This is a genomic window from Mesorhizobium sp. M0514, assembly GCF_040321145.1.
Lineage (GTDB): Bacteria > Pseudomonadota > Alphaproteobacteria > Rhizobiales > Rhizobiaceae > Mesorhizobium.
Window position 1 is genome coordinate 1 of sequence record NZ_JAMYQZ010000057.1, and the last position, 41,438, is coordinate 41,438.

At 63.4% G+C, this 41,438-nt stretch carries 50 protein-coding genes and 1 pseudogene; 29 read left to right on the forward strand and 22 right to left on the reverse strand.

Features of this window, described 5'->3' with window-relative positions; translation table 11 throughout:
- Positions 1–198: 198 nt before the first annotated feature.
- On the reverse strand, positions 199–780 hold the full coding sequence (locus tag NKI61_RS21605; RefSeq protein ID WP_023684032.1) for a tetratricopeptide repeat protein: 582 nt from the start codon (positions 778–780) through the stop codon (positions 199–201).
- A gap of 113 nt (positions 781–893) precedes the next feature.
- Positions 894–1,019, reverse strand: coding sequence for a type B 50S ribosomal protein L36 (gene ykgO / locus NKI61_RS21610; protein WP_006327841.1), 126 nt, complete (start codon positions 1,017–1,019; stop codon positions 894–896).
- Between the two features lie 242 nt (positions 1,020–1,261).
- Between ykgO and NKI61_RS21615 the strand changes: the two genes are divergently transcribed.
- Positions 1,262–1,690, forward strand: coding sequence for a lysozyme inhibitor LprI family protein (locus NKI61_RS21615; RefSeq protein ID WP_023684031.1), 429 nt, complete (start codon positions 1,262–1,264; stop codon positions 1,688–1,690).
- A gap of 38 nt (positions 1,691–1,728) precedes the next feature.
- Here the strand turns inward: NKI61_RS21615 and NKI61_RS21620 are convergent, their stop codons facing one another.
- The 8 genes from NKI61_RS21620 to NKI61_RS21655 all read right to left on the reverse strand — a co-directional run bounded on the left by NKI61_RS21620 (position 1,729) and on the right by NKI61_RS21655 (position 8,195).
- Entirely contained in the window at positions 1,729–2,805 is a 1,077-nt protein-coding gene (locus NKI61_RS21620) for a 5-(carboxyamino)imidazole ribonucleotide synthase (protein WP_023698471.1), read from the reverse strand.
- Positions 2,802–3,299 carry a 5-(carboxyamino)imidazole ribonucleotide mutase gene (gene purE, locus NKI61_RS21625; RefSeq protein ID WP_023754121.1) on the reverse strand — a complete coding sequence of 166 codons (498 nt, stop codon included), beginning with the start codon at positions 3,297–3,299 and terminating at the stop codon, positions 2,802–2,804. The genes NKI61_RS21620 and purE overlap by 4 nt, the downstream gene beginning before the upstream one ends.
- A gap of 74 nt (positions 3,300–3,373) precedes the next feature.
- Positions 3,374–4,579, reverse strand: a complete 1,206-nt coding sequence (locus NKI61_RS21630; protein ID WP_352840751.1) for an aminotransferase class V-fold PLP-dependent enzyme — start codon at positions 4,577–4,579, stop codon at positions 3,374–3,376.
- Between the two features lie 20 nt (positions 4,580–4,599).
- A complete protein-coding gene (locus NKI61_RS21635; RefSeq protein WP_023715046.1) occupies positions 4,600–5,061 on the reverse strand; it encodes a RidA family protein in 462 nt (153 codons plus the stop codon).
- Positions 5,062–5,178: 117 nt separating this feature from the next.
- Positions 5,179–5,973, reverse strand: coding sequence for an amino acid ABC transporter ATP-binding protein (locus NKI61_RS21640; RefSeq protein ID WP_023673108.1), 795 nt, complete (start codon positions 5,971–5,973; stop codon positions 5,179–5,181).
- Positions 5,974–5,977: 4 nt separating this feature from the next.
- Complete coding sequence (locus NKI61_RS21645) at positions 5,978–6,628, reverse strand: amino acid ABC transporter permease (RefSeq protein WP_352840754.1); 651 nt, start codon at positions 6,626–6,628, stop codon at positions 5,978–5,980.
- A 1-nt stretch (position 6,629) separates the two neighbouring features.
- Positions 6,630–7,295 carry an amino acid ABC transporter permease gene (locus tag NKI61_RS21650; protein ID WP_023693641.1) on the reverse strand — a complete coding sequence of 222 codons (666 nt, stop codon included), beginning with the start codon at positions 7,293–7,295 and terminating at the stop codon, positions 6,630–6,632.
- A 69-nt stretch (positions 7,296–7,364) separates the two neighbouring features.
- Positions 7,365–8,195, reverse strand: coding sequence for a transporter substrate-binding protein (locus NKI61_RS21655; protein WP_023737009.1), 831 nt, complete (start codon positions 8,193–8,195; stop codon positions 7,365–7,367).
- A gap of 155 nt (positions 8,196–8,350) precedes the next feature.
- Between NKI61_RS21655 and NKI61_RS21660 the strand changes: the two genes are divergently transcribed.
- Positions 8,351–9,166: an IclR family transcriptional regulator gene (locus NKI61_RS21660; protein ID WP_023737008.1), complete on the forward strand. Its 816-nt coding sequence runs from the start codon at positions 8,351–8,353 to the stop codon at positions 9,164–9,166.
- A gap of 24 nt (positions 9,167–9,190) precedes the next feature.
- Here the strand turns inward: NKI61_RS21660 and NKI61_RS21665 are convergent, their stop codons facing one another.
- Positions 9,191–9,394 carry a YdcH family protein gene (locus NKI61_RS21665; protein WP_023673103.1) on the reverse strand — a complete coding sequence of 68 codons (204 nt, stop codon included), beginning with the start codon at positions 9,392–9,394 and terminating at the stop codon, positions 9,191–9,193.
- 239 nt (positions 9,395–9,633) lie between these two features.
- On the opposite strand from NKI61_RS21665, the gene NKI61_RS21670 reads away from it, so the two are divergent.
- From NKI61_RS21670 to NKI61_RS21700, 7 genes are all read left to right on the forward strand, one after another.
- Positions 9,634–9,813: a YdcH family protein gene (locus NKI61_RS21670; RefSeq protein WP_023684024.1), complete on the forward strand. Its 180-nt coding sequence runs from the start codon at positions 9,634–9,636 to the stop codon at positions 9,811–9,813.
- Between the two features lie 287 nt (positions 9,814–10,100).
- Positions 10,101–11,354, forward strand: coding sequence for a flavodoxin-dependent (E)-4-hydroxy-3-methylbut-2-enyl-diphosphate synthase (gene ispG, locus NKI61_RS21675; protein ID WP_023693643.1), 1,254 nt, complete (start codon positions 10,101–10,103; stop codon positions 11,352–11,354).
- Positions 11,355–11,357: 3 nt separating this feature from the next.
- Entirely contained in the window at positions 11,358–12,215 is an 858-nt protein-coding gene (locus tag NKI61_RS21680) for a lytic transglycosylase domain-containing protein (protein ID WP_023832024.1), read from the forward strand.
- Between the two features lie 8 nt (positions 12,216–12,223).
- A complete protein-coding gene (locus tag NKI61_RS21685) occupies positions 12,224–12,775 on the forward strand; it encodes a chloramphenicol phosphotransferase CPT family protein (RefSeq protein ID WP_023690061.1) in 552 nt (183 codons plus the stop codon).
- A 176-nt stretch (positions 12,776–12,951) separates the two neighbouring features.
- A complete protein-coding gene (locus NKI61_RS21690; RefSeq protein WP_352840758.1) occupies positions 12,952–13,806 on the forward strand; it encodes a sterol desaturase family protein in 855 nt (284 codons plus the stop codon).
- On the forward strand, positions 13,803–14,084 hold the full coding sequence (locus NKI61_RS21695) for a sterol desaturase family protein (RefSeq protein WP_352840760.1): 282 nt from the start codon (positions 13,803–13,805) through the stop codon (positions 14,082–14,084). Before NKI61_RS21690 ends, NKI61_RS21695 begins: the two co-directional genes overlap by 4 nt.
- 80 nt (positions 14,085–14,164) lie before the next feature.
- On the forward strand, positions 14,165–14,917 hold the full coding sequence (locus NKI61_RS21700; RefSeq protein ID WP_023698481.1) for a Stf0 family sulfotransferase: 753 nt from the start codon (positions 14,165–14,167) through the stop codon (positions 14,915–14,917).
- On the opposite strand, the gene NKI61_RS21705 is transcribed toward NKI61_RS21700, so the two are convergent.
- The 3 genes from NKI61_RS21705 to NKI61_RS21715 all read right to left on the reverse strand — a co-directional run bounded on the left by NKI61_RS21705 (position 14,918) and on the right by NKI61_RS21715 (position 18,588).
- Entirely contained in the window at positions 14,918–17,260 is a 2,343-nt protein-coding gene (locus tag NKI61_RS21705; RefSeq protein ID WP_352840762.1) for a response regulator, read from the reverse strand.
- 85 nt (positions 17,261–17,345) lie between these two features.
- Positions 17,346–17,531: a hypothetical protein gene (locus NKI61_RS21710; RefSeq protein ID WP_023684018.1), complete on the reverse strand. Its 186-nt coding sequence runs from the start codon at positions 17,529–17,531 to the stop codon at positions 17,346–17,348.
- A 37-nt stretch (positions 17,532–17,568) separates the two neighbouring features.
- On the reverse strand, positions 17,569–18,588 hold the full coding sequence (locus NKI61_RS21715; RefSeq protein WP_031195645.1) for a LacI family DNA-binding transcriptional regulator: 1,020 nt from the start codon (positions 18,586–18,588) through the stop codon (positions 17,569–17,571).
- 218 nt (positions 18,589–18,806) lie between these two features.
- Here NKI61_RS21715 and NKI61_RS21720 point away from each other — a divergent pair, with 218 nt between their 5' ends.
- From NKI61_RS21720 to NKI61_RS21745, 6 genes are all read left to right on the forward strand, one after another.
- Positions 18,807–19,640, forward strand: coding sequence for an inositol monophosphatase family protein (locus tag NKI61_RS21720; RefSeq protein WP_050587494.1), 834 nt, complete (start codon positions 18,807–18,809; stop codon positions 19,638–19,640).
- A gap of 61 nt (positions 19,641–19,701) precedes the next feature.
- On the forward strand, positions 19,702–20,727 hold the full coding sequence (locus tag NKI61_RS21725) for an ABC transporter substrate-binding protein (protein ID WP_023711637.1): 1,026 nt from the start codon (positions 19,702–19,704) through the stop codon (positions 20,725–20,727).
- A gap of 91 nt (positions 20,728–20,818) precedes the next feature.
- The gene (locus NKI61_RS21730) at positions 20,819–23,023 is read left to right on the forward strand and encodes an ABC transporter permease (RefSeq protein WP_502899913.1); all 2,205 of its coding nucleotides are present in this window, start codon (positions 20,819–20,821) and stop codon (positions 23,021–23,023) included.
- Positions 23,024–23,037: 14 nt separating this feature from the next.
- Positions 23,038–24,141, forward strand: a complete 1,104-nt coding sequence (locus NKI61_RS21735; protein ID WP_352840765.1) for an ABC transporter ATP-binding protein — start codon at positions 23,038–23,040, stop codon at positions 24,139–24,141.
- A gap of 98 nt (positions 24,142–24,239) precedes the next feature.
- A complete protein-coding gene (locus NKI61_RS21740) occupies positions 24,240–24,713 on the forward strand; it encodes a carboxymuconolactone decarboxylase family protein (RefSeq protein WP_023673089.1) in 474 nt (157 codons plus the stop codon).
- Positions 24,713–25,570 (forward strand): sigma-70 family RNA polymerase sigma factor, encoded by an 858-nt coding sequence (locus tag NKI61_RS21745; protein ID WP_352840767.1) that lies wholly within the window; start codon positions 24,713–24,715, stop codon positions 25,568–25,570. The genes NKI61_RS21740 and NKI61_RS21745 overlap by 1 nt, the downstream gene beginning before the upstream one ends.
- Positions 25,571–25,683: 113 nt before the next feature.
- Here the strand turns inward: NKI61_RS21745 and NKI61_RS21750 are convergent, their stop codons facing one another.
- The gene (locus tag NKI61_RS21750; protein WP_023693653.1) at positions 25,684–26,268 is read right to left on the reverse strand and encodes a TetR/AcrR family transcriptional regulator; all 585 of its coding nucleotides are present in this window, start codon (positions 26,266–26,268) and stop codon (positions 25,684–25,686) included.
- A gap of 104 nt (positions 26,269–26,372) precedes the next feature.
- Between NKI61_RS21750 and NKI61_RS21755 the strand changes: the two genes are divergently transcribed.
- On the forward strand, positions 26,373–27,188 hold the full coding sequence (locus NKI61_RS21755; protein ID WP_352840769.1) for an oxidoreductase: 816 nt from the start codon (positions 26,373–26,375) through the stop codon (positions 27,186–27,188).
- A 68-nt stretch (positions 27,189–27,256) separates the two neighbouring features.
- A pseudogene (locus tag NKI61_RS21760) lies at positions 27,257–28,257 on the forward strand (NADP-dependent oxidoreductase).
- 98 nt (positions 28,258–28,355) lie between these two features.
- Here NKI61_RS21760 and NKI61_RS21765 read toward each other — a convergent pair.
- Entirely contained in the window at positions 28,356–29,273 is a 918-nt protein-coding gene (locus NKI61_RS21765; protein WP_023826729.1) for a polyprenyl synthetase family protein, read from the reverse strand.
- Positions 29,274–29,405: 132 nt separating this feature from the next.
- On the opposite strand from NKI61_RS21765, the gene NKI61_RS21770 reads away from it, so the two are divergent.
- From NKI61_RS21770 to NKI61_RS21785, 4 genes are all read left to right on the forward strand, one after another.
- Positions 29,406–30,113: a biosynthetic peptidoglycan transglycosylase gene (locus NKI61_RS21770; protein ID WP_050587122.1), complete on the forward strand. Its 708-nt coding sequence runs from the start codon at positions 29,406–29,408 to the stop codon at positions 30,111–30,113.
- A 153-nt stretch (positions 30,114–30,266) separates the two neighbouring features.
- Complete coding sequence (gene rpmF, locus NKI61_RS21775) at positions 30,267–30,449, forward strand: 50S ribosomal protein L32 (protein ID WP_008834724.1); 183 nt, start codon at positions 30,267–30,269, stop codon at positions 30,447–30,449.
- A gap of 196 nt (positions 30,450–30,645) precedes the next feature.
- The gene (locus NKI61_RS21780; protein WP_023733045.1) at positions 30,646–31,593 is read left to right on the forward strand and encodes an agmatinase; all 948 of its coding nucleotides are present in this window, start codon (positions 30,646–30,648) and stop codon (positions 31,591–31,593) included.
- A 193-nt stretch (positions 31,594–31,786) separates the two neighbouring features.
- Entirely contained in the window at positions 31,787–32,188 is a 402-nt protein-coding gene (locus NKI61_RS21785) for a hypothetical protein (protein ID WP_023670154.1), read from the forward strand.
- 245 nt (positions 32,189–32,433) lie between these two features.
- Here NKI61_RS21785 and NKI61_RS21790 read toward each other — a convergent pair whose 3' ends face one another.
- The 3 genes from NKI61_RS21790 to NKI61_RS21800 form a co-directional block, all read right to left on the reverse strand.
- On the reverse strand, positions 32,434–32,865 hold the full coding sequence (locus NKI61_RS21790) for a GlcG/HbpS family heme-binding protein (RefSeq protein WP_023684003.1): 432 nt from the start codon (positions 32,863–32,865) through the stop codon (positions 32,434–32,436).
- A 175-nt stretch (positions 32,866–33,040) separates the two neighbouring features.
- Entirely contained in the window at positions 33,041–33,274 is a 234-nt protein-coding gene (locus NKI61_RS21795; RefSeq protein WP_023684002.1) for a hypothetical protein, read from the reverse strand.
- Positions 33,275–33,353: 79 nt separating this feature from the next.
- Positions 33,354–33,881 (reverse strand): winged helix-turn-helix transcriptional regulator, encoded by a 528-nt coding sequence (locus tag NKI61_RS21800; protein ID WP_023754138.1) that lies wholly within the window; start codon positions 33,879–33,881, stop codon positions 33,354–33,356.
- Between the two features lie 114 nt (positions 33,882–33,995).
- Between NKI61_RS21800 and NKI61_RS21805 the strand changes: the two genes are divergently transcribed.
- The 5 genes from NKI61_RS21805 (at position 33,996) to NKI61_RS21825 (ending at position 36,813) form a co-directional block, all read left to right on the forward strand.
- Positions 33,996–34,829, forward strand: coding sequence for an alpha/beta fold hydrolase (locus NKI61_RS21805; RefSeq protein WP_352840773.1), 834 nt, complete (start codon positions 33,996–33,998; stop codon positions 34,827–34,829).
- A 116-nt stretch (positions 34,830–34,945) separates the two neighbouring features.
- The gene (locus NKI61_RS21810) at positions 34,946–35,602 is read left to right on the forward strand and encodes a glutathione S-transferase family protein (protein WP_023690076.1); all 657 of its coding nucleotides are present in this window, start codon (positions 34,946–34,948) and stop codon (positions 35,600–35,602) included.
- 5 nt (positions 35,603–35,607) lie between these two features.
- Complete coding sequence (locus NKI61_RS21815; protein WP_031197100.1) at positions 35,608–35,934, forward strand: ArsR/SmtB family transcription factor; 327 nt, start codon at positions 35,608–35,610, stop codon at positions 35,932–35,934.
- 23 nt (positions 35,935–35,957) lie between these two features.
- Complete coding sequence (locus NKI61_RS21820; RefSeq protein ID WP_032904808.1) at positions 35,958–36,332, forward strand: nuclear transport factor 2 family protein; 375 nt, start codon at positions 35,958–35,960, stop codon at positions 36,330–36,332.
- Between the two features lie 16 nt (positions 36,333–36,348).
- Positions 36,349–36,813, forward strand: coding sequence for an SRPBCC family protein (locus tag NKI61_RS21825; RefSeq protein ID WP_023690078.1), 465 nt, complete (start codon positions 36,349–36,351; stop codon positions 36,811–36,813).
- Between the two features lie 29 nt (positions 36,814–36,842).
- On the opposite strand, the gene NKI61_RS21830 is transcribed toward NKI61_RS21825, so the two are convergent.
- From NKI61_RS21830 to NKI61_RS21840, 3 genes are all read right to left on the reverse strand, one after another.
- Positions 36,843–37,106, reverse strand: coding sequence for an ArsR/SmtB family transcription factor (locus NKI61_RS21830; RefSeq protein WP_023690079.1), 264 nt, complete (start codon positions 37,104–37,106; stop codon positions 36,843–36,845).
- 32 nt (positions 37,107–37,138) lie between these two features.
- On the reverse strand, positions 37,139–38,377 hold the full coding sequence (locus NKI61_RS21835) for an MFS transporter (RefSeq protein ID WP_023683997.1): 1,239 nt from the start codon (positions 38,375–38,377) through the stop codon (positions 37,139–37,141).
- Positions 38,378–38,473: 96 nt separating this feature from the next.
- A complete protein-coding gene (locus NKI61_RS21840) occupies positions 38,474–38,668 on the reverse strand; it encodes a DUF1192 domain-containing protein (protein WP_023670145.1) in 195 nt (64 codons plus the stop codon).
- A 136-nt stretch (positions 38,669–38,804) separates the two neighbouring features.
- On the opposite strand from NKI61_RS21840, the gene NKI61_RS21845 reads away from it, so the two are divergent.
- The 3 genes from NKI61_RS21845 to NKI61_RS21855 all read left to right on the forward strand — a co-directional run bounded on the left by NKI61_RS21845 (position 38,805) and on the right by NKI61_RS21855 (position 41,331).
- On the forward strand, positions 38,805–39,815 hold the full coding sequence (locus tag NKI61_RS21845; protein WP_032903975.1) for an NAD(P)H-quinone oxidoreductase: 1,011 nt from the start codon (positions 38,805–38,807) through the stop codon (positions 39,813–39,815).
- 356 nt (positions 39,816–40,171) lie between these two features.
- Positions 40,172–40,312: a DUF1127 domain-containing protein gene (locus NKI61_RS21850; protein ID WP_023670143.1), complete on the forward strand. Its 141-nt coding sequence runs from the start codon at positions 40,172–40,174 to the stop codon at positions 40,310–40,312.
- 326 nt (positions 40,313–40,638) lie between these two features.
- Complete coding sequence (locus tag NKI61_RS21855) at positions 40,639–41,331, forward strand: DUF1013 domain-containing protein (RefSeq protein WP_023670142.1); 693 nt, start codon at positions 40,639–40,641, stop codon at positions 41,329–41,331.
- Positions 41,332–41,438 lie beyond the last annotated feature (107 nt).

The following is a 41,438-nucleotide window of genomic DNA, read 5'->3' on the forward strand; positions in this document are numbered from 1 at the left end:
GAGCAAAGCACAGGCGGCGTAAATGAGGTTCATGCGCGGAGATACGGGGGTGGAGGGGGATAAGTTCTAGGGAGTAGGGAGTAGGGAGTAGGGAGTAGGGAGTAGGGAGTAGGGAGTAGGGAGTAGGGAGGTGGCGTCTCGACCAATCTTCTCCACTGACTACTGACTACTGACTAATCCCTAATTCCTACTGCCTAATCAAATTCCTTCGCCGGCAAGCTCTTCCGAAATTGCCGCGACCTGGTCCTGGGCGCTGCGCATCATCGGGTAGATAGTCAGCACCTTCTGCCAGGCTTCGAGCGCCGACTGCTTGTGGCCGGTGGCGGCCATGATCTGGGCCAGGCCCGAAAGCGCGCCGAAATGGCGTGGTTCCAGCTGCAGCGTCTGGTCGATGTCGGACATCGATTTCCCGAAATTCTTCATCATGTAATGCACGGTGGCGCGCCGGTTCCAGCCTTCGGCATATTTTGGCTGCAGGATGACGACCTGGTCGAGAAAGTCGAGGGCGACGTCGAACTTCTGGTCGTCCATCGCCTTTTGCGACCATTGCATCATCAGGTCGATCGAGGCGCTGCCGGACTGGAACCATTCGCCCCAGATGCGCCCGGCGATGCGCTCGGCCGCCTTTTCGTTGCGCTCGCGCTTCAGCTCGGCAAACAGTTGGTCGAGCCTGGCTTCCCTGGTCAGGGCAACCGGCGGCTTTGCCGGCGGATCGTCCGCCGACGCCGGAGCGACGCCGAAAAGAAACAGGGTCGCCAAAAATGCAAAAAGAATCCGCATCGCCGGAATCTAACCCCGGACGGCGGATCGTCAAACTGAAATTAGCGTGAAAGTGCCTGAAACCAGGCAATTACCATCGTATGGACGGAGGCAACGAGCCTCCGGCCGAACACTCAGCCCTGGCGCGCCTTGTAGCGTGGAGCGGTCTTGTTGATGATGTAGACGCGGCCCTTGCGGCGAACCAGCTGGTTGTCGCGGTGACGCGCCTTCAGCGCCTTGAGCGAATTCTTGATCTTCATGGTCTTGCCCGTCGGTCTGGGCCCTGTCCGGGCCGAATTATTAAGGCGCGCCTGAAAAGCGCGCCTTTGAACTTGCGGTGGCTCATAAACGAGGAGCCTTGCCCGTGTCAACCGCAAGCGTGCTGGATAGAGGCCGAGAATGGCTTTGGCCATCAAATATCCGCCATCTCGGCTCCACGCCATTGCGCGGCCGAAGGCGGGCTGGAATGGTGCGGCACCCGCAAGCCGATTTGGAGACCTCCATGCGCCTGTTGTTTGTGTCCGCGAGCCTTGCCGTTATGGCAGCCGCCTCCATCGCGCAGGCGCAGGAATGCGACCGCAACGACGACAGCCAGCAGATGATGAACATCTGCGCCGGCGAGGACTATCGGGCCGCCGATGCCAAGCTCAACCAGGCCTACAAGGATCTCGTCGGTCGCAACGACGACAAGGGCAGGAAGCTGCTGCAGGTCGCGCAACGCGCCTGGATCGCCTTCCGCGACGCCGAATGCGCCTATACGACGACAGACAGCGAGGGCGGCTCCATCCATCCGATGGAGGTTTCACAATGCCTGACCGAACTGACGGACCAGCGCATCAAACAGCTCACCGCGGGCGCCAATTGTAGGGAAGGCGATGCGAGTTGCGCCAGCCCCGACGAGGACGGAGATCTGAACGACGAGCTGCAATAGGGCTCGAGCCACGCCCTCGCGCAAAGTGCCGGAATGGCTTAGCTACGGCGGCTGATGCGCGTGAAATGGCCCATCTTGCGGCCTGGGCGCGCTTCCGCCTTGCCGTAGAGATGCAGCATCAGATCGGGCTCGGCGAGCAAAGCGGGTACGCGCAGCACATCGTCGCCGATCAGGTTTTCCATGACGCAGTTTGAATGCCGGCCAGGGTTGCCCAGCGGCAGGCCGGCAATGGCGCGGATATGCTGCTCGAATTGCGAAACGATGCAGGCGGCTTCCGTCCAGTGGCCGGAATTGTGCACGCGCGGCGCCATTTCGTTGGCCAGCAGCGTGCCATCGGCAAGAACGAAGAACTCGACGCCGATGACGCCGACATAGTCGAGGGCCGACAGGATTTTCGCTGCCGACCCCTGTGCCGTCGCCGCCGTCTCCAGCCTGATCTGGGCCGGCAGGGTCGAGGTATGCAGGATGCCGTCGCGGTGGACGTTCTCAGCCGGATCGTAGGCGGCGACCGCGCCGTCCAACCCGCGCGCGGCGATGACCGAGATTTCGCGCTCGAAAGCGACGAAGGATTCGAGGATCAGCGGCACATTGCCCATGGTCTCGCATGTACCGGCAAAGCCGCCCGTCTCCATGTTGCGGAAGACGCGCTGGCCCTTGCCGTCATAGCCCATGCGGCGGGTTTTCAAGATGCCGCTGCCACCGAACTCTCTCAGCGCCGCCGTCAGCTCGTCGTCATTGTCGACGGAGCGGAAATCCGCTGTCCTGATGCCGATGCCGTTCAGGAATAGCTTCTCCGCCACCCGGTCCTGGGCGACTTCCAGCGCCCTGGGTGGCGGATAGACCGGGACCTTGGCGGCGAGCGCGCCGGCAGCCGCTACCGGCACATTCTCGAATTCGTAGGTGACGACGGCGCTGACTGCCGCCAGTTCGGCAAGGGCGTCCGCATCGTCATAGGCGGCGGTGATCTGGCGGTTGGCGACCTGAGCCGCCGGGCAATCGGCCTGCGGTTCGAGGATAATTGTGCGGTAGCCGAGGCGCGCTGCGGCAACAGCCAGCATGCGGCCGAGCTGGCCGCCGCCGATGATGCCGATGCTCGATCCCGCGGGCAGACTCACGGCGCGTCCGTCGGTTCGGTGGCGACCCTGGCGGTTTGGGCGGTGCGCCAGGCATCCAGGCGGGCGGCAAGTTCTTCGTCGTTCAGCGCCAGCACGGCGGCCGCCAGAAGGGCGGCGTTGGCCGCACCCGCCTTGCCGATGGCAAGCGTGCCGACCGGAATGCCGGCCGGCATCTGGACGATGGAGAGCAGCGAATCCTGGCCTGACAGCGCCTTCGATTCGACCGGCACGCCGAACACCGGCAGCGGCGTCAGAGCCGCCGTCATGCCGGGCAGGTGGGCGGCGCCGCCGGCCCCGGCGATGATCACCTTGTAGCCGGCCGCCTTGGCGCCCTTGGCGAAATCATAGAGGCGGTCCGGGGTGCGGTGGGCGGAGACGATCAGCCGCTTGTGCGGAATGCCCAGCGCCTCCAGCGTTTCGGCGGCGTGGCGCATCGTCGCCCAGTCGGACTGGCTGCCCATGATGATGGCGACGTCGGCGCGGTGGTCGGTCAAGCGCATGCTCCCGGCGGTAAAGGCGCGCCTTAGCGGAATTCGGGCTGGCCCGCAAGGATGGCGGCCGCCGCAGCCTAGTCCGGCCAGCGCAGGGCGCCGGATGAATCCTTTCGCGGCTGTCTCATCGCATCCGCCGGCCTGTCGGCCGCGGTGAGCACGGCGCGCAGCTGCTCGGCGACGATCTCGGCCTCGCCGGGGTGCAGATTGCACGGGTCGAGGAAGAAATGGCCGCGCTCGGCCTCGTGGTTGCGCACGATGATGGGCGGCGATCCGGCCGCCAATGCCGAGGCGAGGCCGGCGGCGGTGAAGCGGCTTTTGGGCAAGACAAAGATCTGCAGCCGGTCGAGCGGATTGGCGGTCGGGTCGGGAATGATGTTTGCGACGATGCCGGGTATTCCCTGCAGCGAATCCCTCCATAGATGGAGCGCCGCTTCCTCGCGTCGGCGGATGCCGGCATGGTCGCGCTTTTCCCAGGCTTCGAGCGCCGCGATGGTGCCGGCGATGCTTTCCTTGCCGACCTTCATGGCGCGGGCGACGCCGCGGTTCTGCAGATAGGCGGCGCGGACCAGATCCTTGCGACCGGTGACGATGCCGCTGGTCGGCCCCGAAAGGAATTTGTGGCCGCTGTAGACGACGATGTCGGCGCCGCGCGCCAGGAAGCTGCGCAGGTCATATTCGGAAGCCGCATCGACGATCACCGGCACGCCCCTGGCGTGGCAGATATCGCAGAATTCCTCAAGGGAAAGCATGCCGTATTGCACGGTGTGGTGCGCCACGACGTAGAGCGCCGCCGCCGTGCGCTCGTTGATAGCCTCGCGCACATGATAATCCTGCGTGACGCTGACCGTGCCGGCCGGAATGACCTTGGCGCCGGCGACGCGGATCGACTGGTCGATCGGTGCGCCGTAATTGACGATATGGCCGAGCTGGATGACGACTTCGGACTTCAGCCCTTCGGTATCGTCGGGCAGCCGTTCGATCGCCAGCAAATTGGTGCCGGTCATCGCCCCGGCGATCGCCATGGTGATGCCTGAGGCGCAGCAGGCGGTGATGAAGCCGGCCTCGCCGCCGGTGAGGCGGGCGGTGATCACGCTTGCGGCGCGCTGCAGATCGTCCATCTCCACCCATTGCGAGGCGATCTCGGCCATGGCGCTGATCGCCTCGGGAACGATGATCGAGGCGCCGAGGGTCGTCATCGTGCCGGAGACGTTGATGATCGGCCTCAGTCCCAGTCGTTCACGGATCGTGGTGTTGGAGCCGGTGTCGGAATAGGTTTTCATGTTCAGCAATCCCTTGACTGTCAGGCGGCGATCTCGACGACCGCTTCGATTTCGACGGTGATGTTTCCAGGCAGCGAGCCGACCCCGATCGCCGAGCGTGCATGGCCGCCGATCTTGTCGAAGACGCTGGCGAACAGGTCCGAGCAGCCATTGACCACTTTCGGGTGGTCGCTGAAGGTCGGCGTCGCATTGACGAAGCCGAGCAATTTGACGACGCGCACGATGCGGCCGAGATCGCCGGCGGCGGCGTGCATGACGGCGAGCAGGTTGAGGCCGGTGAGGCGGGCATGCTCATAGGCCTGCTCGACGGTGACGTCCTCGCCGACCTTGCCGGTGCACAGCGTGCCGTCGGCGCGCAGCGGCCCTTGACCCGAAAGAAAGATCAGCCGGCCGCTCTCGGCATGGGTGACGAAATTGGCGATCGGCGTCGGCGGCTCGGGCAGCATCAGGCCGAGCTCGGCGAGCCGGATGTAAGGCGTCATGGAAGAATTCTCCTTGGGCCGGCCTGTTGTTTTACGCAATTCCCAAGGGAAAGCGCTTCGCGCTTTTCCCGGGAAAACCGCTTACACTTTTCCTGGAATTGCTTTGGGCCGCCCATGTCAGAAATGCGAGGCGCGGAACCGCGCCAGGAAAGAGCGCAGGCGCTCATTGGTGGTCTCTTCGGCAAGGATCTCCTTCGGCGGGCCAACAGCGCTGACACCGCCATCGGCCATGAAGACAATGCGGCTCGAAGCGTCGCGGGCAAAGGCCATCTCGTGCGTGACCATCACCATTGTCATGCCGTCTTCGGCCAGGCTGCGCACAACGGCCAGCACCTCGCCGACCAATTCGGGATCGAGCGCGGAGGTGATCTCGTCGAGCAGCAGGATCTTTGGCTCCATGGCGACTGCCCGCGCTATGCCGACGCGCTGCTGCTGGCCCCCGGAGAGTTCCGCCGGCAGGCTGTCGGCCTTGTGGGCGAGGCCGACGCGGCTCAGCCAATGCTCGGCGATCTGGCGCGCCTCGGCCTTGCTCTTGCCGCGCACCTTGGTGAGGCCGAGCATGATGTTGCCGGCGGCGGTGAGGTGCGGAAACAGGTTGAAGCTCTGGAACACCATGCCGGTTTCGGCGCGCATATTGGCAAGGTCGCGCTCGCTGCGCCGCTGGCGCGCGCCGGCCTCACGAAAACCGACCTCCTTGCCGTCGATGCGGATCGAGCCTGAGTCGTAGCTTTCGAGAAAGTTGACGCAGCGCAGCAGGGTGGTTTTGCCGCTGCCGGAAGGGCCGATGACGGTGACCACTTCGCCCCTGTCCACCTTGAGGCTGACCGAGCGAAGCACCTCGACCGAACCAAAGGCTTTCGAGACCCCGGCAATGTCGAGAAGGGCAGCATTGTCGTTCGAGCTTGTGGCCATCGTGCTAGTCCCGGATGAAGGCAAAGCGCCGTTCCAGCCGCCGGCTGGCGTAGGAAAGCGCATAGTTGACGGCGAAATAGATCAAGGCGCCGAGGATGTAGAGCGGCATCGCCTCATAGGTGCGGCCGATGACCTGGTTGATCGCCTGCATCAGGTCGGTGATGCCGAGCAGCGAGACCAGGGCGCTGCCCTTGACCGCATCGGTGACGCCGTTGATCCAGGGCGGCAGGAAGCGCCGGAAGGCCTGCGGAAAGATGAGGTAGGTGAGCCGCTGGCGGAAGGTCAGCCCAATCGCCATCGCCGCCTCGGACTGCCCTTTGGGAATGGAGCCGACGGCGCCGCGGAGATACTCAATGACCTGCGCGGTCTTAAACAAGGTGAGCGCCAGCACCGCCGCCGAGAAGGATTGCAGATGCAGGCCGATGGCCGGCAGGCCGTAATAGACGAAGAACATCAGCACCAGGATCGGGATGCCGCGGATGGTGTCGGAGAAGATGCGCACGGCCCAGCGCAGCGGCGCCGGGCCGTAGACCAGGCCGACGCCGAGCGCGACGCCGGCAATCAGCGACAGCACCACGACCAGCAGCGACACCCACAAGGTGATGGCGAAGCCCTGGGCGAGGAACGGTACGGCGTAGAGGATCTGGCTCAGCATGTCAGCGCGCAGCCCTGAACCGGCGTTCGACCAGCCGCAGCCCGAAGAGCAGGGTGTAGCCGGTCACCAGGTACATCGCCGTCGTCACCAGATAGACCTCGACGATGCGGAAGGTGTTGAAGTTGATCCACTGGGCGCCGAAGGTGAGCTCGGGCACCGAGATCACCGAGGCGATCGACGTGTCCTTGAACAGCGAGATGAAGGTGTTGGACAGCGCCGGCAGCGTGATGCGCAGCATGGTCGGCAGGCGCACATGAACCAGCCGCTGCCAAGGCGTGAGCCCGATCGCCTTGCCGGCATCGAGCTGGCCGCGCGGCACGGCTTCGAGGCCGGAGCGGAACACCTCGACCAGATAGGCGCCGCTATAGACCGACAGCGTCAGCACGAACGAGGTCGGCGCGTCGTAGGCGACGTCGATCACCGTCGGCAGGCCGTAGAAGACAAGATAGACGAGCAGGATCAGCGGCACGTTGCGGATGAATTCGACGTAAGCCGCAATGATGGCGCGCACCACGCGTCCGGCCGAGACATACCAGACCGCCAGCACCAGGCCGATGACGACGCCGATGGCAATCGAAATCACGGCAAGCTCGAGGCTGAGCAGAAGGCCGCCCCACAGCTTGTCGAAATGGCGCCAGATCAGGTTGAAGTTGAGCGTATAGCCCATGCGTCTCCGGCAATAACCAAGGGGATGCGAACTAGAAGGCGGAAGGGCTAACCCTTCCGCCAGCACTTGTCAGACAACCGGGAAACCGGGATGGCGGGCCGGCGGCTCTTGGCCGAAATAGTCCTTGAAGGCGGCGTCGTAGAGTGTGGTCTCATGGCCGAACATCGCGATGGTGAAGGTCTGGTTGACGAAGGTCAGCCAGTCCAGGTCGCCCTGCCTGACCGCCGCGCCGTAGAGCATCGAGTACCAGCTCTTGCCGGCATCGAAATATTTGTCGGGGTTGCGCGAGGCCAGCCAGCGCACGGTTGAAAGATCGACAGCGGCGGCATCGGCGCGTTTCGATTCCAGTGCCTGCAGCACATTGGCCTGAGTGTCGATCTGCAGCACCTGCGCCTCCGGCAGGGCGTAATGGACCGAGCTTTCGGCATCGACATTCTGCAGGATCGAGATGCGCGTCGCCGAACCACCGGCGAGCAGCTTGTCGAAGGTCTTGTTTTCCGCCGTCGGCAGCGTCAGCAGGGCGACGCCCTCGACATAGTATGGCCTGGAGAAGTGGATCAGCTGCGAGCGCTGCGCGGTCATGGTCATGAACTGGATGGTAATGTCGACCTTGTTGGTGGTGACATTGGGGATGCGCTGCGCCGGATCCTGCATGACGAACTCGACCTTGCTCGGATCGTCGAACAGGCCCTTGGCCAGAATGCGGCCCATGGTGATGTCCATGCCGACTAGCTCGCCGGCATCGTTTTCGAAATGCCATGGCGCGTTGGTGCTGCCGGTGCCGACGATCAGCTTGCCGCGGTCAAGCGCGGTGCGCAGAACGCTGTCGGATGCGGCTTGTGCCGCCGCCTTTTCGGCGCTGACAGCGGTCATCACGCCCGCCGTTGCAAGCCCGGCCATGCCCAGTTTCAGAAAATCTCGCTTGGATGCGTCGTTCACTGCGACCTCCTGTTGTTTGAGTTCCCCTACAGACACACGTGTCGCCGACCTGAATTGTCTCTTACAATAGACATATGTATCCTATACAAGACAGATACTAACATCAGGAATCAGTTATGCAAGATAGCAATGGACTCACGGATCGGGCGGAGCTTGGTCCAGCCGAGAGCCCGACGCCCGACAAGACCTCCGGCTCGCGCGAGAAGGGCCTCAACCGGGTGCTGGAGATCCTGGACTTCCTGCATGCTACGCAGCGCGCCATCGGCATTGGCGATCTCGCCAAGGGGGTGAATGCGCCGCGCTCCACCACCTATACGCTGGTGCGTTCGCTGGTCGATGCGGGTCTCCTGGAGATGGAGGGCGACGGCAACCGGGTCTATTTCGGCAAGAAGCTCTACCTCTATGGAATGGACTATGTGAGGGGCAACGACCTGCTTAGGCGGGGCCGGCAGGAGGTCGACAATCTGTCGCGCGAGACCAGCGAGACCTCCGAATTGTGCATGCTGCAAAGCGGGCGCTATACCATCGTCCATTCCAGCCCCGGCACCAGGCCGTTCCGCATCAGCTCGGCCACCGGCCTGCAGATCCCGCTGCCATGGACGGCATCGGGGCGGCTGCTTCTGGCCGGATTGGAAAGGGCCGCCATCCAGGACATGGTCTCGGAAGACGACCTTTTGCTGCCCGACGGCCGCAGGCTGCAGTTCGACGACTTCATTGCCGATATCGCGACGGCCAGAACGACCGGCTATTGCATCACTTCGGGGCTGGTCGACGCCTACACCAAATGCCTGGCCGCCCCTGTCTTCGCGGCCGCCGGCAAGGTCGAGGCGACGCTGTGCCTGGTGGTGCCGATCGACACTTCAGCGGAGAAGACCGACGAATTGCTGACGTTGCTGCGCCATCGCGCGGCGCGGCTGTCGATAGCGGGGTGAGCAGTTAGGCCCCGAGGCCGTCGGCTAAGCGATGATGTCCGGAATGATCTTGTCTTCCAGCGCCATCAGCCGGTCCTTGAGGAAAAGCTTCTTCTTCTTCATGCGCTGGATCTGCAAGGGGTCGCAGCCCATGGCGATCATCGCATTGATGGCCGCGTCGAAATCGGCATGCTCCTGCTTCAGGCGGGAAAATTCGAGGCGGACATCGGCCTTTTCCTGGTCGGACATTCTCTACCGTCTGCATGTCTGCGGCGCCCGGCAATGGGCATGATTGGGCGGGGGCGGCATCAATTGCCGCCGGCGCGCAGCCAATATCACATATCACATTGTCGTGGAATGCTACCACGCAGCATTCGACATCGCAGCCGGATGGTGGCAGACTGTCATGGTGCCGTCACAGATGCGACCTGCGGTGGACGTGCCTTTGACGGCTGCAATCGAGGAAACCATGAAAGGGAGAACCAATCATGTCTCTTGCATCCCATCTTGATGAGTTACAGCGGAAACACGGTGATATCGAACGCGAGATCGACGATGCGATGAACCATCCATCGGTCGACGACCTCGAAATCGTGAATCTGAAGCGACGCAAGCTGGCACTCAAGGACGAGATTGAAAAACTGAAGGCGAAACCGACGAGACACTGACGCCCTTCCAGGATTAGACGCGCCGCCTTGGCGCGTGACTATCGCTCCGGTGGCGACATGCCGCCGGAGGCCTGTTTTTGCTACTGATTCCGATACTGTTGGCTGGCGAAACCCGTCTGTGGGGTCACCGCGCTGCTGCGATTTGGCGGCTCTGCTTGTCTGTCGCCATTGACAAGCCATCTTTGCTCCTCCACCTCATGCCCGAACCTCAGCGCTATGCGCTGATAGCTGATTGAGCGTGCGTCGACGTGGACGTATGTCGCTCGGGTGATCAAGAGGCTGCCGGCATGACCGGGTATTTTTCCTCCCCCTTTGCGCGCCGGACATCGGTCGGCGTCGATGTCGGCGGCGTGGTCGTCGGCGGCGGCGCGCCGGTCGTCGTGCAGTCGATGACCAACACCGACACGGCCGATATCGACCAGACCGTCGCGCAGGTTGCGGCTTTGCATCGCGCTGGCTCCGAGATCGTGCGCATCACCGTCGATCGTGACGAGAGCGCCGCCGCCGTGCCGCGCATCCGCGAACGGCTCGAGCGGCTCGGCATCAATGTGCCGCTGGTCGGCGACTTCCACTATATCGGCCACAAACTGCTGGCCGATCATCCGGCCTGTGCCGAGGCGCTGGCCAAATACCGCATCAATCCTGGCAATGTCGGCTTCAAGGACAAGAAGGACCGCCAGTTCGCCGCGATCGTCGAAATGGCGATCAGGCATGACAAGCCGGTGCGCATCGGCGTCAATTGGGGGTCGCTCGATCAGGAGCTGCTCACCCGGCTGATGGACGAAAACCAGCGCCAAGGCTTTCCGCTGACGGCGCAGGAAGTAACCCGCGAAGCGATCGTGCAGTCGGCCATCCTGTCGGCCGAAATGGCCGAAGAGATAGGCCTCGCCCGCGAAAAGATCATCCTGTCGGCCAAGGTCAGCGGCGTGCAGGATTTGATCGCCGTCTATGCCGAGCTTGCCACGCGCTCCAACCATGCGCTGCATCTTGGCCTCACCGAAGCCGGCATGGGATCCAAGGGCATCGTCGCCTCGTCGGCTGCCATGGGCATCCTCTTGCAGCAAGGCATTGGCGACACCATCCGCATCTCGCTGACGCCGGAGCCGAATGGCGACCGCACGCGCGAGGTGCAGGTCTCGCAGGAACTGCTGCAGACCATGGGCTTCCGTCAGTTCGTGCCGATCGTCGCCGCTTGCCCCGGCTGCGGTCGCACGACCTCCACCGTGTTCCAGGAGCTCGCCCAGAACATCCAGGCCGATTTGCGCAAGAACATGCCGGTCTGGCGGGAGAAATATCCCGGCGTCGAGAACCTCAAGGTCGCGGTGATGGGCTGCATCGTCAACGGCCCCGGCGAATCCAAGCACGCCGATATCGGCATATCGCTGCCCGGCACCGGCGAGATGCCGACCGCACCCGTCTTCGTCGACGGCAAGAAGTCGGCGACGCTGCGCGGTCCGTCGATCGCCGCCGATTTCGAAAAAATGGTTGCCGACTATATCGAGCAGCGGTTTGGACAGCACGGCAAAGCCGCGGCCGAATGAGCCATGCGGGGGCTGCTCAAAGCCGGTGTGATCCTGTTCTGCGGGCTGAGTGCCGGACAGGCGCTTGCCGATCCACCGCAATCGCGCTCGGCGGCGAAACGATTGATCGGCCATGTCTGTGACCTGATCGAGACGCATGCCGAGCGGAACGGCCTGCCGAAGGATTACTTCGCCCGGCTGATCTGGAAAGAAAGCCGCTTCGATCCCAATGCGGTTAGCCCGGTCGGTGCCGAAGGGATCGCCCAGTTCATGCCGAGCACCGCCAAGATGCGCGGGCTGGCCGATCCTTTCGACATCGACCAGGCGATCCCGGCTTCGGCGAAATATCTCGCCGAAATGAAGACCGGCTTCGGCAATCTCGGCCTGGCGGCGGCTGCCTACAATGCCGGCGAGAGCCGCGTTTCGCGCTGGCTGGGTTCGGGCGGCTTCTTGCCCATGGAGACCGAGAGCTACGTCTTCGACATCATGGGCGAACCGGCCGACAAGTTCTCCGACAGCGCCTACGCCGGAACGATCGAGCCGCTCGACGCGAAAACCAGCTTTCCCGTCGCCTGCCGCAAGCTGCCGGTGATCATGTCCAGAACCGTGGCGATGGCCTCGATCAATGTGAAGCCATGGGGCGTCCAGGTGGCCGGCAATTTCCGCAGGGGAGCTGCGATCAATCAGTGGCTGAGGGTCAGGAGCCGGTTTCCGGCGCTGCTTTCCGGTCGTGACCCGGTGGTCAGCCGGGTGCGCACGCCGATCGGCCGACGCGGCATCTACGCCGTCAGGATCGGCGTCGACGACCGTGCCGCCGCCAACGTCATCTGCCAGAAACTGCAAAGCGTCGGCGGCGCCTGTATCGTCGTGCGCAACCGATAGGGGGCGACATGACGGCCAAAATCGTCCTGCTTAATGGCGTCGGCAGCGCCGGCAAAAGCTCGATCGCCAGGGCGCTGCAAACAATCGCCACCGAGCCCTTCCTGCATGTCCAGATGGATGCTTTCATCGACATGCTGCCGCCGGCGCTGCAGGATCATGCCGACGGGTTTTCCTTTGAGACCGTGCTGGAAGACGGCAAGCCGTCGGTGGTGATCAGGAGCGGGCCGGTCGGCGCGCGAGCCATGCGCGGCATGCGCCATGCCATCGCCGCCATGGCCGGGCAAGGCAACAATCTCATTGTCGACGACGTGATCTTCAATGACGAGATAGCGGAGCACCGCAAGTTGCTGTCGAGCTTTGACCTGCATCTGGTCGGCGTCATGGCGCCGCTGGAGGTGCTGGAAGCGCGCGAGGCCGCGCGCGCCGACAGGCTGCCTGGCCTGGCGCGCTGGCAATATGGACGCGTCCACAAGGGCATGGACTACGACCTCGAAGTCGACACCAGCCGGCTGACGCCGCTTGAATGCGCCCGTCGCATCCAGGAAAGATTCCGACTATAGTGGCCGGTGTTCTTTTGTTGCAATCATGGCTCTTCCAATCGCCCAAAAGCGATAGTCACCCGTCATGTGCAGGGTCGTGGCGATTAAATATTAATGAGCCCTGCTGTAGCAAAAGAGGTCGATATCTCCGACGAGAGCTTTTTTGCGATCGTCAAAAAGGCGGGGCATAGGGGGCGGTGGCAAATTTCCTTAGACGCGTTGTAAGTGAACTTGAAACGCCGCGCGCCAAACGGCCGTTCGGTTCTGGCTGGCTGTCCGGCTCGATTGGCTTGCTTGCCGGGGTCACCGCCCTGCTGATGGTCATCGTGCTGCGCTACCCGTCGCTTACATCGATGCCGGATCTGGCCCCCATCCACCAGATGCTGTTCTTCAAGCCGGTGCTCTATTTCGTCCTCATCTCCGGCTATATCCTGGCGATCCTCAGCATGACGCTGCGCAGGCAAAAGACGCTCGGCGCGGCAGCGATGTTCACTGTGCTGCTGGCGTCGCTGGTCGGCATGCTTCCGGTGCGCCATCAACTGCACATCGACGGGGTGTTCTTCGGGCTCGATTTCTTCATCCTGAACGCCTTGTTCATGGGTGTGCTGTTCGTCCCGCTCGAACGTCTTTTCGCGCGCAACAAGGATCAGACCGTGTTCCGCGACGAATGGCGCGAGGACCTGTTCTACTATCTGGTCTCGTCGCTGCTGGTGCAGATTTTGACCTACCTGACCTTGGCGCCGTCCAACTTCGTCAATTCACAGGGCGCCCTTGGTTCGGTGCGCGCCTGGGTCCACGGCTTGCCGTGGCTGGTGCAACTGCTGACGGTGATGTTCCTGACCGACCTTGCCCAGTATTGGGTGCATCGGGCCTTTCATCGCATTCCCTGGCTGTGGAAGTTCCATGCCGTGCACCATTCCGCCAAGTCGATGGACTGGATTGCCGGTGCGCGCATGCATTTCCTGGAAATCATCGTGCTGCGCAGCCTGACGGCCACCCCGATGTTCGTGCTGGGGTTCGATGAATCGGCTATCCAGACGTATATATATTGATCGTCTACGTCTATTCGTCGTTCATCCATTCCAACATCGGAACCAGTTTCGGTCCAGTCGAAAAGGTGCTGGTGTCGCCGCGTTACCACCACTGGCATCACGGCCTCGAAAAAGAAGCGATCGACGTAAATTTCGCCATCCATTTCCCGCTGCTCGACCGGCTGTTCGGCACCCATCATATGCCCGAAGGGCGCTGGCCGAACGGCTACGGCATTCACGGACATCCCGTTCCGAACGGATACTGGCAGCAATTCCTCTATCCCTTCCGGCGCGGCTAGACTGGAGCCTTTCGCGAAGCGCGCGTGTCACCGCGCCCTGGCGGGGTTAGCCCAATCCATGACAAGCGACAGAGTCCCAGATGCTTGACGGCTACATAATCTGCGGCACGCCGAGAACCGGAAGCACCTTGCTGTGCGGCCTTCTGGCCTCGACGAAAACAGCCGGCGATCCGCACTCGTTCTACCGGCGGCAGGACAAGGCGGAATGGGCAGAAGAGTGGAAATTGCCGCATCCCGAGACGATGAGCGCGCATGATTTCGACGTCGCCTATCTCGGTGCGGCAATCAGCGCGGGAAGGGGCGGAACAGGCGTCTTCGGCTTGCGCCTGATGCGGGAAAACCTGGGTGAACTCTCGGCCATCCTCGACCGGATCTACCCAGACCTGCCATCGGACAAAGCACGCTTTGAAAAGGCCTTCGGCCGGATCCTCTACATCCATCTTTCGCGCGAAAACAAGCTGGCGCAGGCGGTGTCGCTGATCAAGGCCGAGCAGACTGGGCTTTGGCACATCGCGCCCGACGGAACCGAGATCGAACGGGTCGCACCGCCGCAGGAACCCCGCTACGATTTCAAGCGGATCCAGCGCGAGCTTGCCGAACTCGAAGCCTATGACGCGAGCTGGAATGTCTGGTTCGCGGAGCAGGGGATCGTCCCGCTGCGCATCGGCTATGAGCGCCTGTCAGCCGATCCGGCAGCGGCATTGTCATCCATCTGCAAGGCGCTGGGCGTTCCGGCGCCGAATGCCGCCGACGTAAAGCCGGGCGTCGCCAAGCTCTCCGACGAGACCAGTCTCGACTGGATGCACCGCTATCGTCTGGACGCGGCGATTTGATCAAGCCCTCTTTACCGCGACCGTTTCGCTGAGCCATGTGCCGATCTTACTGCCGAGGCGGTCGGGCGACACCGGCTTGGGCAGATAGTCGTCCATTCCGGACTCGATACATTTGTCGCGGTCGCCCTTCAGTGCGTGAGCGGTGACGCCGATGATTGGTGTGTGATTGCCACTCGCTGCCTCCGCCGCCCGGATGGCGCGGGTCGCCTCGTAGCCGTTCATCTCCGGCATGGAGACGTCCATGAGGATCAGCTTCGGCCGCAGCGCCCGGTACATCTCAACGGCCGTGCGGCCATTGCTGGCGATGCGGTAGCTGAGGCCAAGCCCATTGAGGATTTGGCCGAACACCAGCTGGTTCACGTCATTGTCCTCGGCGATCAGAATATCGATCGGGCCGTTTGGCGTGGCGATCGATTCAGGCACTGTGGCCGCCGGAATTGCCGGGCCGCGAATGACGGTGAAGGCGGGTGGCGTCACGGGTGCCGCCTGCGGAACAACAGGCTCGCGAACGAACTGGGCCTTGCCGATCTGGGCCCGCGCTTTCTGGATGGCCGAGATGACGGTGCCGAGCAGGATGGCCGAGCGCGCCGGCTTGGTGAGATGCGCGGCGATGCCGAAATCGATGACCATCTTGCCGAAATCGACCTGGTCGACGGAGGTCAGCAGCACCACCGGGATGGCGGAGAGACGGCTGTCGGCGGAAATCGCCTTGGCGACATCGGCGCCGTTCATGCCGGGCATCTGGTAGTCGAGGATGATGCAGTCGACCGCAGCACCGAGTTGGCTGGCCCGGTCTAGAAAGGCGAGGCCGACGGCGCCGCTTTCGGCGGCCGCGCAGTCGAAGCTCCAGCTTCTGAGCTGCTCCAGCAAGATCTCGCGGTTGACCGGGTTGTCGTCGATGACCAGCACGCGGGCGCCGGTGACATCGACCGGCACGATCTCGTTGCGCGTGTCCTGCTGATGCGCCGGCAGCGGCACGGCGAACCAGAACACCGAGCCGCGGCCGATCTCGCTTTCGACGCCGATCTTGCCGCCCATCAGGTCGATGAGGCGGGCGGCGATGGCAAGGCCGAGGCCGGTGCCTTCATGGCGGCGCGTTGACGAGCCGTCGACCTGCGCGAATTTCTCGAACACGTTCTCGAGCTTCTCGGCAGGAATGCCGATGCCTGTGTCCTCGACGCGGACCTTGAGCTGGACCATGCCGTCGACCACCTCGCCGCCGACATCGATCAGCACATGGCCCTTCTCGGTGAACTTCACCGCATTGCCGAGCAGATTGGTGACGATCTGACGGAACCGTCCGGCATCGCCGACGACATGGGCAGGCAGGCGCGGGTCGACGCGCACGATCAGCTCGAGGTTCTTTTCGGCGACGCGCGCCGACACCAGTGTGGCCACGTCCTCGACCGCTTCGGCAAGCCGGAAGGGTGCAGGATCAAGCGTCAGCTGACCGGCATTGATCTTGGAGAAATCAAGGATGTCGTTGATGATGGTGAGCAGCGCATTGCCCGATTTGACGATGACATCGGTGAAGGTCTTCTGGCGCGCGTTAAGCTCGGTCTTGGCGAGCAGTTCGGCCATGCCCAGCACGCCATTCATCGGCGTGCGGATCTCATGGCTCATATTGGCCAGGAATTCCGATTTGGCGCGGTCGGCCGCTTCGGCCTTGAACAAGGATACGGCGGATTCGGTGAAGGCGCGGCGGATCGCCTTTTCCATCGGCCGGAAGATCCAGAGGGCAACGATGGCAAGAACCGCGAACAGAAGGCCGCTTGCCCACAACAGCAGCCTGTCGCTGGAGGCGTCGGCCAGATGGCGTTCGCCATCCATGGCGGTCCGCACACGCATTAGCATCGGCTGGACGAACAGGTCGTTCTGGTTGAGGATTTCGCGCGAGCTCCATTCGTCGGTCTGTTGCGCCGCCGACATCAGGTTGAAGTTGCGCACGATGTCGCGCGACGACCAGAACAGGTCACCGTTGACGGCGGCCGACGAGAGTTCGTCCAGCGTTTTGGCCGACAGGCTCGGCTTGATCGCGGCAAGCTCCGCGGACAGTGTTTCGATCTCGCTGGTCAGGCGTTGCGAATGGCCGCGCGCGGCGGCGGCAAGGCCGTCACGGGTTTCGGTGCGCCAGGTCGTGCTGGCGGTTTCGGCAAAGCTGGAGGCGTTGCGCAGGTCGCGGGTGAAGACGACGAGATTGCTGCTCAGCGCGTCGATGTCGTGGCGGAAGGAATTGACGCGATTGAGCGCAAACATCACCGCGGTGGAAGCCAGCGCAAAGATGAGCAATCCCGAGATGTAGCGGATCCGGATCGAGCGGATGAAGAAAGAATATTCCGGCATGCGCAACCCCAACACATACGCATCATTTTAACGGTCGGGATTACGCTTGATTTACATTAAAATTCCGTTCGCGCCTGGCGGGCCGTCAAGATCCTGGCTGCACGTGCCCGGAGTTGGCGCCATAGAGGGTGGCATCGCATTCGCGCATCATGCGCAGTGCTTCTTCCTCGGTCAGGCCGAACTTGCGCATCATGCTCCGGATTTCGGGGCCTACAGCTATCTCCACCGGTCTTGCCGCCTGGCGGGTCTTCCTGGCCTTTTTCTTGGACATCAGTACGTTTCCCGTTTTGACCGACACATGTTTCGCATCAGCCCTGGCCCGGCCTCACCGTGCTGCGCCAGACCATGGGCGCATGGCAGATCAGGCGGCTGCCAGCCTCCTCCCGCGCGCCGGTCGCGAGCCGCACGGCGCGCCTGGCGATCTCCTCGATCGGCGGCGAGAACGTCGTCAGCCGGTAAGAGGCCCAGTCGGCCTGTTCAATGTCGTCAAAGCCGATGACGCAGAGATCGCGGGGTACGTTGATGCCGAACTCGTGGCGGGCCGCATCGAGAAAGCCGCACGCAATCAGGTCGGTCACGCAGAACGCCGCATCCGGCCGCTGCCGGCCGGAAAAGAGTCGCCTAGCGCCATCGGCTCCGGTGGCATAGCCGGTGCGGCCCTCGCGCCACACGGTCACCTCCAGCCCTTCCTTCTGCGCGGCGGTAAGGAAGGCGGTTTCGCGGGAGAGCAGGCTGGGCGTGCCGGCAGCCGAGGTCACCAAAGCGGGGCGGGTACAGCCGGCCCGGATGAAGGCATGCAGCGCTGCCTCTGCGGCTGCAGCGTTGTCGACACCGATATTGTGCGGGCCGTCGAAGCGGTCATCGCGATTGATCAGCACCAGCCGCTGGCCGTTCTCAAGACAGGTGCGGATCAGCAACTGCGGCGGCGAGCCGGACAGAACGATGCTCGCATCGGCGCGATAGTTCAGCGTGTTGCGCAGCGCCTGGTCGACATGGTGGCTGGGGCCGGAGGTGTTGAACACCATGGCCATTTTGCCGGCGTCCCGCAGATGTTGGGTCAGCGCCTTCTGCAGGCGGGCATGATAGGGCGTGTCGCCATCGGCAACGATGAGGCAGACAATGCCGGTCGAAGCCCGCATCAGGCCGCGAGCCAGATGGTTGACGTGATAGCCGAGTTGCTCGGCCGCCAGCATCACCCGCTCGCGGGTTTCCCCGGAAACGGAAGCGCCGGGCGTGAAGGTACGTGACACGGCCGAGCGTGAAACCCCGGCGAGGTCGGCAACCTGCTGGGCGCTGGAAAAACCGGTGCGGATTCTCGGAACCGTCAAGCGAACGCTCTCGCTGCTGTTTTCGTGATTCTTTGCACGCCAGTGCAATGTAATGCAACTCTTCTGCCATTGCCACCCACCGCACTTGACAGGCATGGCCGAATGCAACAGCTTTGCACAGCCGTGCAATACAAGCCGGCTCAAGAGTGGCATCGGAGGAATACCCTGTCCATTTCGCCGAAGACGGCATTGAGGGCGCGATTGTCCGGACCGGCTGCATGAGCAGGGCGGCGGCGCATCCGAAGGCGGACCGGCTGTCCGAGGCCGAGATGGACAGGCGTGCCGAGGTCTGCCGGAAACTGCTTGTCACGGCCGGGCAACTGGCGATGGAAGGCTATGCCCGGCAGGGCGCCGTCCAGCCGGTGGCGATGAAAGGCCCGCAGGATTTTCTCACTGAAACCGACGGCAAGGTCGAGGAGCACATCCGCGCGACGCTGGCAGAGGCTTTTCCGCAGGACGGGTTTTTGGGCGAGGAAGGCGGTGGCATCGGCTCTGCCCGCATGTGGGTCGTCGACCCCATCGACGGCACCGCCAATTTCATGCGCGGTATTCCGCATTTCTGCATTTCGATAGCTTTCGTCGAGGACGGCCGCAGCGAGATCGGCGGCATTGCCAATCCGGCCATCGGCGAAACGTACTTTGCCCGTCGCGGGCACGGCGCGACGCGCAATGGCGCGCCGATCCATGTGTCGCCGACGCAAGCGTTCGACCGCGCCTTTGTCGAGTTCGGCTGGTCGCCCAGGATTCCCAATCGCGACTATCTGGACAAGGTGAGCCTTGTCTGGGCACTCGGCGCCAATGTGCGGCGCTCCGGCTCCGGAGCGCTTGGGCTGGCCTATGTGGCCGACGGCCGCTCCGATGCCTATGCCGAGCTGCACATCAATTCGTGGGACTGCCTGGCCGGATTGCTGCTGGTGGAGGAGGCCGGCGGCCGGGTGAACCGGTTCCTCGACGGCGACGGCATGGCGAAGGGCAATCCCGTGCTTGCGGCAGCACCCGGTGTTGCGGCGACATTGTCCCAGGTGATCGGAGTGCCGCTCGACGACGGGTAGATCGTTTCAGTGTGAAAGATAGGGAGGAATATCGATGAAGACATTTGACAGTAAGCAAGGCTTGCGCGCCGCCTGGCTTGGCCTTGGCGCGGCGCTGGCCATGTTCGGATTGGCGGGTGCCGCCCAGGCGGCCGATCGCAGCCTCACAATGTATTGCGCCGTCGACGAGGCCTGGTGCCGGGCGATGGCGACCACCTACCAGAAGGAGACGGGCGTCAGCGTCGACATGACCCGCATGAGCGCCGGCGAAATCTACGCCCGCCTCCGGGCCGAGAAGGACAATCCGCAAGCCGATATCTGGTGGGGCGGCACCGGCGACCCGCATCTGCAGGCGGCGGAAGAGGGCCTCACCCAGGAATACAAGTCGCCGCAACTGGCAAACTTGCGCGACTGGGCGCTGAAGCAGGCCGACAGGTCGAAGAACCGCACGGTCGGCATTTATCTCGGTGCGCTCGGCTATGGCTACAATGAGGAAGATCTGAAGCAGCGCGGGCTGACCGCGCCGGCGTGCTGGGCCGATCTGGTCAAGCCGGAATTCCAGGGCGAGATCGAGATGGCCGACCCGAATTCATCGGGCACGGCCTGGACCATGCTTGCCACCATCGTCCAGCTGATGGGCGAGGACAAGGCATTCGACTATCTCAAGCAGCTCAACAAGAACATCGCCGAATACACCAAGGCAGGGGCCGCGCCGGCGCTCGCCGTCGGCAAGGGCGAGACGCTGATCGGCATCTCCTTCCAGCACGACGTGATCAATGCCGCGAAACAGAACCCTGCCGTGAAGGTGGTGTCGCCTTGCGAAGGCACCGGCTTCGAGATCGGCTCGATGAGCATCGTGACGGGCGCCAAGCATGCCGAAGAGGCGCAGAAATTCTACGACTGGGCGCTGAGCCCGGATGCGCAGAAGCTCGCGGCGCCGAACGGCAGCTTCCAGATTCCGTCGAACACCGCCACGCCGGTGCCGCCCGAGGCGCCGGACCTCTCGAAGATCAAGCTGATCGACTACGATTTCGCCAAATACGGCTCGTCGGCCGAACGCAAGCGGCTGTTGAAGAAGTTCACCGACGAGGTCCGCAATGGCGGCTGAGCGCGTTCTTTTGCGCTCGCTCTAGCATCTGATCGCCGGCTGCCCCTCGCCGCAGCCGGCGCACCATCCTTTGGCAACAGAAAGACATTGAATGGCCGCGGCCGGTTCCATGGTCAGTTCCGCTCCTGGACGAAGCGCGCTCGCCTGGGTAATGGCCGCGTGGGCGAGCTTCGTGCTCTTGCCTTGGTACAAGGTCGAAGGCGGCTTCCTTTCGTTCGACTGGCTGGCACAGCCGGCGGATGCGACGCCGGCCATCATCCTGGCGCTCGGTGGCCGGCCCTGGCTGTTGCCGCTTATCCTGCCGCTTCTGCTGGCGAGCTGGCTGGTGGCGCGCAACAACCCCAAGAGCCTGGCGGTTGCAGGCGCGGCGGGCCTGCTGTGGCTGGCCATCGAAGGCTTTTCCATCATCCATTCGGGCTGGGGATTTGGCTTGCTTACCCGGATCGCCGGCACGCCGGGACCGATGCAGCCCGGGCTTGGCTGGGGCGCGGCGCTCTATGCCGTGGCGATGCTGATGTTCATCGCCGAGGCGCTCGCTGCGCGGGGATGGTGCAAGGGCGACCGTTTCGTCGTCGGCTCGCTCTCAATCGTGATTGCTTCGCTGATCCTGTTCGTCGCCTATCCGCTGCTGTCGATCCTCACCTCGGCCATCAAGGACAATGACGGCAATGTCGTGCCGGCGCTGTTCTTCGACAAGATCTTCAGCGCCAACATATGGAGCCTGCGCTGCCTCTATGGCGAGGGCTCCTGCGGCGTGGCGTGGAACACGGTGGCGATCGCAGTCCTCGTCGGCTTTTTCTGCACGGCGCTCGGCCTAGCGCTGGCGCTGATCGCGCTACGCACCAAGCTGCCGGCCAAATGGTTGCTGCGCGGCCTGTCCATCCTGCCGATCATCACGCCGCCCTTCGTCATCGGCCTGGCGCTGATCCTGCTGTTCGGCCGCGCCGGCATCGTCACCAACCTCATGTCGGTGCATCTCGGCATTCCGCGCAGCCGCTGGATCTATGGCATGGCCGGCATCACCATCGCGCAGGTGCTGGCCTTCACGCCGATCGCCTTCCTGGTTTTGGTCGGCGTGCTGCAAGGGGTCAGCCCGAGCATGGAGGAGGCATCACAAACCCTGCGCGCCAGCCGCTGGCGGACGTTTCGCACCGTCACCTGGCCGTTGATCCGGCCGGGCCTGGCCAGCGCCTTCCTGATCTCGTTCATCGAGAGCATGGCCGATTTCGCCAATCCGCTGGTGCTGGGCGGAAACTTCAACGTGCTGTCGACCGACATCTTCTTTGCAGTGGTCGGTGCGGCGCACGACCAGGGCCGCGCGGCGGTGCTGGCGATCGTGCTGTTGATGTTCACGCTGGCAGCCTTCGTCATCCAGCGCCGCTGGATCGGCAGCCGCAGCTACGTCACCGTCGCAGGCAAGGGCGATGGCGGCGTACCGGCGACGCTGCCCAAGGCCTTGCGGATCGGCTGCTACGCCGCCGTCGTTCCGTGGCTGGTTCTGACCATCGTGGTCTACGGCATCATCCTGGGCGGCGGTTTCGTGCAATCGATCGGGCGCGACAACACGCCGACGCTCGAATATTTCCTCACCGCCTTTTCGATCGAGAAAGGCGTCAATGGCTGGTTTTTCAGCGGCTCGGCCTGGCCGTCGCTGCTGATGACCATCGGCCTGGCGCTGGTGGCGATGCCGTTCACCGCGGCGCTCGGCATCCTGACGGCCTATCTGCTCGACCGGCAGCGTTTCGCCGGGCGCACCATGTTCGAATTCCTGGCGATGATGAGCTTTGCGATTCCCGGCACGGTGATCGGCGTCAGCTATATCCTTGCCTTCAACGTGCCGCCGGTGCAGTTGACCGGCACCGGGCTGATCATCGTCATCTCCTTCATCTTCCGCAACATGCCGGTGGCGATCCGTGCCGGGCTCGCCAATCTCGGACAGATCGACAAGAGCCTGGACGAGGCATCGCTGACGCTTGGGGCGCGGTCTTTTGCTACCTTGCGGCGGGTGATCCTGCCGATCCTGAAGCCGGCGATCGTGACCGCGATGATCTACAGTTTCGTGCGCGCGGTGACGGCGGTCAGCGCCGTCATCTTCCTGGCGAGCGGCCGGTTCAATCTCGCCACGGTCTACATTGTCGGGCGCGCAGATGTCGGCGAATACGGCATCGCGATTGTCTATTCGGCGGTGATGATCGTTGTCATGATGGTCATCCTCATCGGCATCCAGCTGCTGGTCGGCGAACGCCGGCTCGGCCGGCGCCGGCCTGGGGCGGAAGCCGTGGTGGCAGCAATCTGATGGGGAGAAGCGGCGTGGATCAGACGGCGAAGAATGCTGCCCCGGTTGTCACGGACAGGCCGGCCGTGCGGTTCGAGGGCGTCACCAAGAAATACGGCGCGGTGATCGCCGTCGACAATGTCAGCTTCGACATCGCGCCGGCCAGCCTGGTGACGCTGCTCGGGCCCTCGGGTTGCGGCAAGACGACGACGCTCAGGCTGATCGCCGGGCTGGAACAGACCAGCACCGGGCGCATCCTGATCGACGACAAGGACGTCACCTTGCTGTCCGCCGCCGAGCGAGATGTCTCCATGGTGTTCCAGTCCTATGCGCTGTTCCCGCACATGAACGTGATGGAGAATGTTAGCTACGGCCTGCGGGCGATGGGGCTTGGCAAGGCGCAGGCAGCCGAGCGCGCCGCCGAAAAGCTGTCGCTTGTCGGCCTGTCCGGCTACGAGAAGCGCCAGCCGAGCGAATTGTCCGGCGGCCAGCAGCAGCGCGTCGCGGTGGCGCGCGCCATCGTACTGGAGCCGAAGGTGCTGCTGTTCGACGAGCCGCTGTCCAATCTCGACGCCAAGCTGCGCCGGCGGGTGCGCGACGAAATCCGCAGCCTCCAGCAAGATCTGGCGCTGACCATGGTCTATGTCACGCATGACCAGGAAGAGGCGCTGGCCGTCTCCGATCGCATCATCGTCATGAACGCCGCTCGCGTCGCCCAGGACGGTACGCCGCGCGACCTCTACAACGAGCCGACCAACCGCTTCATCGCCGACTTCATGGGCGACGCCAATCTGCTCGATGTCGAGGTGGTTTCCAGCAACGCGGCCAGCGCCAAGGTGAAGATCGGGCCGCTGCGGCTCGAAATGCCGGCTCGCGGTATCGCTCCGGGGCGGGCGATCCTGGCTGTGCGCCCGAATGCCGTGCGCATCCTGGCCGACCAGGCAGCCACCGGCCGGATGAGGGGCCGGGTGATCAAGAGCTCGTATCTCGGCGACCACATGGAATACCGGATCGCGATCAGCGATCCGGCGGTCGAACTGTTCGCGACATCGCCTGATGTCACACCCGCCGTGGCGGAAGGGACGATGGTCGGGATCGATTTCGATCCGGCGAAGATCGTGCTGATCAAAGACGATTGAACGCGCCGGGAAAGCACCTTCGAAAAAATCCAGCCTGAATGTCACACCGGCCGGACCTGCCTCGTCATGATGGCGTACCCAACACAAGGACTGCAATCATGACTGCCAAAATCGACCTCTTCGCCGCCGCCCCTGCGCTGATCAAGCAGTGGCAGCGCGCATCGACCGAACTCTCCGTCGCCGCCGGGCTCGAGCACAGCCTCAACGAGCTGGTGAAGCTTCGGGCGTCGCAGATCAATGGCTGCGCCAACTGCATCAATCTGCATGCCACCGAAGCGCGCGAGAATGGCGAGACCGAGCAGCGCATCTATCTGCTGCCGGCCTGGCGCGAAGCGCCCTGCTACAGCGACCGCGAGCGTGCCGCGCTCGGCTGGACCGATGCGCTGACGCGCCTCTCGGAAGGACAGGACCGCGAAAGCGCCTATGATGATCTTAAGGCGCATTTCACCGAGGAGGAGCAGGTGAAGCTCACCGTTTTGATCAACATCATCAATGGCTGGAACCGCATCGCCGTTGGCTTCGGGCTCTACACCGACGCAGCAACGATACGCGCCAGCGCCAAGGCGGCCTGATGCCGGCGACGGCACCCGACGACGCGGCAGCGGGCTTCGGCCCGCTGCGTCCGAAGCTGATGCGGGTCGCCTATCGCATGCTGGGCTCGGTGACCGACGCCGAGGATGTCGTGCAGGATGCCTTCATCCGCTGGATGGGGACCGACCGCTCGCAGGTTCGCGAGCCAGAAGCGTTCCTGCGCCGCACGGTGACGCGGCTTTGCCTTGACCAGCTCAAATCCACGCGGCGCCAGCGCGAGACTTATATCGGCCCTTGGCTGCCCGAGCCGATCGTCGAAGAGGACGATCTTGAAGATGTCACCTTGCCGCTGATGTTGGCGCTGGAGCGGCTTTCGCCGCTCGAGCGGGCGGCCTTTCTGCTGCACGATGTGTTCGGGCTGGAATTCGAGGAGGTCGCGACCGCCATCGAGCGCGATTCAGCCGCCTGCCGCCAGCTTGCCGCTCGCGCACGGGGCCATGTCCGCGAGGCGCGGCCCCGCTTCAAGGTGGAGAAGCAGCGTGGCCTGGAGATCGCCGAAGCCTTTTTCGCGGCATCGCGCAGCGGCGACATGCAGGCGCTCGGCGCGCTGCTGACGGCAGATGTCAGCGCTCATGCCGATGGCGGCGGCAAGCGTCCGGCGGCTTTGGCGCCGGTGCTGGGCTTCGACGCCGTCATGAAGCAATACGCGCAAGTCGCGGCCTGGCTGCGCGACAATCGCTCGACGCTGGTGCGCATCGGCTTCGTCAATGGACTGCCGGGGTTCGTCACCCAGGAGGCCGATGGCGAACTGCAGACGACCGCGCTTGACATCGAGGACGGGAAGATCGCGGCCGTCTATGTCATGCGCAATCCCGACAAGCTCAGGCATCTGCGTTAGACCCGATTGAATCGGAGCGAAATACCGGTTCGGCCCGCCTCCAAAAGCCGGCCCTTCCTGTGTGCGACCCGCAGGACGATGTCAGGGCCCTTTGCCGCTGCCGCCACCGGCCTCTAGGATGCCTTCTCGCCGTCACGTGGCTGGATCAGCCTGCGCGCGGCATCTGCTCCTGCCGCAAGGAAGCGATCCGACAATTCGGTCCCTGCCACCGCGCGGGCCAGTTGAAGCGCGCCGATGAGGGTCGCAAAGACGCCCATGGCAACGCCTTCCGGATCCCTGGCCTGCGGAAGCGCTGCAGACAACTGGCGCACCAAAACCAGCAAGCGTTCGGTGTAGACTTGGCGCGTTTCGAGCGGCTGACGCGCGAGTTCCGGGAGCAGCGCGGCGTTGGCGCAGCCCGTTCCCGGATTGTCCCGGTGCCCGGCTGACAGATACGCCGCTATCCCCATCTCCGGACCACCGGCGGCCAATACCTCTTGCAGTTGCTGCACCTGGCTCTCTAGCGCCGCTACCAGGCTTTCACGCACAAGCTCCGCCTTGGATTGGAAATGCGGATAGAAGGCTCCGTTCGTCAGCCCGGCGTCGCCCATAATGGCTGCCAGTCCGGACGCGGCGATGCCGTCACCGCGAAAACGCTGGGCTGCGACCTCGACGATGCGATCGCGGGAGGCGTCCTTTCGGCCCTTTTCGTAGCGCATGGCGCTCTTCCTTTCTGCTATTGCATTACGGTCGTAATTTGATATTATAATCATAATTCAACCTACGAACGAAAGCTAGCCCCAGTGGCTTTGGAGCATAAAAAATGAATGCGAACTCTGGAAAGACCGCAGTCGTGACCGGAGCCTCTTCGGGCATCGGCCGCGCAAGTGCCGAGGCCTTGGCGGGGGCGGGGTATACCGTCTTCGGGACAAGCCGCAGCAAGGCCGGCAACGGCCCGGCTAAGGTGTCCATGCTGACCTGCGACGTGACCGACGGGGAGTCCGTCAGCGCCCTCGTTGCAACCGTGCTGGCCCAGACCGATCGTATCGATCTGCTGGTGAACAATGCCGGTGTCGGCCTGCTTGGCGGCGCCGAGGAATCTTCGGTCGCACAGGTGCAGGCTCTGTTCGACGTCAATCTGTTCGGCGTCATGCGCATGACCAATGCGGTGTTGCCGTCGATGCGGCGCCGCGGCCAAGGGCGCATCGTCAACATCGGCTCGATTCTAGGATTGGCGCCCGCGCCATACTCAGCGCACTACTCGGCGGTCAAGCACGCGCTGGAGGGCTATTCGGAATCGCTCGATCATGAGGTTCGCGCCTTCAACATTCGCGTCTCGGTCATCGAGCCGGCATTCGTGCGCACCGTCTTCGACCAGAACGGCATCGAGCCGGATTCCCTGTTGAAGGACTACGATCAGGCGCGCGCCGGTCTCAAGGCGCTGCTTGCCGATGTGATGCCCAAAGCCGATCGGCCGGAAGTGGTGGCGGATGTGGTCGTCAAGGCAGCGACCGACGCCCGTCCGCGACGGCGCTATACCGCAGGGAAGGCAGCGCGCCAGGTCAGCCTGCTGCGCCGCTTCGCCCCCGCGGGGATGTTCGACAAGACCTTGCGCAAGCAGTTCCGCCTGCCGGTCTGAACAACGGTGGGACGGAGAATCTCACACACAAACGGCACACCAACGGACACTCTCAGAAAGTCACTGCCATGAAGGCATTCGTTGTCGATAAATATAGCAAGAAAGGCATTTTGCGGCTGGCCGAGATGCCGGAGCCGGAGCTGCTGGACAATGACGTCCTGGTCGAGGTCCATGCCGCCGGGGTGAACCTGCTGGATTCCAAAATCAGAACCGGCGAATTCAAACTCGTCCTTCCCTATCGCCGGCCCTTCATCCTCGGTCACGACGTTGCCGGGAGGGTTGTCAGGGTGGGCTCGAAAGTCCGCAAATTCAAACCCGGCGACGCCGTCTATGCGCGGCCGCGCGACGGCCGGATCGGGACATTCGCCGAATTCATCGCAATCGATGAAGCCGACGTGGCGCTGAAGCCGGCGAACCTCAGCATGGAAGAGGCGGCCTCGATCCCGCTGGTCGGTCTGACGCCTGGCAGGCTCTCATCGAGAGGGCGGGTCTGAAGACAGGCCAGAAGATCTTCATCCAGGCTGGCTCCGGCGGCGTGGGGACATTCGCCATCCAGTTGGCAAAGCACCTCGGCGCGATCGTTGCGACAACAGCGGGCGCGGCAAGCAACGATCTGGTCAGGGATCTCGGCGCCGATGTCGTCGTCGACTACAGGAAGGACGACTTCGAGAAAATCCTGTCGGGCTACGACGTCGTCCTGAACAGCCAGGACGCCAAGACGCTTGAGAAATCCCTGACTGTGCTGAAACCGGGTGGGAAGCTCATCTCGATTTCCGGTCCTCCGGATCCCGAATTTGCCAGGAAACAGAGACTGAACGTGGTGCTAAGGCTGCTGCTGCGGCTGCTGGGCCGTGGTATCAGGACCAAAGCCAAGCGCCGGGGCGTGGGATTTTCGTTCCTGTTCATGTCGGCGCAAGGTGAGCAACTGAGCAAAATCACGTCCCTCATCGAAGATGGGGCGATTCGCCCGGTCGTCGACAGGGTCTTTCCTTTTGAAGCGACCAATGAGGCGCTGGCTTACGTCGAAACAGGACGCGCCAAGGGCAAGGTCGTCGTCAAGGTCAGATAGCGCGCCCAGTTGCTTTGGGGGCATTTGAGAGACACCAAAGCAAGGCAGCGCAAGGCCGACAAATTCCGAAAACGGTTCGGCATCCGATCGCCCAAACCTCAGTTGTTGCGGATTGCCACGAAGCTTGCCGCTGCCTTCAGCAAGGCTGCCTGTTCACCGTAAGGCTCGAGCAATTCATGCGCCTGCTTGACCAGCCCATGGAGCTGGCTGCGCGCCCAGTTCGCGCCATGCAGCGCCACCAGCGTCGCCTTGCCGGCGGCTGCGTCCTTGCCGGTCGCCTTGCCCATCTGGCTGGCATCGGCGGTCAGGTCGAGCAGGTCGTCGGCGAGCTGGAAGGCAAGCCCGACCGCCGAGCCGAATTCGGCCAGCCGGTCGCGGTCCTGCGGTGCAGCGCCGGCAATGATCGCGCCGGCTTCGCAGGCGTAGCGGATCAGCGCGCCGGTTTTCATCGCCTGCAGCCGGACGATGCCGGCCTCGTCCGGCCTGTTGCGCTCGGCTTCGAGATCGAGCGTCTGCCCGCCGACCATGCCCCCAGTGCCGGCCGCGCGCGCCAGCGCCAGTACCAGTGCCGCCCTGCGCTCCGCCGGCAGCGCCGTCGCCTCATCGGCGAGGACATCGAAGGCAAGCGTCAGAAGCGCATCGCCGGCAAGTATGGCGGTGGCTTCATCGAAGGCCTTGTGCACGGTCGGCTGGCCGCGGCGCAGATCGTCGTCGTCCATGGCAGGCAGATCGTCATGGATCAGCGAATAGCAATGCACGCATTCGAGCGCTGTCGCCACGCGAAGCGACGCCTCGCCATCGGCGCCGAAAAGGGCGGCACTTTCCATGACCAGGAAGGGGCGCAGCCGCTTGCCGCCGTTCAGCACGCCATGGCGCATGGCCGCCATCAGACGCTCCGGCCGGGCGATCTCGCCGGCAAGCGTGCGGCCGTCGAGCAGCAGCCTGAGCCCGGCCTCGATCGCCGCCGCCCGCCCCAGAAGTGCGGCCTCAAAGGCCAATTGCTCGTCTTTCGTCATGGCCGGGAGCGGTAGCCGACACTCAGACGTTGCGCAAGAAGCCTCGCGCCATTATGCCGGAGGCGGGAGAGTGGCGCGGGTGGGGGCGGCTTGACGGAACCGATCGTCGATCATGAAACCGAAGGGTTTGAGATGGCGCGACCAAGGCGCGTGAACCGCGCCGGTCTGAAGCGCCTGGCACGGCGCGGCCTGGTCGTCGCCGTCGTGCTGGCGGCGATACCCATTGTGCTGACCTTCCTCTATCTGCCGTCCTTCGTGCATCCGATATCGACCTTGATGGTCAAAGACCTCGCGACCTTCTCCGGTTACGACCGGCGCTGGGTGTCGATCGACGATGTGTCCCCGGTGCTGGCCAATTCGGTGATCATGTCGGAGGACGGGCAATTCTGCTTCCATCGCGGCATCGATCTCGGCGAATTGCGCGGCGTCGTCGACGATGCGCTGGCCGGCGAGGCGACGCGCGGCGCCTCGACCATCACCATGCAGACGGTGAAGAACCTTTTCCTGTGGTCGCGGCCGCTGGGCTCGGTGCGCAAGGTGGTCGAACTGCCGCTGGCCGTCTATTTCGACGCGGTGATGTCGAAACGGCGGATCATGGAGATCTACCTCAACATCGCCGAATGGGGGCCGGGCATTTACGGCATCGAGGCGGCGGCGCAGCACCATTTCGGCGTTTCGGCCAAACAGCTGTCGCGGCGGCAGGCGGCATTGCTGGCCGTCTCGCTGCCCAATCCGATCGCCCGCAATCCGGCCAAGCCCGGTCCGGGTCTGCGGCGGCTGGCGTCGCTGATCGAACGCCGCGCCGGCCGTTCGGGCGCGTATGTCGGTTGTCTTGATTAGGTAGAACCGCTGCCAGTTCAAAAAAAATCGCCACGGTGCTGGCCAAAACGGCGCAGGGCGTGTATAGGCACCCGACTTTCTCAGATTATGGCCCTGACGCGGCCCTTTCACGAGGGCTATCGGGGCATTTTGACCATGTAGTGGAGCATATCCATGGCCGTTCCGAAACGAAAAACCTCTCCGTCCAAGCGCGGCATGCGCCGCTCGGCCGACGCTCTCAAGGCCCCGACCTATGTCGAGGACAAGAATTCCGGCGAAATGCGCCGCCCGCACCATATCGACCTGAAGACCGGCATGTATCGCGGTCGCCAGGTGCTGACGCCCAAGGAAAGCTGAGACCAGCTTTCGAAGGGTTTGAATGCCAAAAGAACCGGCCATTGGCCGGTTTTTTTGCGTTTGGTGCGCGTCGCGCCGCCAACTATGCCAAAGACCGGGCGTCCGTGGCGATACAAGCTGCGGCGGCGGTGCTGTATTGAGTGATGCCTTGTCGCGGCGCTTCCGCGCGATGATCGGCCGGCTTCAGAGGGACCGCATGACCAAGCTCACCACAGCACCGCGCGATATCTTCCAGACCTTCATGAACTTCCCGCTGGTCGAGGACCTCGATGCGCTGAAGGCGGATGTCGCCATCATCGGCATGCCTTACGGCAGTCCCTACACGATCGACGAGTTGGTCAACGACCAGACCAACGCGCCGACGGCGGTGCGGCGCGCCTCGCAGCGCATCAGCCTCGGGCTCGACCGCTATGATTTCGACATTGGCGGAACCCTGTTTGACGGGCAGGACGTCAAGGTGGTCGATGTCGGCGATGTCCCCGGCGATGCCGCCGGCGGCCACTACAGGTTGGCCGAAGCGGCGATCCGAAAGATCCGCGTCGCCGGCGCCTTGCCGATCACCATTGGCGGCGATCACGGCATTCCGATCCCGATCCTGCGGGCGCTTGACGGCGAAGGGCCGATCACCCTGGTTCAGATCGATGCCCATCTCGACTGGCGCGACAATGTCAACGGGGTCAGGGAAGGCTATTCCAGCCCCATCCGCCGCGCTTCGGAGATGGCGCATATAGCCGGGATTTTCCAGCTCGGCATCCGCGGCCAGGGCAGCGCCCGGCTCGAGGAGGTCGAGGCGGCCCGCGCCTACGGCTCCAACATCGTCACCGCCAATGAATGGCAGGATATCGGTACGGCGGCGCTGCTCAAGCGCATCCCGGACCGTGGCCGCTATTACCTGACCATCGATGCCGACGGTCTCGATCCCGCTGTCATGCCGGCGGTCGAAGGCCCGGCGCCTGGCGGCATCAGCTACCGGCAGACGATCGAACTGATCAAGGGGCTGTTCGCCAAGGGACGTGTCGTCGGCATCGACATCGTCGAGATCGCGCCGGCGCGCGACGTCAACGAGATCACCTCGATGACCGCCGGCCTTTTCATCCTCAACGCTATCGGCGCCGCCGTGCGGACAGGCCAGTTCAAGCGCTGAATCCCGGCGTGTCGGTGGTCAGCCGGGGCAACTGTGGCTGACAGGGTTGTTTCGCGCGGTCTTTTTCCGTGTTTGCGGGCGCTAGCGAAAAATCTTGACGGCGTGCCTGCGGGGCATTCTACAGAAGGTGCCCCCATTGTTTAGGCAATTCCTTGGGAAACCGCTTTCCTGGAATTGCTAGAGGAGACGCCTGATGTTCGGTGCCATCCCGCTGCTGATCGTGCCCTTCGTGGCCTACAATCTCGGACTCCTCGGAATATTCGGCAGCGGCGACGATCCGTGGGCGACCGAGATCTTCTCGTTCAGCATGATGTCGGGCGGGGTGTTCTCGATGACGCTCGGCGACCTGATGGTGGTGATCGGGCTGATCTTCCTGTTCCTCGAAATGGTGAAGTCGGTGCGCACCACGAACGCCTCGATCATGGACCATCTGTTGTCGACGCTGGTCTTCGTGGCGTTCCTGGTCGAGTTCCTGCTGGTGAAGGGCGCGGCGCACTCCGTCTTCTTCACGCTGATGGTGATCGCCCTGTTCGATGTGCTGGCCGGGTTTTCGGTGTCGATGCGGTCGGCGAGTAGAGACATAAATTTGAACTAGCCGCCTTCGTTGGATGGTCGCATCCGTTCGCGATTGGCGTGGCTGCTCTTTCTGGTCCTCCTGGGGCGAAGCAAGGAGCGAAGCGACGCGGCGCAGACCTTGGGATCCATTCCGTGAAGCTAAGGCGTTGCAACGGTTCAGAATTCTGCTCCGCTTACACTTGCGGCAAAGGTCGCGGCATGGATCCCGGGGTCTTCGCGACGGAGCTTCGCTCCTGCTTCGCCCTGGGATGACGAAGCTCCCCCTCAGCCCGGATCGGCGGTGAAGCCGGCGGCTTCGATGCCAGCGATGGCGGCGGCCTCGTCATTGTCCGACGTATCGCCCGAAATTCCGACGGCGCCGATGGCGGCGCCTGCCTTGTCGCGGATCAGCACGCCGCCGACGACTGGCAACACGCGTCCACCCGAGACGTCGGAAATGCCGGCGACGAGATGCGGCCGCTCCTTGGCGAAAGCCTCGACACGGCGCGAGCCCATCCCGATGGCGAGCGCGCCATAGGCCTTGCCGGCCGACATTTGCGGGCGCAGGAACGAGGCTCCGTCCTGACGCTGGAAGGCGACGAGATGCGCGCCGGCGTCCAGCACGGAAACGCCGAGCGGCTTGAGCTTCAGCTCGGCGCCCTTGGCGAAGGCGGCGTCGATGATGTGCTTGGCTTTTTCGAGGGTCAGTGCGGTCATGGCTGTCTCCTGATCAAAACGCGTCAATCATCGCCTGACATGCGGGATGCGAAATCCCGGTTGCGGTTGAAATTGCTTCGCGTGGGAAAGCGGAAATGGCGGGCATTGCTGATCGTGGCACATGGCGGATACGATCCGCCGGCATCCAGATCGGGCGTCGATGAAGAAGGCCGCGCTATTTTTTCTTGGCTCGGGGCGCTTTCTTGACCGGAACGGCAGGGGCGTTGGCGAGGTCTTCCGCTTCCTTGGCAAGGCGCAATGCCCGGAGCTTGTTGGTCTTGGCCTGGCGGGCGTCGGCCTCGGCGACATACTCCGCCATCGCCTTTTGCCGCACCGTGGCTGCCTCTTCCTGCTTCTTGAAACGCATATCCGCCCGGGCGCGGGCAGTATCCTTAGAGTTCTCGACCAAGAGCGTTATCCAATCCCGTAAATTATGTTTTTCAGCCCCTTGATAGCAGAGCCGGCCTGATAATGGGGAAATAAGTTGGTCAAGCGGCGGGGGCCTCGATGCCGCTCGACGCCTTGCGGGCGACCACCGCCTCATATCCGGCCTGCAATGTAGCGCGGACGGAAGGCCGCGCGGGTGTGGCGACAGGCGTGCCCAGATGGTCGTGGCGCAACTCGTCCATGAACTGCTCCCACATTGGCGGTCCGCCTTTCTCCAGCAGCTCGGCCCGGATCGAAAGCTCCTCGCTCACCGGCAGCCAGACGCGGCCCCAAGCGCCGAGATGCGCCATGATCGGCACCAGCGTGATGGCCATCTCGGTCAGGCTGTAGATCGCCTTCTGCTTGTGCGAGGGGTCGTCGGCCTTGGTCAGCATGCCGAGTTCCATCAGCCGCTTCAGCCGGTCGGCCAGGATATTGGAAGCGATGCCCTCGATCGAGCCGTTGAGCAGTTCGCGAAAGTGGCGTTTGCCGCCAAAAATCATGTCGCGCAGGATGATCAGGCTCCAGCGATCGCCGAACACTTCCAGCGACAGATTGATAGGGCATCCCGAGCGGTGTTCGGTTTTCATCCGACTCTCCTCAAAAACCAGTTGCATTAGCGTATCAGTTTTATTATCGTGCAACCGATTGCAAAACGCAATCAGTTTGATTGGCCTTTGATTGGCCCATGCGAGGAGAGTCCCATGACACGGGCAGCAGCACCCGAAATCGTCTCCCAGACGTTTGGGGATCCCGTCGATCCAACCGTTCTGCTGATCATGGGCGCCATGGCCTCGATGCTGTGGGGGCCGGAGGCGCTCTGCAAAAAACTCGCCGGCGAGGGCCGTTTCGTGATCCGCTACGACAATCGCGATACCGGCCTGTCGACCAAATATGCGCCGGGCGAGCCGCCGTATACCTTCGACGACATGGCGGACGATGCGGTGCGCGTCCTCGACGGTTGCGGCATCGGCAAGGCGCATGTGGTCGGGATGTCGATGGGCGGCATGATCGCGCAACGACTGGTGTTGAAACATCCCTCGCGTGTCATCACACTGACGGTGATCAGCAGTTCGCCGGTGGGGATCGATACATCGCACCTGCCGGGGACGACCGAGGCCTATATGGAGCACTCGGCCGATGGCGCCAAGGTCGATTGGTCGGACCGCGACCAGGTGATCGGCTTCGTCGTCAAGGATGCGCGTGCGATCGCCAGCACCGCGCATCCCTTCGACGAGAAGGCGATGCGCGCGTTCGTCCAACAGGACTACGACCGATCCGGCGGCTTCCTGAGCGCGACTAACCATTTCATGCTGAAGGGCGGCGAGGATCTGAAAGGACGCCTGCGCGAGATCAAGGTTCCGCTGCTCGTCATTCACGGGACATCGGATCCGATCTTTCCGGTCGACCATGGCGCAGCCCTTGCCGACGCTGTTGCCGGCGGGCGGCTTGTCCGCATCGAAGGCGGTGGCCACGAACTGCATCCCGACGACTGGGGCACGATCGTCGCCGCCATCGTGGCGCATACCAAACCCTGAAGGCAGTCTGGAACCTTGACACATTCGCCTCACGGAAATAGTTAAGTAAATGCTTCAGTGTTGGCGCTGGCTGGCACCGCTCCAGCATCGACGAACCGCAAACAGACGAGCAAAAAATGTCCCTGACCTTCCATTTCCATCCGCTGGCATCGTTCTGCTGGAAACCGCTGATAGCGTTTTACGAGAACGATACGCCCTTCACGCCGGTTATCGTCGACCTCGGCGATGAGCAGTCGCGGGCAGCGTTCCTGAAGGTGTCCCCGACCGGCAAGATGCCGGCGCTGCGTGACGATGCACGCAACCGCACGGTGCTGGAATCGACCATCGTCATCGAATATCTGGCGGCGCATTATCCCGGGCCGGTTGAGCTTATCCCGGCCGAGGCCGACCTTGCTCTCCAGGTCCGCCAGGCCGACCGTTTCTACGATTTCTACGTGCAGGCGCCGATGCAGAAGATCGTCGGCGACAGGTTGCGCCCGCAGGACAAGACCGATCCGTTCGGGGTCGATGAGGCGCGCGCGCAACTGCGCAACGCCTATGCGATCATCGAGGAGGAGATGCGCTCGAAACTCTGGGCGGCCGGGCCTACCTTCACCATGGCCGACTGCGCGGCCTCGCCGGCGCTGTTCTACGCCAACAAGGTCGAGCCATTCGGCGACAGCTATCCGGCCGTGAAACACTACCACGACCGCCTGCTCAAGCGGCCGTCCTTCGCCCGGGTGGTCGAGGAGGCGCAGCCCTACTTCAAGTTCTTTCCCTACAATAACGGCTGATCGCGATGCTGCACGATCCCGCCCAGTTCGACCTGATGTTCCAGGCGCTCGCAGACCCGGCCAGGCGCAGCATGGTCGAACGGCTGTCGCGTGGGCCGGCCTCGGTCAGCCAGTTGGCCGAACCGCTGGCGATGTCGCTGTCGGCCGTCGTCCAGCATCTCAACGTGCTCGAAGCAAGCGGGCTGGTGCGCTCGGAAAAGCTCGGCCGTGTGCGCACCTGCCAGATCGCGCCGCAGGCGCTGCGCAGCGCAGAACACTGGATCAACGAACGGCGGCTGACATGGGAGCGTCGGCTCGACCGACTCGGCGATTTTCTCGCCGAGACCGAATGACCTGAAGCAGAGGAGAAATGACCATGCCCGGCAAAAGCAGAGCGGAGTTGATCCGCGGCTATTTTTCCGCCTACCAGGCGAATAACAAGCCTGCCGTCGCGGCGGTGCTCGCCAACGATTTCACCTTCACCAGCCCCTATGACGACGCCATCGACCGTGCGACCTATTTCGAGCGCTGCTGGCCGGACAGCCCGGCCTTCAGCTCGATCGTCATCGAGCGGATATGCGAGGACGAGGACGCCGCCTTTGTCCTCTATCGCTGCGAGACGGCGGACGGAAAGACCTTCCGCAACACCGAACTGCATCTGTTCCATGGCGACAGGTTGCGCGCCGTCGAAGTCTATTTCGGCGCGTCCTATCGCGACGGCGTCTTCGTCGCGCAGAAACCATCAAGCTGACCAAGAGGACCCGACCATGGCCGAACGATCCGTCGTCCACTCCACCTTCGTCCTCGAGCGCCTCTATCCAGTTGCGCCGGCGAAAGTCTATTTCGCGCTCAGCGATCCGGCCGCCAAGCGGCGCTGGTTCGCCGACCCCGACAACCCGATGACCCACAGGCACGAAATGGATTTTTGCGTCGGCGGCCAGGAGGTCAATGCCGGCGGGCCGAAGAACGGGCCGATCCACACCTATACCGCCACCTATCAGGACATCGTGCCCAACCAGCGCATCGTCTACAGCTACGACATGCTGTTCGGTGATGTCAGAATCTCGGTTTCGCTGGCGACAATTGAGCTTCGCCCGGAAGGCACGGGCACGCGTCTGGTGCTCACCGAGCAGGGCGCGTTTCTCGATGGGCACGACACACCGTCATCGCGCGAGCATGGTACCCGATTCCTGCTCGATGCGCTGGGCAAGGCGCTGGCAACGGACACTTGAAAGCCAGGGAGGCGAGCTGGAATCTCGGCCTATGCTTCCCAGAACTGATCAAGCCAAATATTGAGCTTGAGGAAGCCGGCACTGCTGACTGTATAGACGCGCCTCGTGCCCTCGGCCCTGGCCTGAACCAGACCGGCGTCCAGCAACACTTTCAAGTGCTGGGACACGGCCGGGCGGGAGACTGGAAGGCCCGAAGCCAGCTCGTTGACGGTTTTCGGGCCACGCCGGAGCTCTTCCAGAAGATAGCGCCGGTTGGGGTCGGCAATCGCCATGAAGGCGTCAGAAAAGATCATGCCTATACTTGTGGGGCAAAGCTTTTCAAATCTCAACCGTCGGCTTCCGCTTTTCTGAGCCGCAGTGCTTCAGGGGTGACCGAGCGATCGGCCGGCTGGGTCTTGAAGGCATCGCGGTCTTCGATCGGCACCGGCGCGCGGCGGCTGATGCGCAGCAACGTGTAGGCGGCGAGGCTGAGATGCGCCAGCGCGGTGGCCAGGAACAGGCCTTCGGGGCGGAGCCAGCCCATCAGGGCGGCAGCCAGCAAGGGCCCGATCATGGTTCCGAAGCCATACAGAAGCAGCAGGCCGCCCGAGACCTTGACGAAATCCTCCGATCGGGCGTGGTCGTTGGCATGCGCCACGGCGATCGAATAGAGCGTGTAGGCAAAGGCGCCGTAGGCAGCGGCGAAGACAATGACGAGGACGGCGGAACGCGGTTCGAACAGGAAGATCAGGATGGCGAACAGTGCGGCGCCGAAAGCCGCGCCCGCCAGCACGAAACGGCGGTCGGTCTTGTCGGAGAGGCGTCCGGCCGGAAGCTGCATGGCCGCGCCGGCAATAACGACAAGGCTCATCATCAGTGCGATCTGGGCGGTGGAGATGCCGATACGGGCGCCGTAGACGGCGCCAAGCGTGCCCCAGGCGCCATTGGCGATGCCGACCAACAGGCAGGCGATCGCCGACACCGGCGAGTTGGCGTAGAGACCTTTGACGTCGAGCTTGACGTCCTGCAAAGGCTTGGGAGACGAAGCCGACGACACCGCGGTCGGGATCAGCGACAGGCAGAACAATATGCCGGTGATCATGAACAGCGATGCCGATCTGACGTCGCCGCCGGCAACGATCATCTGGCCGCCCATGATCGAGGCATAGGTGACCATCATGTAGAGGCCGAAGACGGTGCCGCGGTTCTCGTTGGTGGCCTTCTCGTTCAGCCAGCTTTCGATGACCATGAAGGCTCCGGCCATGGTGAAGCCGGTGAAGGCGCGCAGCAGGATCCAGACATATTCGTCGATGATCAGGCCGGTAAGCAACGCCACGATGGCGCCCGAAGCGGCAAAGGCGCCGAACGCCCGGACGTGGCCGGCGCGGCGCACCAGGCGCGGTGCGAAGAAGCAGCCGGTGACGAAGCCACCGGCCCAGGCCGTGCCCATCAGGCCGAGCGATGCGGTCGAAAACCCTTCGAGCTGGCCGCGCAACGGCAACAACAGGCCGTGCAATCCCGAAGCCGCGAGCAGGAAAGCGGTGCCGCGAAGCAGCGAGAGGATCGGCCTGTAGCTTGCAAACATTGTTTGATCCGTCTGGAGATTCGGTGGCGGGGTCTGAAGACAGGCGCATTCGGGCTTTTCGGCGGCGGATGCTCAACGCCGAAACTAACGCGAAAACTAGCCGCGGCGAAACAGGGCTTCGGCCGCCGATTTGGTGCTGCCCTTGGTCTGGAGCTCGGCTTCGAGCCGGGCAATCTCCTCGCGCAGGATGCTGATCCGTTCGGTCAGGTCACCGACCGAAAGCAGCGACAGATCCTGTCCGATCTCATGCGGGCGGGCTTTCTTCTTGGGTTCGTCGTCGAAGATCGCCATCGTCGCTCCTCCCTATTCAGTATTGGGGCTGATTTGTCCATTTGCCTGATCCGGCAATCAGCATACATAGGGCAGGGGCGTAGATGCAAACAGCCGGCAAGAAGCTGGCAGCCGGCGGACCGAGACGGGAAATTTCATGGCGAGCGGACATAAAATTCCAGCCACGATGACGGCCATTGCAATCTCGCAACCGGGCGGGCCGCGGGTGCTGAAACCGGAAACGCGCGACGTGCCGGTGCCTGGTCCCGGCGAAATCCTGATCCGGGTGCGTGCGGCCGGCGTCAACCGCCCCGACGTGCAGCAGCGCAAGGGCGCCTATCCGGCGCCGCCCGGCGCTTCCGACCTGCCCGGTCTCGAGGCATCGGGCGAAGTGGCCGTCCTTGGCGACGACATATCGCGCTGGCGCATCGGCGACCGGGTCTGCGCGCTGACGCCGGGGGGCGGTTATGCCGAATATGTAAAGGTTCATGCCGGCAGCGTGCTGCCGCTGCCCGCCGGCTTCACCCACACGGAGGCGGCCGCGGTTCCGGAAAACTATTTCACCGTCTGGCACAATGTGTTCGAGCGCGGCGGCCTGAAAAAGGGTGAGACGCTGCTGGTCCATGGCGGCTCATCGGGCATCGGCACCACGGCGATCCAGCTGGCGTCGGCCTTCGGCGCCTATGTCGTCACCACCGCCGGCAGCAAGGAAAAATGCGACGCCTGCCTGAAACTCGGCGCCGACCGGGCGATCAACTACCGCGAGGAGGATTTCGTCGCGGCGGTCAAGGATGCGACCGGCGGCAAGGGGGCCGACGTCATTCTCGACATGGTCGGCGGCGACTATATCGCGCGCAACTACGAGGCCGCCGCGGTCGAGGGCAGGATCGTCCAGATCGCCGTCCAGGCCGGCGCGGTGGCGAGCGCCGATTTCTCGAAAATCATGGTCAAGCGGCTGACCCACACCGGCTCGACGCTGCGGCCTCGCACGGTCGAGTTCAAGGCGGCGCTCGCCGCCGCACTGGAAGCACAGGTGTGGCCGCTGCTCGGCACCCGGAAGGTAGCGCCGGTGATGGACATGATCTTCCCGCTGACCGACGCCTGGCGGGCGCATGAGCGCATGGAAGAGGGCGAGCATATAGGCAAGATCGTTCTCGACGTCGGCTAGATGGGGCGAGATTTAGGTGAGGCCGGCCTGCGAATGGCGGCTCCCTGCGCTTCCGGCCTTCGCCGGCCGAAGCCCTCATGAGGCGTTGCGGCAGTTAAGGCTACGGCCGGCGTAGGCCGGTGCTTCGTACTGAAGTACGCTTCGCTCCGGTTCTCGGGAGCCGCCATTCTCTGCTCGGCCTGACCTGAACCTCGCGCCATGCTCCGCGCTCAGCCTGTCGGCAAGATGAACACAAGCTTAATGCTGCAATGCAGCATTTGCATTGCGGCTATGCAAAGACGTCTGTTCAATTCGTGGGCAGCACTGCCTATCTAAGCGTCATCGAAACGATTTGATCCAACAACTGGAGGACAACCATGAACCCGATCCGCGCTTTCCGTAACTGGCGTATGTACAACGAAACCGTGCGCGAGCTGAACAAGCTCAACGCCCGTCAGCTCAGCGACCTCGGCATCAGCCGCGGCGACATCGAGAGGATTGCCCGCAAGGCCATCTAATTCGAAGCCTGGTCGGCCGATGAGGCCTGACCACGCGGCAGAAGCAAGAGCCGCCGCAGACGGTATCCCGTCGCCGGTTCCGAGCCCGCTGGACCCTGTCCGGCGGGTTTTGTCGTCTTGGACCCCCTGTACAACTCGGCATCAATGATCGCCGGAGCCGAGGTCCTCCTGGCCTCCCCCGCTGTCCGGTGTCCGACGGCTGCGCCCTGCGCCAAAAACATTGCGAAACGGCAGCGGAGCGGTTATACAGGCCGCGAATTTCCCATTTTGGTGGCTCTAAACCACCGCCCGCGCGGGAACGCGGGCGAACGAGAAGGATTTTTGAAATGGCCAATACGCTGCTGATGCCCAAGGCGACCGCCGTCTGGCTGGTCGACAACACCGCGCTTTCCTTCGAGCAGATCGCGCAGTTCTGCGGGTTGCATCCGCTCGAGGTCAAGGCGATCGCCGACGGCGAATCGGCGCAGGGCATCAAGGGCATGGATCCGATCATGACCGGACAGCTGACCCGCGACGAGATCGCGCGCGCCGAGAAGGATCCGAACCAGCGCCTGAAACTGTCCGACCCCAAGGTGCGGGTGCCGGAATCCAAGCGCAAGGGTCCCCGCTACACACCGCTGTCGAAGCGCCAGGACCGGCCCAACGCCATCCTGTGGCTGGTCCGCAACCATCCGGAATTGAAGGACGCGCAGATTTCGCGCCTGGTCGGCACGACCAAGTCGACGATCGAACAGATCCGCGAGCGCAAGCACTGGAATTCGGCCAATCTGCAGCCGATGGACCCGGTGACGCTGGGTCTCGCTTCGCAGATCGACCTCGACATGGAAGTCAACCGCGCCTCGCGCGGCCGCGAGCAGGCGCAGCCTGTCGGCGACACGCTGCTGCCGGCTGCCGTGACCGAGCGCCTGGTGCCGGCGCCGGAGAAGCCGAAGGACGAGGATGCCGAGCTCGACGCAAACGCCGTGTTCGCCAAGCTCTCGGCGCTCAAGTCCAAGAAGGAAGATGCGGACGACGAGTAAGGTTTGCGACAGTTCATCAAAAAAGCCCGCTTCGTGAACTGACCCCCGAAAGTTGGACACAACCTTCGGGGGTTTTGCATGTCCAAATACAGCGAGAGTTTCAAGCG

Coding starts and splice junctions, on each gene's coding strand:
- NKI61_RS21605 (WP_023684032.1), bottom strand. CDS start 780: ATGCGGATTCTTTTTGCATTTTTGGCGACCCTGTTTCTTTTCGGCGTC.
- ykgO (WP_006327841.1), bottom strand. CDS start 1,019: ATGAAGATCAAGAATTCGCTCAAGGCGCTGAAGGCGCGTCACCGCGAC.
- NKI61_RS21615 (WP_023684031.1), top strand. CDS start 1,262: ATGCGCCTGTTGTTTGTGTCCGCGAGCCTTGCCGTTATGGCAGCCGCC.
- NKI61_RS21630 (WP_352840751.1), bottom strand. CDS start 4,579: ATGAAAACCTATTCCGACACCGGCTCCAACACCACGATCCGTGAACGA.
- NKI61_RS21635 (WP_023715046.1), bottom strand. CDS start 5,061: ATGACGCCTTACATCCGGCTCGCCGAGCTCGGCCTGATGCTGCCCGAG.
- NKI61_RS21640 (WP_023673108.1), bottom strand. CDS start 5,973: ATGGCCACAAGCTCGAACGACAATGCTGCCCTTCTCGACATTGCCGGG.
- NKI61_RS21645 (WP_352840754.1), bottom strand. CDS start 6,628: ATGCTGAGCCAGATCCTCTACGCCGTACCGTTCCTCGCCCAGGGCTTC.
- NKI61_RS21650 (WP_023693641.1), bottom strand. CDS start 7,295: ATGGGCTATACGCTCAACTTCAACCTGATCTGGCGCCATTTCGACAAG.
- NKI61_RS21655 (WP_023737009.1), bottom strand. CDS start 8,195: ATGGCCGGGCTTGCAACGGCGGGCGTGATGACCGCTGTCAGCGCCGAA.
- NKI61_RS21660 (WP_023737008.1), top strand. CDS start 8,351: ATGCAAGATAGCAATGGACTCACGGATCGGGCGGAGCTTGGTCCAGCC.
- NKI61_RS21665 (WP_023673103.1), bottom strand. CDS start 9,394: ATGTCCGACCAGGAAAAGGCCGATGTCCGCCTCGAATTTTCCCGCCTG.
- NKI61_RS21670 (WP_023684024.1), top strand. CDS start 9,634: ATGTCTCTTGCATCCCATCTTGATGAGTTACAGCGGAAACACGGTGAT.
- ispG (WP_023693643.1), top strand. CDS start 10,101: ATGACCGGGTATTTTTCCTCCCCCTTTGCGCGCCGGACATCGGTCGGC.
- NKI61_RS21680 (WP_023832024.1), top strand. CDS start 11,358: ATGCGGGGGCTGCTCAAAGCCGGTGTGATCCTGTTCTGCGGGCTGAGT.
- NKI61_RS21685 (WP_023690061.1), top strand. CDS start 12,224: ATGACGGCCAAAATCGTCCTGCTTAATGGCGTCGGCAGCGCCGGCAAA.
- NKI61_RS21700 (WP_023698481.1), top strand. CDS start 14,165: ATGCTTGACGGCTACATAATCTGCGGCACGCCGAGAACCGGAAGCACC.
- NKI61_RS21705 (WP_352840762.1), bottom strand. CDS start 17,260: ATGCCGGAATATTCTTTCTTCATCCGCTCGATCCGGATCCGCTACATC.
- NKI61_RS21710 (WP_023684018.1), bottom strand. CDS start 17,531: ATGTCCAAGAAAAAGGCCAGGAAGACCCGCCAGGCGGCAAGACCGGTG.
- NKI61_RS21720 (WP_050587494.1), top strand. CDS start 18,807: ATGAGCAGGGCGGCGGCGCATCCGAAGGCGGACCGGCTGTCCGAGGCC.
- NKI61_RS21730 (WP_502899913.1), top strand. CDS start 20,819: ATGGCCGCGGCCGGTTCCATGGTCAGTTCCGCTCCTGGACGAAGCGCG.
- NKI61_RS21740 (WP_023673089.1), top strand. CDS start 24,240: ATGACTGCCAAAATCGACCTCTTCGCCGCCGCCCCTGCGCTGATCAAG.
- NKI61_RS21745 (WP_352840767.1), top strand. CDS start 24,713: ATGCCGGCGACGGCACCCGACGACGCGGCAGCGGGCTTCGGCCCGCTG.
- NKI61_RS21750 (WP_023693653.1), bottom strand. CDS start 26,268: ATGCGCTACGAAAAGGGCCGAAAGGACGCCTCCCGCGATCGCATCGTC.
- NKI61_RS21755 (WP_352840769.1), top strand. CDS start 26,373: ATGAATGCGAACTCTGGAAAGACCGCAGTCGTGACCGGAGCCTCTTCG.
- NKI61_RS21765 (WP_023826729.1), bottom strand. CDS start 29,273: ATGACGAAAGACGAGCAATTGGCCTTTGAGGCCGCACTTCTGGGGCGG.
- NKI61_RS21770 (WP_050587122.1), top strand. CDS start 29,406: ATGGCGCGACCAAGGCGCGTGAACCGCGCCGGTCTGAAGCGCCTGGCA.
- rpmF (WP_008834724.1), top strand. CDS start 30,267: ATGGCCGTTCCGAAACGAAAAACCTCTCCGTCCAAGCGCGGCATGCGC.
- NKI61_RS21780 (WP_023733045.1), top strand. CDS start 30,646: ATGACCAAGCTCACCACAGCACCGCGCGATATCTTCCAGACCTTCATG.
- NKI61_RS21785 (WP_023670154.1), top strand. CDS start 31,787: ATGTTCGGTGCCATCCCGCTGCTGATCGTGCCCTTCGTGGCCTACAAT.
- NKI61_RS21790 (WP_023684003.1), bottom strand. CDS start 32,865: ATGACCGCACTGACCCTCGAAAAAGCCAAGCACATCATCGACGCCGCC.
- NKI61_RS21800 (WP_023754138.1), bottom strand. CDS start 33,881: ATGAAAACCGAACACCGCTCGGGATGCCCTATCAATCTGTCGCTGGAA.
- NKI61_RS21805 (WP_352840773.1), top strand. CDS start 33,996: ATGACACGGGCAGCAGCACCCGAAATCGTCTCCCAGACGTTTGGGGAT.
- NKI61_RS21810 (WP_023690076.1), top strand. CDS start 34,946: ATGTCCCTGACCTTCCATTTCCATCCGCTGGCATCGTTCTGCTGGAAA.
- NKI61_RS21815 (WP_031197100.1), top strand. CDS start 35,608: ATGCTGCACGATCCCGCCCAGTTCGACCTGATGTTCCAGGCGCTCGCA.
- NKI61_RS21820 (WP_032904808.1), top strand. CDS start 35,958: ATGCCCGGCAAAAGCAGAGCGGAGTTGATCCGCGGCTATTTTTCCGCC.
- NKI61_RS21825 (WP_023690078.1), top strand. CDS start 36,349: ATGGCCGAACGATCCGTCGTCCACTCCACCTTCGTCCTCGAGCGCCTC.
- NKI61_RS21830 (WP_023690079.1), bottom strand. CDS start 37,106: ATGATCTTTTCTGACGCCTTCATGGCGATTGCCGACCCCAACCGGCGC.
- NKI61_RS21835 (WP_023683997.1), bottom strand. CDS start 38,377: ATGTTTGCAAGCTACAGGCCGATCCTCTCGCTGCTTCGCGGCACCGCT.
- NKI61_RS21840 (WP_023670145.1), bottom strand. CDS start 38,668: ATGGCGATCTTCGACGACGAACCCAAGAAGAAAGCCCGCCCGCATGAG.
- NKI61_RS21845 (WP_032903975.1), top strand. CDS start 38,805: ATGGCGAGCGGACATAAAATTCCAGCCACGATGACGGCCATTGCAATC.
- NKI61_RS21850 (WP_023670143.1), top strand. CDS start 40,172: ATGAACCCGATCCGCGCTTTCCGTAACTGGCGTATGTACAACGAAACC.
- NKI61_RS21855 (WP_023670142.1), top strand. CDS start 40,639: ATGGCCAATACGCTGCTGATGCCCAAGGCGACCGCCGTCTGGCTGGTC.